57 protein-coding genes and 1 tRNA gene (2 of these 58 cut by a window edge) are annotated in these 57,243 nt (G+C 53.5%); 35 read left to right on the top strand and 23 right to left on the bottom strand.

Annotation, left to right across the window (positions count from 1 at the left end):
• From cysE to WM95_RS00835, 5 genes are all read right to left on the bottom strand, one after another.
• A protein-coding gene (cysE, locus tag WM95_RS00855; protein ID WP_008502718.1) for a serine O-acetyltransferase crosses the window boundary here: on the bottom strand, positions 1–369 show its start. It extends 453 nt beyond the left edge of the window; 369 of the gene's 822 nt are visible here — the first part of the coding sequence; it begins with the start codon at positions 367–369; the stop codon falls past the left edge of the window.
• Between the two features lie 74 nt (positions 370–443).
• On the bottom strand, positions 444–1,463 hold the full coding sequence (gene gpsA / locus WM95_RS00850; protein WP_033147029.1) for an NAD(P)H-dependent glycerol-3-phosphate dehydrogenase: 1,020 nt from the start codon (positions 1,461–1,463) through the stop codon (positions 444–446).
• Positions 1,463–1,930, bottom strand: coding sequence for a protein-export chaperone SecB (gene secB, locus WM95_RS00845; protein ID WP_003860835.1), 468 nt, complete (start codon positions 1,928–1,930; stop codon positions 1,463–1,465). The genes gpsA and secB overlap by 1 nt, the downstream gene beginning before the upstream one ends.
• Positions 1,931–1,962: 32 nt before the next feature.
• Positions 1,963–2,214: a glutaredoxin 3 gene (gene grxC / locus WM95_RS00840; RefSeq protein ID WP_023309914.1), complete on the bottom strand. Its 252-nt coding sequence runs from the start codon at positions 2,212–2,214 to the stop codon at positions 1,963–1,965.
• 11 nt (positions 2,215–2,225) lie between these two features.
• The gene (locus WM95_RS00835; protein ID WP_023309913.1) at positions 2,226–2,657 is read right to left on the bottom strand and encodes a rhodanese-like domain-containing protein; all 432 of its coding nucleotides are present in this window, start codon (positions 2,655–2,657) and stop codon (positions 2,226–2,228) included.
• A gap of 247 nt (positions 2,658–2,904) precedes the next feature.
• Between WM95_RS00835 and gpmM the strand changes: the two genes are divergently transcribed.
• The 3 genes from gpmM to WM95_RS00820 are packed head-to-tail and all read left to right on the top strand — an operon-like array spanning position 2,905 to position 6,678.
• The gene (gene gpmM, locus WM95_RS00830) at positions 2,905–4,449 is read left to right on the top strand and encodes a 2,3-bisphosphoglycerate-independent phosphoglycerate mutase (protein WP_023309912.1); all 1,545 of its coding nucleotides are present in this window, start codon (positions 2,905–2,907) and stop codon (positions 4,447–4,449) included.
• Positions 4,450–4,482: 33 nt separating this feature from the next.
• Positions 4,483–5,742 carry a murein hydrolase activator EnvC gene (gene envC / locus WM95_RS00825; protein ID WP_236901075.1) on the top strand — a complete coding sequence of 420 codons (1,260 nt, stop codon included), beginning with the start codon at positions 4,483–4,485 and terminating at the stop codon, positions 5,740–5,742.
• Positions 5,743–5,745: 3 nt separating this feature from the next.
• Positions 5,746–6,678 carry a divergent polysaccharide deacetylase family protein gene (locus WM95_RS00820; RefSeq protein WP_063408576.1) on the top strand — a complete coding sequence of 311 codons (933 nt, stop codon included), beginning with the start codon at positions 5,746–5,748 and terminating at the stop codon, positions 6,676–6,678.
• Positions 6,679–6,681: 3 nt separating this feature from the next.
• On the opposite strand, the gene WM95_RS00815 is transcribed toward WM95_RS00820, so the two are convergent.
• Positions 6,682–7,482: a glycosyltransferase family 2 protein gene (locus tag WM95_RS00815; protein WP_045400302.1), complete on the bottom strand. Its 801-nt coding sequence runs from the start codon at positions 7,480–7,482 to the stop codon at positions 6,682–6,684.
• Positions 7,483–7,687: 205 nt separating this feature from the next.
• Between WM95_RS00815 and WM95_RS00810 the strand changes: the two genes are divergently transcribed.
• Positions 7,688–8,893, top strand: a complete 1,206-nt coding sequence (locus tag WM95_RS00810; RefSeq protein WP_063408577.1) for a glycosyltransferase — start codon at positions 7,688–7,690, stop codon at positions 8,891–8,893.
• A gap of 15 nt (positions 8,894–8,908) precedes the next feature.
• Positions 8,909–9,823 carry a hypothetical protein gene (locus WM95_RS00805; RefSeq protein ID WP_063408578.1) on the top strand — a complete coding sequence of 305 codons (915 nt, stop codon included), beginning with the start codon at positions 8,909–8,911 and terminating at the stop codon, positions 9,821–9,823.
• Positions 9,824–9,849: 26 nt separating this feature from the next.
• On the opposite strand, the gene tdh is transcribed toward WM95_RS00805, so the two are convergent.
• On the bottom strand, positions 9,850–10,878 hold the full coding sequence (gene tdh / locus WM95_RS00800; RefSeq protein WP_023309906.1) for an L-threonine 3-dehydrogenase: 1,029 nt from the start codon (positions 10,876–10,878) through the stop codon (positions 9,850–9,852).
• Between the two features lie 9 nt (positions 10,879–10,887).
• A complete protein-coding gene (gene kbl / locus WM95_RS00795; RefSeq protein ID WP_063408579.1) occupies positions 10,888–12,084 on the bottom strand; it encodes a glycine C-acetyltransferase in 1,197 nt (398 codons plus the stop codon).
• A gap of 215 nt (positions 12,085–12,299) precedes the next feature.
• Between kbl and rfaD the strand changes: the two genes are divergently transcribed.
• From rfaD to WM95_RS00765, 6 genes are read left to right on the top strand one after another with little or no spacing between them, the layout of a single operon-like run.
• Positions 12,300–13,232 (top strand): ADP-glyceromanno-heptose 6-epimerase, encoded by a 933-nt coding sequence (rfaD, locus tag WM95_RS00790; protein WP_008502707.1) that lies wholly within the window; start codon positions 12,300–12,302, stop codon positions 13,230–13,232.
• Between the two features lie 2 nt (positions 13,233–13,234).
• Positions 13,235–14,281: an ADP-heptose--LPS heptosyltransferase RfaF gene (gene rfaF, locus WM95_RS00785; protein ID WP_032661897.1), complete on the top strand. Its 1,047-nt coding sequence runs from the start codon at positions 13,235–13,237 to the stop codon at positions 14,279–14,281.
• A 3-nt stretch (positions 14,282–14,284) separates the two neighbouring features.
• Positions 14,285–15,268, top strand: coding sequence for a lipopolysaccharide heptosyltransferase RfaC (gene rfaC / locus WM95_RS00780; RefSeq protein ID WP_045354742.1), 984 nt, complete (start codon positions 14,285–14,287; stop codon positions 15,266–15,268).
• Positions 15,269–15,271: 3 nt separating this feature from the next.
• Positions 15,272–16,381 carry a glycosyltransferase family 9 protein gene (locus WM95_RS00775; protein ID WP_045354740.1) on the top strand — a complete coding sequence of 370 codons (1,110 nt, stop codon included), beginning with the start codon at positions 15,272–15,274 and terminating at the stop codon, positions 16,379–16,381.
• A 5-nt stretch (positions 16,382–16,386) separates the two neighbouring features.
• Positions 16,387–17,295, top strand: coding sequence for a glycosyltransferase family 2 protein (locus WM95_RS00770; RefSeq protein ID WP_047173746.1), 909 nt, complete (start codon positions 16,387–16,389; stop codon positions 17,293–17,295).
• A complete protein-coding gene (locus tag WM95_RS00765) occupies positions 17,283–18,494 on the top strand; it encodes an O-antigen ligase family protein (RefSeq protein ID WP_063408580.1) in 1,212 nt (403 codons plus the stop codon). Before WM95_RS00770 ends, WM95_RS00765 begins: the two co-directional genes overlap by 13 nt.
• Before the next feature lie 23 nt (positions 18,495–18,517).
• Here WM95_RS00765 and WM95_RS00760 read toward each other — a convergent pair whose 3' ends face one another.
• Positions 18,518–19,474, bottom strand: coding sequence for a polysaccharide deacetylase family protein (locus tag WM95_RS00760; RefSeq protein ID WP_088544611.1), 957 nt, complete (start codon positions 19,472–19,474; stop codon positions 18,518–18,520).
• A 150-nt stretch (positions 19,475–19,624) separates the two neighbouring features.
• Between WM95_RS00760 and rfaQ the strand changes: the two genes are divergently transcribed.
• From rfaQ to coaD, 7 genes are all read left to right on the top strand, one after another.
• Entirely contained in the window at positions 19,625–20,695 is a 1,071-nt protein-coding gene (gene rfaQ, locus WM95_RS00755; RefSeq protein ID WP_074166100.1) for a putative lipopolysaccharide heptosyltransferase III, read from the top strand.
• Complete coding sequence (locus tag WM95_RS00750) at positions 20,692–21,819, top strand: glycosyltransferase family 4 protein (RefSeq protein WP_023309896.1); 1,128 nt, start codon at positions 20,692–20,694, stop codon at positions 21,817–21,819. The genes rfaQ and WM95_RS00750 overlap by 4 nt, the downstream gene beginning before the upstream one ends.
• 2 nt (positions 21,820–21,821) lie before the next feature.
• Positions 21,822–22,922 (top strand): glycosyltransferase, encoded by a 1,101-nt coding sequence (locus tag WM95_RS00745; RefSeq protein ID WP_045400325.1) that lies wholly within the window; start codon positions 21,822–21,824, stop codon positions 22,920–22,922.
• 11 nt (positions 22,923–22,933) lie between these two features.
• Positions 22,934–23,923, top strand: coding sequence for a glycosyltransferase (locus WM95_RS00740; protein WP_047743201.1), 990 nt, complete (start codon positions 22,934–22,936; stop codon positions 23,921–23,923).
• Positions 23,924–23,989: 66 nt separating this feature from the next.
• Positions 23,990–25,264 carry a lipid IV(A) 3-deoxy-D-manno-octulosonic acid transferase gene (waaA, locus tag WM95_RS00735; RefSeq protein ID WP_023309893.1) on the top strand — a complete coding sequence of 425 codons (1,275 nt, stop codon included), beginning with the start codon at positions 23,990–23,992 and terminating at the stop codon, positions 25,262–25,264.
• Complete coding sequence (locus tag WM95_RS00730; RefSeq protein WP_063408582.1) at positions 25,264–26,034, top strand: glycosyltransferase family 2 protein; 771 nt, start codon at positions 25,264–25,266, stop codon at positions 26,032–26,034. The genes waaA and WM95_RS00730 overlap by 1 nt, the downstream gene beginning before the upstream one ends.
• A 3-nt stretch (positions 26,035–26,037) precedes the next feature.
• A complete protein-coding gene (gene coaD, locus WM95_RS00725; protein WP_063408583.1) occupies positions 26,038–26,517 on the top strand; it encodes a pantetheine-phosphate adenylyltransferase in 480 nt (159 codons plus the stop codon).
• 2 nt (positions 26,518–26,519) lie between these two features.
• Here coaD and mutM read toward each other — a convergent pair whose 3' ends face one another.
• From mutM to radC, 4 genes are all read right to left on the bottom strand, one after another.
• Positions 26,520–27,329, bottom strand: coding sequence for a bifunctional DNA-formamidopyrimidine glycosylase/DNA-(apurinic or apyrimidinic site) lyase (gene mutM / locus WM95_RS00720; protein WP_047743204.1), 810 nt, complete (start codon positions 27,327–27,329; stop codon positions 26,520–26,522).
• A 72-nt stretch (positions 27,330–27,401) separates the two neighbouring features.
• Positions 27,402–27,569 carry a 50S ribosomal protein L33 gene (rpmG, locus tag WM95_RS00715; RefSeq protein WP_003024094.1) on the bottom strand — a complete coding sequence of 56 codons (168 nt, stop codon included), beginning with the start codon at positions 27,567–27,569 and terminating at the stop codon, positions 27,402–27,404.
• 22 nt (positions 27,570–27,591) lie between these two features.
• A complete protein-coding gene (gene rpmB / locus WM95_RS00710; protein WP_002436699.1) occupies positions 27,592–27,828 on the bottom strand; it encodes a 50S ribosomal protein L28 in 237 nt (78 codons plus the stop codon).
• 218 nt (positions 27,829–28,046) lie between these two features.
• Positions 28,047–28,715: a RadC family protein gene (gene radC, locus WM95_RS00705; RefSeq protein ID WP_023309889.1), complete on the bottom strand. Its 669-nt coding sequence runs from the start codon at positions 28,713–28,715 to the stop codon at positions 28,047–28,049.
• Between the two features lie 170 nt (positions 28,716–28,885).
• Here radC and coaBC point away from each other — a divergent pair, with 170 nt between their 5' ends.
• The 3 genes from coaBC to slmA all read left to right on the top strand — a co-directional run bounded on the left by coaBC (position 28,886) and on the right by slmA (position 31,250).
• Positions 28,886–30,097: a bifunctional phosphopantothenoylcysteine decarboxylase/phosphopantothenate--cysteine ligase CoaBC gene (coaBC, locus tag WM95_RS00700; protein ID WP_087823747.1), complete on the top strand. Its 1,212-nt coding sequence runs from the start codon at positions 28,886–28,888 to the stop codon at positions 30,095–30,097.
• Positions 30,075–30,533 carry a dUTP diphosphatase gene (gene dut / locus WM95_RS00695; RefSeq protein ID WP_008502691.1) on the top strand — a complete coding sequence of 153 codons (459 nt, stop codon included), beginning with the start codon at positions 30,075–30,077 and terminating at the stop codon, positions 30,531–30,533. Before coaBC ends, dut begins: the two co-directional genes overlap by 23 nt.
• A 120-nt stretch (positions 30,534–30,653) precedes the next feature.
• Entirely contained in the window at positions 30,654–31,250 is a 597-nt protein-coding gene (gene slmA / locus WM95_RS00690; RefSeq protein ID WP_008502690.1) for a nucleoid occlusion factor SlmA, read from the top strand.
• A 40-nt stretch (positions 31,251–31,290) separates the two neighbouring features.
• Here the strand turns inward: slmA and pyrE are convergent, their stop codons facing one another.
• Complete coding sequence (gene pyrE / locus WM95_RS00685; RefSeq protein WP_023309887.1) at positions 31,291–31,932, bottom strand: orotate phosphoribosyltransferase; 642 nt, start codon at positions 31,930–31,932, stop codon at positions 31,291–31,293.
• Between the two features lie 67 nt (positions 31,933–31,999).
• Positions 32,000–32,716, bottom strand: coding sequence for a ribonuclease PH (rph, locus tag WM95_RS00680; RefSeq protein ID WP_010426431.1), 717 nt, complete (start codon positions 32,714–32,716; stop codon positions 32,000–32,002).
• A gap of 125 nt (positions 32,717–32,841) precedes the next feature.
• Between rph and WM95_RS00675 the strand changes: the two genes are divergently transcribed.
• Both WM95_RS00675 and WM95_RS00670 read left to right on the top strand, forming a co-directional pair.
• The gene (locus WM95_RS00675) at positions 32,842–33,705 is read left to right on the top strand and encodes a YicC/YloC family endoribonuclease (protein ID WP_023309886.1); all 864 of its coding nucleotides are present in this window, start codon (positions 32,842–32,844) and stop codon (positions 33,703–33,705) included.
• Between the two features lie 205 nt (positions 33,706–33,910).
• Positions 33,911–34,528, top strand: coding sequence for a trimeric intracellular cation channel family protein (locus WM95_RS00670; RefSeq protein ID WP_023334014.1), 618 nt, complete (start codon positions 33,911–33,913; stop codon positions 34,526–34,528).
• Between the two features lie 2 nt (positions 34,529–34,530).
• Here the strand turns inward: WM95_RS00670 and ligB are convergent, their stop codons facing one another.
• Positions 34,531–36,201, bottom strand: a complete 1,671-nt coding sequence (gene ligB / locus WM95_RS00665; protein WP_063408584.1) for an NAD-dependent DNA ligase LigB — start codon at positions 36,199–36,201, stop codon at positions 34,531–34,533.
• Positions 36,202–36,452: 251 nt separating this feature from the next.
• Between ligB and gmk the strand changes: the two genes are divergently transcribed.
• The 5 genes from gmk to recG are packed head-to-tail and all read left to right on the top strand — an operon-like array spanning position 36,453 to position 42,319.
• Complete coding sequence (gene gmk, locus WM95_RS00660) at positions 36,453–37,076, top strand: guanylate kinase (RefSeq protein ID WP_010426438.1); 624 nt, start codon at positions 36,453–36,455, stop codon at positions 37,074–37,076.
• 54 nt (positions 37,077–37,130) lie between these two features.
• Entirely contained in the window at positions 37,131–37,406 is a 276-nt protein-coding gene (gene rpoZ, locus WM95_RS00655) for a DNA-directed RNA polymerase subunit omega (RefSeq protein ID WP_000135058.1), read from the top strand.
• 19 nt (positions 37,407–37,425) lie between these two features.
• Positions 37,426–39,540 carry a bifunctional GTP diphosphokinase/guanosine-3',5'-bis pyrophosphate 3'-pyrophosphohydrolase gene (spoT, locus tag WM95_RS00650; protein WP_023309883.1) on the top strand — a complete coding sequence of 705 codons (2,115 nt, stop codon included), beginning with the start codon at positions 37,426–37,428 and terminating at the stop codon, positions 39,538–39,540.
• 4 nt (positions 39,541–39,544) lie between these two features.
• Positions 39,545–40,234: a tRNA (guanosine(18)-2'-O)-methyltransferase TrmH gene (gene trmH, locus WM95_RS00645; RefSeq protein ID WP_063409711.1), complete on the top strand. Its 690-nt coding sequence runs from the start codon at positions 39,545–39,547 to the stop codon at positions 40,232–40,234.
• A gap of 3 nt (positions 40,235–40,237) precedes the next feature.
• A complete protein-coding gene (gene recG / locus WM95_RS00640) occupies positions 40,238–42,319 on the top strand; it encodes an ATP-dependent DNA helicase RecG (RefSeq protein WP_023309881.1) in 2,082 nt (693 codons plus the stop codon).
• A gap of 2 nt (positions 42,320–42,321) precedes the next feature.
• Here the strand turns inward: recG and gltS are convergent, their stop codons facing one another.
• Entirely contained in the window at positions 42,322–43,524 is a 1,203-nt protein-coding gene (gene gltS, locus WM95_RS00635; protein WP_023309880.1) for a sodium/glutamate symporter, read from the bottom strand.
• A 225-nt stretch (positions 43,525–43,749) separates the two neighbouring features.
• Between gltS and xanP the strand changes: the two genes are divergently transcribed.
• Positions 43,750–45,141 carry a xanthine/proton symporter XanP gene (xanP, locus tag WM95_RS00630; protein ID WP_023309879.1) on the top strand — a complete coding sequence of 464 codons (1,392 nt, stop codon included), beginning with the start codon at positions 43,750–43,752 and terminating at the stop codon, positions 45,139–45,141.
• 119 nt (positions 45,142–45,260) lie between these two features.
• Positions 45,261–46,949: an AsmA family protein gene (locus WM95_RS00625; RefSeq protein WP_063409710.1), complete on the top strand. Its 1,689-nt coding sequence runs from the start codon at positions 45,261–45,263 to the stop codon at positions 46,947–46,949.
• A gap of 157 nt (positions 46,950–47,106) precedes the next feature.
• Here the strand turns inward: WM95_RS00625 and yicI are convergent, their stop codons facing one another.
• Together yicI and WM95_RS00615 are read right to left on the bottom strand one after the other, a co-directional pair.
• Positions 47,107–49,425, bottom strand: a complete 2,319-nt coding sequence (gene yicI, locus WM95_RS00620) for an alpha-xylosidase (RefSeq protein WP_063409709.1) — start codon at positions 49,423–49,425, stop codon at positions 47,107–47,109.
• 12 nt (positions 49,426–49,437) lie between these two features.
• On the bottom strand, positions 49,438–50,829 hold the full coding sequence (locus tag WM95_RS00615; RefSeq protein ID WP_063409708.1) for a glycoside-pentoside-hexuronide family transporter: 1,392 nt from the start codon (positions 50,827–50,829) through the stop codon (positions 49,438–49,440).
• Between the two features lie 288 nt (positions 50,830–51,117).
• Between WM95_RS00615 and WM95_RS00610 the strand changes: the two genes are divergently transcribed.
• Positions 51,118–51,212 (top strand) — tRNA-Sec (locus WM95_RS00610).
• Between the two features lie 63 nt (positions 51,213–51,275).
• Here the strand turns inward: WM95_RS00610 and WM95_RS00605 are convergent.
• The 3 genes from WM95_RS00605 to WM95_RS27055 all read right to left on the bottom strand — a co-directional run bounded on the left by WM95_RS00605 (position 51,276) and on the right by WM95_RS27055 (position 54,599).
• Complete coding sequence (locus WM95_RS00605) at positions 51,276–53,561, bottom strand: DEAD/DEAH box helicase (protein ID WP_059445398.1); 2,286 nt, start codon at positions 53,559–53,561, stop codon at positions 51,276–51,278.
• Positions 53,558–54,298: a hypothetical protein gene (locus WM95_RS00600; RefSeq protein ID WP_059445399.1), complete on the bottom strand. Its 741-nt coding sequence runs from the start codon at positions 54,296–54,298 to the stop codon at positions 53,558–53,560. Before WM95_RS00600 ends, WM95_RS00605 begins: the two co-directional genes overlap by 4 nt.
• A 184-nt stretch (positions 54,299–54,482) precedes the next feature.
• Positions 54,483–54,599, bottom strand: coding sequence for a YlcI/YnfO family protein (locus tag WM95_RS27055; protein WP_127851071.1), 117 nt, complete (start codon positions 54,597–54,599; stop codon positions 54,483–54,485).
• Positions 54,600–54,772: 173 nt separating this feature from the next.
• On the opposite strand from WM95_RS27055, the gene WM95_RS00595 reads away from it, so the two are divergent.
• The 4 genes from WM95_RS00595 (at position 54,773) to WM95_RS00580 (ending at position 56,889) form a co-directional block, all read left to right on the top strand.
• A complete protein-coding gene (locus WM95_RS00595; protein ID WP_059445400.1) occupies positions 54,773–55,069 on the top strand; it encodes a SymE family type I addiction module toxin in 297 nt (98 codons plus the stop codon).
• Positions 55,070–55,441: 372 nt separating this feature from the next.
• Positions 55,442–55,927: an Hcp family type VI secretion system effector gene (locus tag WM95_RS00590; RefSeq protein ID WP_063409707.1), complete on the top strand. Its 486-nt coding sequence runs from the start codon at positions 55,442–55,444 to the stop codon at positions 55,925–55,927.
• A 9-nt stretch (positions 55,928–55,936) separates the two neighbouring features.
• Complete coding sequence (locus WM95_RS00585; RefSeq protein WP_074166198.1) at positions 55,937–56,302, top strand: tlde1 domain-containing protein; 366 nt, start codon at positions 55,937–55,939, stop codon at positions 56,300–56,302.
• Complete coding sequence (locus WM95_RS00580) at positions 56,299–56,889, top strand: hypothetical protein (protein WP_231106848.1); 591 nt, start codon at positions 56,299–56,301, stop codon at positions 56,887–56,889. The genes WM95_RS00585 and WM95_RS00580 overlap by 4 nt, the downstream gene beginning before the upstream one ends.
• Before the next feature lie 32 nt (positions 56,890–56,921).
• Here the strand turns inward: WM95_RS00580 and WM95_RS00575 are convergent, their stop codons facing one another.
• Positions 56,922–57,243: the 3' portion of an acetyltransferase gene (locus tag WM95_RS00575; RefSeq protein ID WP_059446489.1), read on the bottom strand. Its footprint extends 122 nt past the window's final position; 322 of the gene's 444 nt are visible here — the last part of the coding sequence; its start codon lies beyond the right edge, outside the window; its stop codon occupies positions 56,922–56,924.

The raw sequence follows: 57,243 nt of genomic DNA, 5'->3' as shown, positions 1-57,243 counted from the left end.
TTCATTCCACAGCCAGTGGCCGATGCGGTAAGCCTGCAGGGCGTGGAAGCCTTTCAGGTACAGCAGCGGCGTAGAATATTTATCGACCGCCGGATCACGCGTGCGCACGGCCTGAATATCGCAGGCGGCAGAGGCGATCATTTCCGGGTCTGCGGCGTACGCCTCTTCCACCACTTCACGAATAGCGATAGCGGGCATGATCGAGGAAGCCAGCTTGTTGGCGAGCATATAGCTCAGCGCGCTGCCGAGGTTTTCGTGCTTAAGTAGCGTCGCGTGGTAGAAACTGGCCAGCATAGGCTCGCAGTCGGCCAGCGCCCGAGCTTCGGCTTTAATATTGTTCCAGACGATATCCAGTTCTTCACACGGCATTGCTTACTCCAGACGATAGTTAATGACCAGCCAGTTCTGCGCTGGCTGGGTCATTCAGGTGACAACGGTTCCGACTAGTTACTGCTGCGCTCGTCCTTGCGCGCACGACCTAATAAGGTCAATGCTGCCTCGCGCGCATTTTTTCCGCAATACAATACCTGATAAATTTCCTCGGTTATTGGCATTTCGACACCGAAACGGTGCGCCAACTCGCGGACTTCCCTGGTATTGCGGTAGCCTTCAACCACCTGACCAATCTTCTCCTGCGCGCCTTTAACATCGCTGCCCTGTCCGAGCATCATGCCAAAACGACGGTTACGAGACTGGTTATCGGTACAGGTCAGCACCAGGTCGCCCAGGCCAGCCATTCCCATAAAGGTGGCCGGATCGGCACCCAGCGCTTCGCCCAGGCGGGACATTTCGGTCAGTCCTCGGGTGATCAGCGCCGTACGCGCATTGGCACCAAAACCAATGCCGTCTGACATCCCGGCACCAATCGCAATCACGTTCTTCACCGCACCGCCCAGCTGCACGCCGATAAAATCGGGGTTGCTGTAGACGCGGAAGCTCTTGCCGCAGTGCAGCAGCTGTTGAAGATCGTCGGAGAAGGCCTGATCGGTGGAGGCCAGCGAAATCGCCGTCGGCAGGCCAGCGGCCAGCTCTTTGGCAAAGGTCGGGCCGGAGATGACCGCCAGCGGGATCTCATCACCCAGCGCTTCGCGGGCAACGTCCTGCAGCAGGCGTCCGGTTTCGGCTTCCAGTCCTTTAGTCGCCCAGACAATGCGCGCATCCGGGCGCATCAGCGGCTTAATCTGACGGAGCACGTCGCCAAATACATGGCTCGGGACCACAATCAGAATGTTGCGGCTGGCCGCCAGCGCGGTCGCAAGGTCGCTTTCAAGGTGCAGGGAGTCGGGGAACGGAACGTCCGGAAGAAACGCCACGTTACAACGGTCGCGTTGCAGCGTTGCGATATGTTTTGGATCGTGGCCCCAGAGAACCACTTCGTGACCATTTCTTGCCAGCGTGATGGCAAGAGCGGTGCCGTATGAGCCGGCACCGATCACAGTCATTGACGCATTAACAGTGCTCATCAGGCATCCTGATGTTGTTCAGCACCTTCGCCAGCTTGCTGCTGCAGATAGTTCATGAACAGCGCATCAAAGTTAACTGGCGCAAGGTTCAGTTGCGGGAATGTACCGCGAGAAACCAGGCTGGTGATGCATTCACGCGCATACGGGAACAGAATGTTCGGGCAGTACGCACCCAGGCAATGCGCCATCTGGTTGCCTTCGATACCGCCGATAGAGAAGATGCCGCCCTGCTGAACTTCACACAGGAATGCGGTTTCTTCGCCCAGGGACGCGGTAACGGTCACACGCAGCACGACTTCATACACGTCATCTGCCAGCTGGGTAGATGCGGTATCCAGATCAAGTTTAACCTCTGGCTGCCAGTCTTTCTGGAAAACATGTGGCGCATTTGGCGCTTCGAAAGAGACGTCCTTGGTGTAGATACGCTGAATCTGGAAAGTCATTTCGGTGTTGTTTTGTTCTGACATGGAAATACCCTTTTTAATTGTCCTAAAGTCTCTTAGCTCAGCAGCGGATCGAGTCCACCACGGGCGTCGAGCGCATACAAGTCATCACAGCCGCCAATGTGCTGCGCATCAATAAAAATCTGCGGAACCGTCGTGCGACCACTACGTTTGATCATCTCTTCGCGTTTAATCGCGTCACCGTCGATCGGCAGTTCCTGGAACGTGACGCCTTTGCTGTTCAGCAGCGCTTTCGCACGATGACAGAACGGGCACGTCGCTTTGGTATAGATCTCAATATTGGCCATGACTGAACTCCTTATTTACCGCGTACCAAAGGAAGATTTTCCCCGCTCCAGCCGGAAATACCTTCTTTCAGCACCGTTACGTTTTCGAAGCCTGCTTTATGAAGCGCGCTGGCAGATTCCTGTGCCTGCATGCCGGTCGCATCGACAACGATAATCGGCTGGGCTTTGTGTTTCTCAAGCTCACCGACGTTGTTCGCTTTGATTTCAGCTGGCAGCAGGTTGATTGCGCCCGCAATGTGACCTTTACGGAAATCGTCACGCTGACGCAGATCGACCACGACGGCATCTTCTTTGTTGATCAGACGCGTCGCTTCACCACGGGTGATAACCTTAATTTTAGACGTCAGGCTCTTAAATGTGGTGAACAGCACAGCAGCCAGCAGGCCAATCCACGCGATGCTCAGAACCGGATGGCGGCTAACGAATTGCATAATTTCTTGCATGGAGGGTAACTACTCCCGACTAAGTGATAAAAAAAACCAGGACAGGAGTATACCTGTGCGTTCTGGCAAATACAGCCAGCGACCATAACCTAATCCATTTTCTGCGGCATGCCACCTAAAAAAATGCCTCAAAATGGTCTGATGAACATCTTGCCCCTGCGCTTTCTTTGATCTTCTGCGGCTATTTGATCGATTCAGCTGTAGTAAAATTACGCAAATTTTGACTCTTGAGCATGAGGTTGTCGCAATGTCGGTTTCTAAAAAACCTATGGTACTGGTGATTCTGGATGGCTATGGCTACCGTGAAGATAGCCAGGATAACGCTATTTTCAACGCCAAAACCCCGGTCATGGATGCCCTGTGGGCGAAACGTCCGCATACGCTGATTGACGCGTCTGGCCTGGAAGTAGGCCTGCCGGACCGCCAGATGGGCAACTCCGAAGTCGGTCACGTAAACCTGGGCGCCGGGCGTATTGTGTATCAGGATCTGACGCGTCTGGACGTTGAAATCAAAGAACGCACCTTCTTCTCCAACCCAACGCTGTCTGGCGCGGTCGATAAAGCCGTTGCCGCTGGCAAGGCCGTACACATCATGGGCCTGCTCTCTGCGGGCGGCGTTCACAGCCACGAAGATCACATCATGGCGATGGTTGAACTGGCCGCCGAGCGCGGTGCGGAAAAAATCTATCTGCACGCCTTCCTGGACGGTCGCGATACGCCACCACGCAGCGCAAAAGGCTCTCTGCAAGCCTTCGAAGAGAAGTTCGCCGCGCTGGGTAAAGGCCGCGTAGCGTCCATCATTGGCCGTTACTACGCCATGGACCGCGACAACCGCTGGGATCGCGTTGAACAGGCCTATGACCTGATGACCCTGGCAAAAGGTGAATTCCAGTTCGCGACCGCCGTTGAAGCGCTGGAAGCGGCCTATGCACGTGATGAAAACGACGAATTCGTTAAAGCGTCCGTGATCCGCGCTGAAGGCCAGGCCGACGCCGCCATGGAAGATGGTGACGCGCTGATCTTCATGAACTTCCGCGCTGACCGCGCGCGTGAAATCACCCGTGCCTTCGTCAACAGCGACTTCGACGGTTTTGCCCGTAAGAAAGTGGTAAAACTGGACTTCATCCAGCTGACTGAATACGCCGCAGACATCAAAGCGCCTTGCGCGTATCCGCCAGCATCTCTGGCAAACACCTTTGGCGAGTGGATGGCGAAGAACGACAAAACGCAGCTGCGTATTTCCGAAACTGAAAAATACGCGCACGTGACCTTCTTCTTTAACGGTGGCGTTGAAGAGCCGTTCAAAGGCGAAGACCGCACTCTGATCAACTCCCCGAAAGTCGCTACCTACGATCTGCAGCCAGAAATGAGCTCTGCAGAATTGACGGAAAAATTGGTTGCGGCCATCGAGAGCGGTAAGTACGACACCATCATCTGTAACTACCCGAACGGCGACATGGTTGGGCATACCGGAGTGATGGAAGCGGCAGTGAAAGCGGTAGAAGCGCTGGACCACTGTGTTGAGCAGGTAGCGAAAGCGGTTGAATCCGTTGGCGGCCAGCTGCTGATCACCGCTGACCACGGTAACGCTGAACAGATGCGCGACCCGGCGACCGGCCAGGCGCACACGGCCCATACCAACCTGCCTGTTCCGCTGATTTATGTGGGTGATAAATCACTGAAAGCAGTGGAAGGCGGCAAGCTTTCTGACATCGCGCCAACCATGCTGTCGCTGATGGGTATGCCGATCCCTGAAGAGATGACTGGTAAGCCGCTGTTCATCGTGGAATAATCGCTCCCCATGAGGGGAAAGGCGATTTTTTCAATCACATGGGTCGTGAAGCCGCTTAGGTTATCAGTCAGACCTCTGTTTTACGCCAGCGCACTCAGCGCTGGCGTATTGCTGTGCGCCGCATCCGCCCACGCGGATGACCGCGACCAGCTGAAATCTATTCAGGCCGATATCGCCGCCAAAGAGCGTGCGGTACGCCAGCAGCAGCAGCAGCGCTCCGCCCTGCTCGCCCAGCTTAAGCAGCAGGAAGAGGCGATCTCCGCCGCAACGCGTAAACTCCGTGAAACGCAAAACACCCTCGCCCAGTTGAATAAACAGATCGACGAGATGAACGCGTCGATTGCCAAACTCAAGCGCCAGCGCGATGCGCAGGAGCGCAATCTTGCCGCACAGCTTGATGCCGCATTCCGTCAGGGTGAACATACCGGACTCCAGCTGATCCTCAGCGGCGAAGAGAGCCAGCGCGGTCAGCGCCTGCAGGCCTACTTTGGCTATCTCAACCAGGCGCGTCAGGAGACGATCGCGCAGCTGAAGCAGACGCGCGAAGAGGTCTCAACGCAAAAAGCCGAGCTGGAAGAGAAGCAGAGCCAGCAGCAGACGTTGCTCTACGATCAGCAGGCCCAGCAGGCGAAGCTTGAGCAGGCGCGCAACGAGCGTAAGAAAACCCTTTCCGGCCTTGAATCCTCCATTCAGGAAGGTCAGAGCCAGCTCAGCGAAATGCGCGCCAACGAATCAAAACTGCGTAACAGCATCGCCCGTGCGGAAGCGGCGGCGAAAGCGCGCGCCGAAAAAGAGGCGCGCGAGGCGCAGGCCGTTCGCGACAAGCAGCAGGAAGCGTCACGCAAAGGGACCACCTACAAGCCAAGCGAGAGCGAACGTTCCCTGATGTCGCGTACCGGCGGTTTGGGCTCTCCTCGCGGTCAGGCTTTCTGGCCCGTTCGCGGTTCAATTCTGCATCGCTATGGCGAACAGCTGCAGGGTGAGCTACGTTGGAAAGGGATCGTTATCGGTGCGTCTGAAGGTAGCGAAGTGAAAGCCATCGCCGATGGCCGCGTAATTCTGGCCGACTGGCTGCAAGGTTACGGGCTGGTGGTGGTGGTCGAACACGGTAAAGGCGACATGAGCCTTTACGGCTACAACCAGAGCGCGCTGGTCAGCGTTGGCACGCAGGTGCGCGCAGGCCAACCCATCGCCCTTGTGGGCAGCAGTGGCGGTCAGGGCCGCCCGTCACTCTATTTCGAAATTCGTCGCCAGGGTCAGGCGGTCAATCCACAGCCGTGGTTGGGAAGATAAGTTTTGCTTCAATTTCGTCGAATGGTTTTCTCCGTCGTCAGCGCGTTGGCGCTGGCTGCACCGGTATACGCAGGTAAACTCGCTATCGTGATTGATGACTTCGGTTATCGTCCACACTATGAAAATCAGGTGCTGGCGATGCCGTCGGCCATCTCTGTCGCCGTTCTTCCAAATGCGCCCCACGCGCGCGAAATGGCGATCAAAGCCCACAGCAGCGGTCATCAGGTGCTGATCCACCTGCCGATGGCCCCGCTCAGCAAGCAGCCGCTGGAAAAAGATACCCTGCGCCCGGATATGAGCAGCGAGGAGATCGAGCGCATCATCCGCGACGCCTACAACAAAGTGCCGTATGCCGTAGGGCTGAACAACCATATGGGCAGCGCGATGACATCAAGCCTGTTCGGGATGCTCAAAGTGATGCAGGCGCTGGAGCGTTACAACCTCTACTTCCTCGACAGCATGACCATCGGCAACAGCCAGGCAATGCGTGCCGCTCAGGGAACGGGCGTAAAGGTGATTAAGCGCAAGGTGTTCCTGGATGATACCCAGAACGAAGCCGATATTCGCATGCAGTTTAATCGCGCGGTACAGCTGGCCCGCCGCAATGGCTCAGCCATCGCCATCGGTCACCCTCACCCGTCTACTGTCCGCGTCCTGCAGCAGATGCTGCCGACCTTGCCTGACGATATCACGCTGGTGCGTCCGAGCGATCTGCTGAACGAGCCGCAGGTGGATACCTCTAAACCAAATTCTGCGCAGCCTGTCCCGACAGCGCCGCGCAATCCGTTCCGCGGCGTGAAGCGCTGTGTACCTAAGCAACCGCTTGAGCCGGTCTATGCAACCCGCTTCTTCTCCGTCATCGGAGACAGCATCAGTAACAGTACGCTGGTGAATTACGTCCAGCAGCAGTGGCAGGGATGGGGTAAGAAAGCCTGACGCTTATTTCGCAATCTGAGAGTCCGTCTGCTCGTTAGCAACGGGCTCTTTTTTTTCCTGATGCTGATACCAGGATTTGAAATACTTCAAAAAGCTATAGGCTGTGGCGTACAGTCCCGTCGCCACCCCCACTTTGCCCTTACGCCAGGCGCCGCTAAACAGATACCATTTGAAAAAAGCCCCGATGGCGCTGATTACGCCGCGCCCGATAGAGGGCCGTATTTTTTGATGTTGAACCAGGCGGGTTGTATAACAATTTAATTTGTTAAAAAGCTCATGCAGCGTGGGAAACGTATCATGTTTTACATAACCCGGAATACGTTCACAACGGAGAAAACCTTCGACCTGATCGTCTACCGGTCGGTTATTAAACCGGGACTGGTTACGGTTAAAAAGTCGCACAGGATAATCAGGGGATGAAACAGGATAAATCGTCCGGACTTCCTCACCCAGAACAAACCAGTGGCGGCATATTTGCCATGCCATTCCCGGGTCTGGCTCATCACCTGCTTTTAACGTTAAAACGGCATTAACCGTTTCCTGATCAAGAATTTCGTCGCTGTCGATGCACAGGACCCAGTCATGGCTGGCTAAGGATATGGCATAGTTCATCTGCTCGCCATGCCAGCCAAATTTTTTATAGACGGGTTGAAGGCCAAAGCTTTCACAAATATATCGTGTTTTGTCCGTACTGCCAGAATCGACTACGACAATTTCATCCGCTATTTTCAAAAGAGGCGGGATAACATCGTGCAATAATCTTTCAGAATTAAACGTTAATAAGCAGACCGTTATTTTAAACATTTCCCCACTCTCAATAGCAGTCTAAATTAATATTATTAATACTATATAAATGAGTAGAGACGATTAAAGTCCTGAATCACACTTTTCAAATAAGCACGCTTGAAATTTTGTCTAATCCTGAAGCGCAATAAAATAGAAAAATCTATTTTATTTCAACAGATTCTTTATAATGCAGTCAGTTGAAGGGTAGCACACGGATTCAGACATGCCGCACAAAAGTAAAATTCTCCTCCTGGATACGGGTAAAGAATGGGGGGGAGGCACCAACAGTATGCTTGAGCTCCTGAAGCGAATCAATCGCGATAAATTCGATATTACCTGTTGTTTTTACAGTGATTATAGTCGTGCTGAAGGTGAGACGATTGGCCAGGTGCTCAACGGCATCGGGATCCCACTCATCGTTATCCCTCAACGCCAGCAGCCGGTCTGGGCCAAATTGCTGAAGGAAGCGGGACGTAGCCTGCTGTTTTTCTCACGCGGCGCCCGCAAGGCATTTACACGTCATGTGGATATCATGTGGCGCATCAGGCCTAACGTCAGCAAAATCGAAACCCTTTTCAAGCAGGGCGGTTTCGATACGCTCTATATGAATAACCAGCCGGGCTCAAATGAGGAAGGCTATCTCGCGGCGGCAAAGCTGCAGGCGCGGTTGATTCAGCACTGCCGCATTGAGCCTGTTTTAACCCCGCCGCTGGTAAAGCTGGTTAATGCCCATGCCACAAAAATCATCGCCGTCTCGCACGGCGTTGAACGCGTGTTGCTTGAGCATGGCGTCCGGCCCGAACTGTGTACGACGGTCAATAATGCCATCGACATCCACCAGCCTTTACCTGACCGACGCGCGATGCGCCAGCGCCTGAACATCGATGACGACACGTTTGTGTTCGGCAGTATTGGGTCGTTAATCCCTCGCAAAGCCAACCACCACACGCTGGATGCGCTGGCACAGTTCAGCCAGAAGCATCCCGAGGCGAAATGGAAAATGGTGCTGGTCGGAGAAGGTGGCGAACGCCGCGCTTTAGCGGAACAGGCCCGAGCGCTGGGAATTGTACACAACGTCATCTTCACCGGTTTTCAGAATACCCCCTTTGATTACCTCGCTACGTTTGACGCCTTTATTCTGGCCTCAAAAAGCGAGGGGCTGCCGCGCGTGGTGCTGGAAGCGATGCTTCTCAATATCCCCGTGATTGGCTCTCAGGTGACCGGCACGGCGGAATTGATTGATCATGATTCGACAGGGCTGCTCTTCCCCTGGAGCGATGTTTCACAGCTTGCACAGCATCTGGACAATATCTGGTCAGATGCGGACCTGCGGGCTCGACTGGCTGCGGCTGCATACCAGAACGTCTGTCATACCTATGCCATCGAAAACTATGTCAGCGGTGTCGAAGCCGTGCTTGGCGCGCACTAACCAAACGAGATAACTATGTTTAAATTTCTTAATGCTCGCTATCGTCATATCACCGGGCGACACAACATTCCTTACAGCTCTCTGCCCGTGACGGGCGCGCTTGCTGCGGTGGATTCTATTGTGATTCCGTGTACCGGCGCAGATTTCGTCGCAGAAGCATTACTCTCTGCCACCTTCGCGGAACGCTATGCCACCGGGGTGAGCGAAATCGTCATCGTCAGCGATCAGCCTGAATCCGCCTTTGGGGTACTGCCGCCGAAAACACGCGTAGTGACGCTTAACCTTCCGGTTCGTGAGGAAGGTTACCGCTATAAGCAGATCTACCTCAGCCGTCTGGTGAAGCTTAACGCCCCGCTGCAGGCGCGCGGTGAAGGCGTATTGATGATCGATTCCGATCTCAACCTGCTGAAAATGCCCGAGATCAACATGGCCGATATGCACATCTACTCCAGCTTCCGTCAGGGCAAAATGATTGCCAAGCTGGACGGTGCGCCAGCGGAGAAAGTGCCGGCGTATTACAAAGAGACGGTGCGCCCGTATCTGGTCGATCACGTTAACGGCGCGTTTCTTGCGGCAACTAAAAAAACCTGGCGCCGTATCTGCCCGCTGTGGCTGACGCTGTTCCAGGATACCTGGGAGCTGATGGACGACACGCAGCCGCCGACCGATCAGCTGCCGCTCGCCGCGCTGCTGGACATGCTGGATCTAAAAACGGTTAACCTGGGTGACTGGATGAACTGGCCGGTCTCGAAGAAAATCGGCGGTCAGGAAGCCGTTGTACCGAAAGAGGTGATTGGCGCACACGGCGGTTTCCCTCTCTCCGAATGGCAGAAGTATCTTGAATCGCCGGATAACAAACTGTTGTTCAAAGGTCAGGACTACACCCGCAAGGTGCGTTACCTGACGGACGAAGAGAAAAAGAATCAGTAAAAAAGGGGCCTGAGGCCCCTTTTTGATTACTTATCCCAGCTCAGGATCACTTTTCCTGACTGGCCGGAACGCATCGCGTCGAAGCCCTGCTGGAACTCATCGATGGAGAAGCGGTGAGTAATAATCGGGGACAGATCCAGACCGGACTGGATCAGCGCCGCCATCTTGTACCAGGTCTCGAACATCTCGCGGCCATAGATGCCCTTGATGAACAGCCCCTTGAAGATGACTTTGTTCCAGTCGATAGACATATCTGACGGCGGAATGCCCAGCATCGCGATACGTCCACCGTGGTTCATGGTGTCGAGCATGGTGCGGAACGCCGGTGGCGCACCGGACATCTCCAGACCCACGTCAAAGCCTTCGGTCATGCCCAGCTCTTCCATCACGTCGGTCAGGCTCTCTTTCGAGACATCTACCGCGCGGGTGACGCCCATTTTGCGTGCCAGCGACAGACGGTATTCGTTCACGTCGGTGATCACAACGTTGCGCGCACCCACGTGCTTCGCCACCGCAGCCGCCATAATGCCGATTGGGCCCGCGCCGGAGACCAGCACGTCTTCACCGACCAGGTCGAAGGAGAGCGCCGTGTGCACCGCGTTGCCGAACGGGTCGAAGATGGAGGCCAGATCGTCAGAGATATTGTCCGGGATTTTGAAGGCGTTAAAGGCCGGGATCACCAGGTATTCCGCGAAGCAGCCCGGACGGTTTACGCCCACGCCAATGGTATTACGGCACAGGTGCGTACGCCCGCCGCGGCAGTTACGGCAGTGGCCGCAGGTAATATGGCCTTCACCGGAGACGCGATCGCCAATTTGGAAGCCTTTCACTTCCTGGCCGATACCCACCACTTCACCAACATATTCGTGACCGACAACCATCGGTACCGGAATGGTTTTCTGCGACCACTGGTCCCAGTTGTAGATGTGAACGTCAGTACCGCAGATGGCGGTTTTACGAATTTTGATCAGCAGATCGTTATGACCGACTTCCGGCTCCGGCACGTCGGTCATCCAAATCCCTTCTTCCGCTTTCAGTTTGGATAACGCTTTCATCACACGTCCTCAGGCAATTACGCCCAGCTGTTTGCCGATGCGGCTAAAGGCTTCTACCGCACGTTCAATTTGTTCAGGCGTATGCGCCGCAGACATCTGGGTGCGGATACGCGCCTGACCTTTTGGCACCACCGGGAAGAAGAACCCGGTGACGTAAATCCCTTCTTTCTGCAGCTCGCGAGCAAATTGCTGCGCGACGACCGCATCACCCAGCATCACCGGAATGATCGCGTGGTCAGCACCGGCCAGGGTAAACCCTGCGGCGCTCATTTTTTCACGGAACAGACGGGCGTTGGACCACAGGCGGTCGCGCAGCTCAGCGCCGGACTCCACCATCTCCAGCACTTTGATGGAGGCAGCAACAATGGCCGGCGCCAGGGAGTTGGAGAACAGATACGGGCGGGAGCGCTGGCGTAGCCACTCGACCACCTCTTTACGCGCGGCGGTATAGCCGCCGGACGCGCCGCCGAGCGCTTTGCCCAGCGTACCGGTGATGATGTCCACGCGGCCCATCACGTCACAGTATTCGTGGGAACCGCGGCCGTTTTCGCCGACAAAACCGACCGCGTGAGAGTCATCGACCATCACCAGCGCGTCGTATTTATCAGCCAGGTCGCACACGCCCTTCAGGTTGGCGATCACGCCGTCCATGGAGAACACGCCGTCGGTGGCGATCAGCACGTGGCGAGCGCCAGCTTCACGCGCCTCTTTCAGGCGCGCTTCCAGCTCGACCATGTCGTTGTTGGCGTAGCGGAAACGCTTCGCTTTGCACAGGCGTACGCCGTCGATGATGGAGGCGTGGTTCAGGGCGTCGGAGATAATTGCATCTTCTGCGCCAAGCAGGGTCTCAAACAGACCGCCGTTGGCGTCGAAGCAGGAGGAGTACAGAATCGCGTCTTCCATTCCGAGGAAGCTCGCCAGCTTTTGCTCAAGCTGCTTGTGGCTGTCCTGCGTACCGCAGATAAAGCGTACGGAGGCCATGCCGAAACCGTGGGTGTCCATGCCGTTTTTTGCAGCGGCAATCAGCTCAGGGTGATTCGCAAGACCTAAATAGTTGTTCGCACAAAAGTTGATCACATGGCTGCCGTCGGCAACGGTGATGTCCGCCTGCTGGGCAGACGTGATAATACGCTCTTCCTTGAACAACCCTTCCGCACGTGCGGTGTCGAGGTCGCTGTTTAACTGTTTGTAAAAATCACCACGCATTGCAATTCTCCAGACTCGGCAAATTTCGGGACATATTACCCAAACCTATAGTTCATGACGAGATGACACGTCATCTCTTGTCGTTTTTGCAGCATAAATCACGCGTACCCCTGCGCTGTGAAGGTGAATGGCTGAAGGGCAGCCATACTAATGATATGATAGAGACATTAGCGTCCGGGATTGTCCCCGGGCTCCACACTTCAAAGGTTACAGTTATGATCATCGTTACCGGCGGCGCGGGCTTTATCGGCAGCAATATTGTTAAGGCTCTCAATGACAAAGGCATCACCGACATCCTGGTGGTTGACAACCTGAAAGACGGCACCAAGTTCGTCAACCTGGTGGATCTGAACATCGCTGACTACATGGATAAAGAAGACTTCCTTATCCAGATTATGGCAGGCGAAGAGTTCGGTGAGATCGAAGCCATCTTCCACGAAGGTGCGTGCTCTTCCACCACCGAGTGGGACGGCAAGTACATGATGGACAATAACTATCAGTACTCCAAAGAGATCCTGCATTACTGCCTGGAGCGTGAAATTCCGTTCCTGTATGCCTCTTCTGCGGCCACTTACGGCGGGCGCACCTCGGACTTCATCGAGTCCCGTGAATATGAGCAGCCGCTGAACGTCTACGGCTACTCCAAATTCCTGTTCGACGAGTACGTGCGTCAGGTGCTGCCAGAAGCGAACTCGCAGATCGTCGGCTTCCGCTACTTCAACGTCTACGGACCGCGCGAAGGCCACAAAGGCAGCATGGCGAGCGTGGCGTTCCACCTGAACACCCAGCTGAATAACGGCGAAAGCCCGAAACTGTTCGAAGGCAGCGATGGCTTTAAGCGCGACTTCGTTTACGTGGGCGACGTTGCCGCAGTGAACCTGTGGTTCTGGGAAAACGGCGTATCCGGCATCTTCAACCTGGGTACAGGCCGCGCGGAGTCCTTCCAGGCAGTGGCTGACGCAACGCTGGCGTATCACAAAAAAGGCAGCATCGAGTACATTCCGTTCCCTGACAAGCTGAAAGGCCGTTATCAGGCGTTCACCCAGGCCGATCTGACCAACCTGCGCGCCGCAGGCTACGACAAGCCGTTCAAGACCGTTGCCGAAGGCGTAACGGAATATATGGCCTGGCTGAACCGCGACGCGTAAGTATGAAGATTCTGGTGATCGGCCCGTCATGGGTGGGCGACATGATGATGTCGCAAAGTCTCTATCGCACGCTCAAGGCGCGTTATCCCCAGGCGATAATCGACGTGATGGCACCCGCGTGGTGCCGTCCGCTGTTGTCGCGTATGCCGGAAGTGAACGAGGCGATCCCGATGCCGCTTGGCCACGGGGCGCTGGAAATTGGCGAACGCCGTAAACTCGGCCATAGCCTGCGCGAGAAGCGCTACGATCGGGCGTATGTCCTGCCAAACTCCTTCAAATCCGCCCTGGTGCCCTTTTTTGCGGGTATTCCACATCGCACCGGCTGGCGCGGTGAAATGCGCTACGGCCTGCTGAACGATGCGCGGGTGCTGGATAAAGAGGCCTGGCCGCTGATGGTGGAGCGCTATGTGGCGCTGGCCTACGACAAAGGCGTGATGCGCAGTGCGAAAGATCTGCCGCAGCCTCTGCTATGGCCACAGCTTCAGGTCAACGACGGTGAAAAATCCCAGACCTGTAATGCGTTTGGCCTTTCGTCTGAACGCCCGATGATTGGCTTCTGCCCCGGCGCCGAGTTCGGCCCGGCAAAACGCTGGCCGCACTACCACTATGCGGAGCTGGCGAAACAGCTGATTGACGAAGGCTACCAGATTGTCCTGTTCGGTTCGGCAAAGGACCACGAGGCAGGCAACGAAATTCTCGCGACGCTCAGTAATGAACAGCAGGCCTGGTGCCGCAACCTGGCGGGAGAAACGCAGCTTGAACAGGCGGTTATTCTGATCGCCGCCTGTAAGGCTGTGGTCAGCAACGATTCGGGCCTGATGCACGTCGCTGCCGCGCTCAACCGCCCGCTGGTGGCGCTGTATGGCCCAAGTAGCCCGGACTTCACGCCCCCGCTTTCTCATAAAGCGCGCGTCATCCGCCTGATCACGGGCTACCATAAAGTTCGCAAGGGCGATGCCGCAGAAGGCTACCATCAGAGCCTGATCGACATTACGCCAGAGCGCGTTCTCGAAGAGCTTAACGAACTGCTGTTGAGTGAAGAAGGATAACGAATGCGGGTACTGATCGTTAAAACTTCTTCGATGGGCGATGTGCTGCATACGCTCCCGTCACTGACGGACGCCATGCGGGCCGTTCCCGGCATTCGTTTTGACTGGGTGGTGGAAGAAGGCTTCGCGCAGATCCCCACCTGGCATGAAGCGGTTGACCGCGTGATACCGGTGGCGATTCGCCGCTGGCGCAAAGCGTGGTTCTCCGCGCCGATTAAAGCCGAACGCAAGGCCTTCCGTGAGGCGGTGCAGGTACAGCATTATGACGCTATCATCGACGCCCAGGGGCTGGTGAAAAGCGCCGCGCTGGTGACGCGTCTGGCACATGGCGTAAAGCACGGTATGGACTGGCACACCGCCCGCGAACCGCTGGCGAGCCTGTTCTATAACCGCCGCCACCACATCGCAAAGCAACAGCATGCCGTCGAACGTACCCGCGAGCTGTTTGCAAAAAGCCTGGGCTACGCGAAACCGGAAACCCAGGGCGACTACGCCATTGCGCAGCACTTTTTGCGCAATACAGATCCCTGTGCTCAGCCTTATCTTGTCTTCCTGCATGCCACAACGCGCGACGATAAACACTGGCCGGAATCGCACTGGCGAAGCCTGATTGAACTAACGCAACCCACCGGCATCCATATTAAACTCCCGTGGGGTGCCGAACATGAGCGGCAGCGTGCAGAGCGTCTGGCAGACGGCTTTTCACACGTCGAGGTATTGCCAAAACTCACGCTGGCACAGGTTGCAGCGCAGCTGGCGGGAGCGAATGCTGTTGTTTCCGTTGATACAGGTTTAAGCCATTTAACCGCGGCGCTGGATCGTCCGAATATTACGATTTTTGGTCCGACCGATCCTGGATTGATCGGGGGTTACGGCAAAAACCAGCATCAGATGGTCAGCCCGACCCAGCAAACGAAGGATATCAGCGCAGATGCTATTTTTTCATTTTTACAGGGCAGCCGTTGGCTTTCCAACAGGGATATCTAACGCATGAGTTACGTATTTCTGCTGATTTTACTCTTTCCGGTGAAGCTTATCCGGAAGCTGTTCCGCAAAGAGACGGGTAAAAATCTGGTCATTCAGACAGCAAAAATCGGCGATTTTGTTAATGCAACGCCCCTTCTGGCGTACCTGCAAAAAAGCGACGTGCTCATCAGCCGTAGCGTAGGTGCGCTGGCGAAGCATGATGAGACGATCGACAAGATTTTTTTTATCGAGCAGCATAAGCGTAACCTGTGGCGAAAGCTGGTCTTTGCCTGCCGGATCATGAACCGCTATGACAATGTCTATCTCCTGCAACCCAACAGCGTGAACCTCTTTTTCGCCTCCGTATGTAACGCTAAAAACAAACAGTTTTTAAGCACTTACACGCGCAGATGGTATCACGGCATTTTCTATGCAACGGCAGACGGTACTGTTGAACACGGTAAGAAGACGCTTTCGGTCACGAACTATCTCAGGCTGGCCGATCGCGCCTTATCCTGGCAAGACTCGCCAAAACACGCCACAAAACCCCTTTTCAAACCCGCGACCTATCCGGCAATCCTCGACAAACCCGGCGTGATCCGCATTGGCATCAGCGTAGCCGCCGGGAATAAAGCGAAAACCGTTCCGCCGGTCATCTGGAAGCAAATTGCCGATCGTCTCGTCGACCTGCCCTGCGAGTTTTATGTCTTTGGCGCGCCGAATGAACAATCGTGGATGGATGATATCACCCGCGCTTATGGTGAACTGCCCAACTTTATTAATCTGATTGGCAAAATCTCGCTTGAAGAGCTGCCGTGGGCCATTTCTAAAATGGATTGCTATATCGCGTCTGACTCGGGGAATGTCTACATTGCCGATGCTGTCGGCGTGCCGGTAATCTTACTGTTTGGGCCTTGTTGCCACTATGAACAGCGTCCGCTGGGCAACGTATTGCTAATTGGTAATGATGACAATATTTGCTCATATGTTTTTGAAACACGATATTACTTCTCACAGGGCCGGGAAGAACTCTTCGCTGTAACAGACGAATCGCTGCGTGAACTTAAACATTTCATCTGTGAGCTACCAACAATTAACGCAACCGCATACTCCTTTGATGCTCAGGGAAACTAATTTTTATGGCCTTTCTAAGCATCATTATTGCCGCGCATAACGCCAAAGAGACGCTTCACACAACGCTAGAAAGCCTGCAAAACGCGATTGAGGGTGCGGGCGAAGATGTGGAGATCATTATCTTTAACGACAGTTCCAATGACTCTACACAGGATATTATTGAGGCGTGGCTACCAACGCTTCCGAATGCGCAATCCCGATACGTTGAGTACCGTAACGTCGGTCATGTTCGAAGCAGTGCCCTCTCGCTGGCCTCAGGCGAATACATTACCATGCTGGATAGCGATGACCGATTGAAACCAGGCAGCATCAGGGACGCCGTGGCGTTTCTCAAAACAGAGCGCCCTGATATGCTTCTGACGCGCCTGCTGGAAATTCGCGACACAAAAAAAATTACAGCCGAGTGGCAGGGGTTCTCTCCTGTTGCTTTGTCACAGCATGAGGCAATAAAGCGATTCCTGCAGCACAAAGATTTTCAGGCACACCTCATCGGGCAATTCATTCATCGGAAATTATATGTAGATAACCCGATTCCTTCGATGGTTTGCTATGAAGATTTCGCCGTATTTCCCGGCATGCTGGTGCAATCGAGTAAAATCGTTTATCAGCGTCAGGGACACTATTATTACATCAAACGTAGCGACAGTTTGTCGAGCCGTCTCGACGCCACTAAAATCGCTACGCTGGTTGAATGCACATTACAGATGGAAAAAACATTCCCTCGTTCTTTTCAGCATCTTGTTAATTGTCACTGGTTTGATATCTACCGTAACCACCGGCAGCATCTGACTGACCTGCAACTCAAACTGGTCAAACAGCGGGTCAATGCACTTTATTCTCTCTCTTTCTTCTTCTCAAGAGATGTACGTTTCAGCTACAAAAAAAGGGTTATTGAGGCATTATGGAAAAAGTAAAACTGCGACTTTATCAGCTTACGCTGATTATGAGCCTTATTTCGCTCGCGCTGGCGCTGCTGAGTTCTGGTAAGCAGCGAGAGTTTTTCTATATTGCGATTTATGCCAGCATTATCGGCTTAGCGTGCGAATATAAAAAAATCACAGTGCGTCCTTTTTCTATCGCCTTACCGATTCTACTAATTGGGTTGCTCAATCTTGGCTGGTATCTGGTGTATGAATATCACAGCGAAGGTCTGAACGTTTATAGCGATTATCTCGGTGCAAGTAAAAAGTTGATTCTGGCAAGTATTCTCATTTTTTACCTTGACCGGTTTAAGTCTTATATTGATAAAGCTTCCTTCCAGAAATATTTTTTATACGCCTCTGGTGCAGGGTTTATACTTGCCACTGGTTATGGCTTATGGCAGGCATCACAGGGTATGGGACGTATTGAGATGGCCATAAACCGTGCGACCGTGTCGGCCTATGTTTACTCTGTACTGTCGCTGGCGTTTGTATACAGCCTTTATCTAGAGAAAAATATAAAACTATATATCACCGCAGGACTCATCATCTTAATATCTTATTTCGTCATTCTTCTTACGGGTACACGTGCCGCAATGGGATTATATTTGATCCTGGCGATTGTACTCACGCTTTATCACTTCAGAAGAATTCACCTTAAATCAACGCTGATTTTCTTAAGTATTGTGGCGGGTATTGTTATCGTTAGCTACAAGCCATTAATTTTACCTAAGATCCAACAAACACAAGTTGAAGTTGAAAGTTATCAAAAAGGTAATGATGCAACCTCGCTCGGCGCACGTTTTTCTATGTGGAGTGTTGGTATTCAAAACGGTCTTGCCCATCCTTTAGGGCAGTCAGTTGAAGACCGTGAAGTATGGACACAGCAATATGTGAAAAATGGGCACCCACACCTCGCGGCTGCACTCGAGTTTATCAGGGTGCATCTGCATAATGAGTTTATTGAAAAATATTCGCTGCAGGGGATCCCCGGGCTTGCGATATTATGCTTTTTCTATATATCAATGATCGTTTACGCACTTAAAAACAGAAATGGCCTGCTGCTGACGACCATGCTTCTTTTGTTACTCTATGGCCTGACGGACGTCATACTATTGAGTTCAGAGGCTGTAATCTTCTTTGTCACCGTATTTGCGCTGAGTACTCCTTTTTCGCAAACCAGGCAACGTTAATGGTAATGCCCGCCTGGCGGGCATTATTTTTTCTTGTATTGATAAAACTCCGCCAACGTCATCCCGACCGTCTTGTCGGATAACCAGCTAAAGAGCGCTTCTAAATCCTGATACAACCCTTCGATCGCCGCCTCATCTTTAAACGTGGGGCTTCCGCCCGGCATAAATTCTGACGAATGAAGCATAAACTCCACGTACTCACTTCCCTGAGACAGGCATTGCTGTGCAACCTGAATCATTTGCGCCGCATTCCCACCGGACGGTCTTAGCCAGTTCACAGAGGGGGAGCGGTATTTACCGCGAAGCCTGTCGTAACCCTGTTTGATCGTGTTCAACCAGGCCGGGTGTTTATACTGGATGCTCATCGGCACTTCGAGTAATGGACTATCGCCTGCCCGGGAAATATTGTCTAAATCCATGAAATAGGCGTGGTCAGGGAAATGCTGATAATCCGTTCCGCCATTACCCTGCGGGGCGCCTTTCGCATTGCGCCAGTTCACGCGTGGCGTCACGGAGCAATCAACCTGGTAACCCAGTTCAACGAGCAATTTTGCGTAGCGACTGTCAAATGCCCAACGTCCGGCACGGTGGCTTAACATTTTGGTCTGGAAGGTCTTTTCCAGCAGTCGGGTCATAAACAGCACTTTCTCGCGCATCACCTCATCCGAAAACTCAATCAGATAAGGCTGCCAGCGCCAGTCATCTCCCGTGAGATCGTGTTCCGGCGGGCTATTCCATGCGTGAAGGTGCATTCCCACCTCGCCCTGACCGCGGGCGATCGCGTCCCTGGCGAATTCGATGAAAACGGGCTCGATCGCCATCTCGTAATTGGTCAGCCACACGGGCTTAAAGCCGAAACGCTCACAAAGCGCCTGGAACCGCGCCAGATAGCGCGCGTTTTCCGTTTTAATGACGCGGTGATTTTGCCAGAGATTATCGCCCTCAGTATCAATTGTGATGATAAACGCTGGTTTGTTCATAATGAGTCCGCAAGACAGGAAAGTTAGCGCTATGTTACGCACTCTCCAAAGCGTGAGTAAACCCTTCCTGGGAAATTACTGAGATTATGGAGAAAGAGTGCAAGTCGCTATCAGGTCTATTAGAATTGCCATCAGTACAACGCCGATAAGATGATGATGAATAACTTACCTGACACACCTGATTTGCGCATTTTACTTATCAAACTCCGCCATCATGGCGACATGTTGCTGACCACTCCCGTCATTGATTCATTACGTCAAAAATGGCCGCAGGCGCAGATTGATGTCCTGCTGTATGAAGAAACGCGCGATATGCTCGCCGCGCATCCGGCGATCGGTACAATTTATGGAATCGATCGTAAATGGAAGCAGCTGGGCACGCTGAAGCATCTTCAAAAAGAGTGGCAGCTACTGTGTGCGTTAAGAAATCAGCATTATCATCTGGTCATTAACCTGGCCGATCAATGGCGTAGCGCGATCGTCACCCGCTTCACCGGCGCACCCGTTCGCCTCGGATTTGCGTTTAACAAACGCAATAGTGCCTTTTGGCGTTTTTGTCACACCGATCTGGTCTCTGTCGACGGCCACAAATCCCTGCATACGGTCGAGCAGAATCTCTCCATTCTGGGGCCATTACCTGTCGCGCCGCAGCCTGCCGTCACCATGGCCTACACCGCAGAAGACTGGGATCATGCCCGTCAAAGACTGACGCAGACGGGTGTGGGCGAGCGCTACATCGTGATCCAGCCGACGTCCCGCTGGTTCTTTAAATGCTGGAGCGAAGACAAAATGGCGCAAACCATTTCTACACTGCAGCAGGAGGGCCATACGGTTGTGCTCACCGCGGGGCCGGATAAAAAAGAGCTGGCGATGATCGATCGCATTCTCGCCGCCTCGCCGAAGACGGGGGTCGTCTCTCTGGCGGGCCAGCTAACGTTGCGCCAGCTGGCCTCACTCATCGATCATGCGCGTCTTTTTATTGGCGTTGACTCCGTTCCTATGCATATGGCCGCCGCGCTGCAAACGCCCTGCGTGGCATTGTTTGGTCCATCAAAACTGACGTTCTGGTCACCGTGGCAGGTTAAAGGGGAAGTGATCTGGGCCGGCGATTACGGCCCGCTACCCGATCCGGATGCCATTGATACCAAAACGAAAGAACGCTATCTCGACGCCATTCCCGTTGATGCTGTCGTCTCCGCCGCAAGGAGATATCTGTCATGAAACACCATCGTCTGGCCATTGTTCGCCAAAAATATCGCCCTGATGGCGGAGCGGAACGCTTCGTTTCGCGCGCTCTCACCGCGCTGAGCAATCAAAACCTTGAGCTCAACGTCATCACGCGTGAGTGGCAGGGAGAGAAGCAAGACGACTGGCATATCCATATTTGCAACCCTCAAAAATGGGGCCGTATCAGTCGTGAGCGCGGATTTGCACAGGCCGCGCGCGCGCTGTGGCAGCAACAGCAGTTTGATATTGTTCAAAGCCATGAGCGCATCCCGGGTTGTGATATCTATCGCGCGGGTGATGGGGTGCATCGTCGCTGGCTGCTGCAGCGCGCGCGCATTTTACCGGCCTGGCGTGCGCAAATGCTGATGTATGACCGCTATCACCGCTATGTGATGCGTGCGGAACGGGAAATGTATCAGGCGCCTGAGTTAAAAGCCGTAATCTGTAATGCGGAGATGATCAAACGCGAAATCGTTGAAGACTTTGATATTGACGCAAAGAAAATTCATGTGATTTATAATTCTATTGATTCCAGCCGCTTCGTTCCGGCCCAGGAGGCACAGCGTGCGATTTTGCGCCAACAATTTGGTTTGCCAGCCGATGCCGTTGTGTTCTGTTTTGTAGGCTCAGGGTTTGAACGAAAAGGATTAGCCAGCGCCATACGCGCTATTGCTGGAACATCTGCCTGGCTGATTGTGGTTGGGCAAGATAAAGCAGAACGTCGTTACCGCGACCTCGCCCGTTCGTTAGGCTGCGAGGGGCAAATCCGTTTCCTGGGGATGCAAAAAGAAACTCTGCCTTTTTATCAGCTATCCGATGGTTTACTGTTGCCAACGCTGTATGATCCCTTTCCTAACGTCATTCTTGAAGCGATGGCCTGTGGCTTGCCCGTCATTACTTCAGAGAGTTGCGGTGGTGCAGAATTTATTCAACAAGGCCAGAACGGATTTTATTGTGACGCACTTGATATCAGTACATTGAAGGAAGCGGTAGCCGCTATCCCTTCACTGGAAAAAAATAACAATATGGGACGAGCGGCACGTGAACGTGTAAAAGACGCCACTCCCGAAAAACTATCAAGTCAGCTTATTACGCTTTATCAAAAATTACTGGATTAAAAATGCGCATCCTAATGATTATTGATGGTTTACCCGGTGGAGGAGCCGAAAAAACGGTTCTTACACTCTCCCGCGGGTTAATAGAAATGGGGCATCAGGTCTCTCTATTCTCTCTGCGGAAAGTGTGCGACTACGCCATCCCGGAAGGCATTGATTATCAGGTTGTTCAGGACACATGTAAAAAACCGTGGCGAAAGCTGACGGAGATCCCACGCCGCGCCCAACTGCTTGATCAGGCGATTGAGCGAGCTGAGCGCAGCGGCAAATTTGATGTGGTGTTCTCTCACCTGCACAAGACAGACCGCATTGTGGCGCACTGCCGCGCGCTGGAACGTGACAAAGTCTGGTTCTGCGTGCACGGCATGTTCTCGTTTTCCTATCTTCGCCATCGCAGCGGACTTTCGCGCTGGTTTAAACATCTTAAAATTCGTCATACCTACGAAAACCGCAACGTTGTCGCCGTCTCAGGCGCCGTGTTGAAAGATCTTTCCGAGACGCTGGCGCTCAATCTTCGACGCAAAGCGGTTATCCATAATCCTTTTGATATTCCTGAAATTCAGCGTCTGGCGGATGCGCCTTTCGAAATGCAGGGAAAGGATTACATTATTCATGTTGGCCGCTTCCATGAGCACAAACGCCACGACCGACTCTTACGTGCGTTCGCCCTGAGCAAAATTGACACCACGCTGGTCATGATGGGCAATGGCTCTGACGCTCAAATTCGCAAACTCAAGCAGCTTGCAGCCGAGCTGGGTATTGAAAACAAAACGGTTTTCCGCCCGTTCGACTCCAATCCCTATCCCTGGATTAAAGGGGCACGCCTTTTAGTGTTAAGTTCTGACTGCGAAGGTTTTGGTAATGTGCTGGTCGAAGCCATTATCTGCCAGACGCCACCGGTCAGTACAAATTGCCCCGGAGGCCCTGCTGAAATCCTCACCGGAGCCTTAGCGCGCGGGCTGGCAGAGTTAAATGACGCGTCACTGGCAAAAACGCTGGCGGATATTTATACCGCCCCGCCGGTCGTTGGCGATGCAACCATCGCGTCGTTCGGTATCAGTGCCATTTGCCAGCAATATATTGCTCTGGTCGACAATCAAAAATAATCAGGTTTCTTATGCAAAATTCTGCCCCATTGTTAAGCGTGGTGGTTGCCGTTTATAACGGTGAAGCTTTCCTGGATCAGTTCTTTACCTGCCTTGTCAATCAACGCATCGACAGCATGGAAGTCATCATTGTCAATGACGGCTCTACTGACCGCTCGATGGAGATCGTCGAAAAATGGCGAGAAAAACTACCGCAGATGCAGGTTATAGAACAGCAAAACCAGGGCGTATCCATCGCGCGTAACACCGGTCTGGCCGTTGCGACGGGTCAATATCTCTCTTTCCCGGATATTGATGATGTCTTTAAACCCGGCATGTACCAGCGCCTGCTGGATATGGCCGTCACGCAGGATCTGGATGTCGCCACCTGTAACGGGAACTACGTCTGGGAGAACAACAAAAAACCCTCACGCCCGATCTTCCCTGAAGACAAACTGGCTTCCACAGGGGTCATGGCTGGCCCTGCGTGGTTAAAAATGGCGCTGGATTCACGTAAATTCCTTCACGTCACCTGGCTGAACATCTATCGCCACGACTTTATCCGTCAACACAGTTTCCATTTCGAACCCGGCCTGCGCCATCAGGATATTCCGTGGACCACCGAAGTGCTGCTTGCGGCAGAGCGGGTTCAGTACACCAGTGAACGTTATTACGACTACTACATTCACTCTGCATCGGTGTCCCATATGCCGGACAATGACGACACGCTAATTCGCTCCGCGCGTCACTACATGAAAATCCTGCAGATGCTCGACGCCATCAATCAGCGCTACCCGGATAAAGTGAAAGGGATCCCTGCCTGCCACTGGCAAATTGCCAAAGAGGGGTTGGGCATTATTCACACCTTCGACAACATGAAGGATGAGAAGAAGAAATCAATGATTATTAAAGAGTTCTTCGAAACAGGCATCTGGAAACTCATCTGGAAAAGTGCAAAAAGTCCGCGTCTGCGCTGGCGGCTGGGTCGACGTTATTTCCGTTTGAAACGGTATCTGGCATAAGAGATAGCTTTACCTGGCCTAAATGCTTAGAATTTGCCCGCCGAAACTAAAAAAACGGATAATCGCTTGGAATTGTTGTATACCGCTCTGCTCTACATCATTCAGCCACTGGTGTGGCTGAGACTGTTGCTTCGTAGCCGGAAAGCGCCTGCGTATCGTAAACGCTGGGCTGAACGCTATGGCTTCTGCCGCAATAAAGTCGTACCGGACGGTATTTTGCTGCATTCCGTTTCTGTCGGTGAAACGCTGGCGGCGATCCCGCTGGTTCGCGCCCTGCGTCACCGCTACCCTTCGCTGCCAATCACCGTCACGACGATGACGCCAACCGGCTCGGAGCGCGCGTTATCCGCTTTCGGCAAAGACGTGCAGCACGTTTATCTGCCTTACGATCTGCCCTGCGCCATGAATCGTTTCCTCAACACCGTTCGCCCGAAGCTGGTGATCGTGATGGAAACCGAACTGTGGCCGAACATGATTTCCGCTCTGCATGCCCGTAAAATCCCGCTGGTCATTGCCAACGCGCGCCTGTCAGAGCGCTCGGCGAAAGGTTACGGCAAGCTGGGTAAATTTATGCGCCGCCTGCTGGGCAAAATCACGCTGATTGCCGCGCAGAACGAAGAGGACGCGGCGCGCTTTATCTCTCTGGGCCTGAAACGCAACCAGCTTGCGGTAACGGGCAGCCTGAAGTTCGATATTTCCGTTACCCCTGAACTCGCCGCCCGTGCGATCACGCTGCGTCGCCAGTGGGCCCCGCGTCGTCAGGTCTGGATTGCGACCAGTACCCATGATGGCGAAGAAGAGATCATCCTGCAGGCTCACCGCAAGCTGCTGGAAAAATTCCCTGATTTACTGCTGATCCTCGTGCCTCGCCATCCGGAGCGTTTTAAAGATGCCCGTGAAATGGTTCAGAAAGGCGGCTTCAGCTTCACGCTGCGCAGCAGCGGTGAAATCCCTTCCGGCAGCACCCAGGTGGTGATTGGCGACACGATGGGCGAGCTGATGTTGCTGTACGGAATCGCTGACCTCGCGTTTGTCGGTGGCAGCCTGGTCGAGCGCGGCGGTCATAACCCGCTGGAGCCGGCAGCCCACGCCATTCCGGTACTGATGGGGCCGCACACGTTTAACTTCAAAGATATCTGCGCGAAATTACAGCAGGCCGATGGTTTAATTACCGTGACCGATGCGGATTCGGTGGTTAAAGAGGTATCGACCCTTCTGACTGACGAAGATTATCGCCTGTGGTACGGGCGTCATGCCGTCGAAGTGCTGCACCAGAACCAGGGCGCACTGACCCGACTGCTGCAGCTTCTGCAACCTTATCTGCCCCAGCGGAGCCACTGATGTCAACGCGTCTGTCGGTCGTGATGATCGCCAAAAACGCCGCCGACCTGCTTCCGGATTGCCTGGCGTCGGTTGCCTGGGCTGACGAGATAGTCATTCTTGACTCCGGAAGTACGGATAACACGGTGGATGTTGCCCGGGCAGCGGGCGCAAACGTCTTTGTCGACGCTGACTGGCAAGGCTATGGCATCCAGCGCCAGCGCGCACAGGGGTATGCCACAGGTGATTATGTCCTGATGCTCGACACCGACGAACGCATCACGCCTGAGCTTCAGCAGGCCATTCAGGCTGTGCTTTCCTCGCCCCAGCCTGGCGCCGTGTACAGCATTGCCCGCCGCAACTACTTCCTTGGCCGTTTTATGCGCCACAGCGGCTGGTACCCTGACCGCGTGATGCGCCTCTACGAGCGCGAGCGGTATCAGTACAACGACAATCTGGTGCATGAATCCCTGAGCTGCGATAGCGCCCAGGTTATTCCCCTTACGGGCGATTTGCTGCACCTGACCTGCCGTGATTTCGCAAGCTTTCAGCGTAAACAGCTCAACTATGCCACCGCATGGGCGCAGGAGCGTCACCGGCGCGGCAAGAAGGCCTCGCTGACGGGAATCTTCACCCACACGCTGGGCGCGTTTCTGAAAACGCTGCTGCTGCGTGGTGGCGTCCTGGACGGTAAGCAGGGCTGGTTACTCGCGGTAGTGAATGCCCAGTATACTTTCAACAAATACACCGAGCTGTGGGCGCTCTGCCGCGGCTACTCAGAGAAAACGTGAGCCATGAGCACAAAAGCGATTTATCCGGGTACCTTCGATCCTATCACCAACGGTCATCTTGATATCATCACCCGTGCGGCGTGCATGTTCGACAAGGTGATCCTGGCCATTGCCGCCAGCCCCAGCAAAAAGCCGATGTTTGACCTCAACGAGCGGGTACAGCTCGCCACCGATGCCATTTCGCACCTGCCGAATGTTGAGGTAGTCGGGTTTAGCGACCTGATGGCTAACTTCGCCCGCGCTCAGCAGGCAAACATTCTTATCCGTGGTTTACGCGCGGTGGCAGACTTCGAGTATGAGATGCAGCTGGCGCACATGAACCGCCACCTGATGCCGGAGCTGGAGAGCGTGTTCCTGATGCCCTCCAAAGAGTGGTCGTTTATCTCTTCCACGCTGGTAAAAGAGGTGGCGCGTCATCACGGCGACGTCACGCATTTCCTGCCGACTAACGTCCACCATGCACTGATGGAAAAGCTAAAGTAACCCTATTTCTGGCACTGACGGCAGTAGAACGTGGCGCGCTGGGCGTGCTTCGTGGCAATAACGGGCGTGCCGCAGACTCTGCACGGTTCGCCTTTACGGCCATACACCTGCAGCTCCTGGGCAAAATAGCCCGGCTTGCCGTCACTTTGCAGGAAGTCCTTCAACGTTGTCCCGCCCTGCTCAATCGAGCGAAGTAATACGGCTTTAATCACCCGGACCAGCAGCTCGCACTCCTGCGCCGACAGCGAAGAGGCCAGCCGATCGGGATGGATCCCGGCCGCAAACAGCGATTCGCTGGCGTAGATATTCCCCACGCCGACCACCAGCTTGTTATCCATCAGCCAGGGCTTAATCGGGCTTTTCTTCTTCGCACACTTCGCCTTGAGGTATTCCGCGTTAAACGCGTCTGAGAGCGGCTCCGGGCCCAGATGCGCCAGCACGTTATGCCCTTCCAGCTCCTTCGTCCACAGCCACGCGCCAAAGCGCCGTGGGTCGGTGTAACGGAGCACTTTGCCGTTGCTCATCACCAGATCGACATGGTCATGCTTTTCCGCAGGCAGTTCTTCGGTAAGAATGCGCAGGCTCCCGGACATTCCCAGGTGGATAATAATCCAGCCGTCGGGCAGCTCCAGCAGCAGGTATTTAGCGCGACGCTGTACGCTAAGGACGGGTTTATCGCTCAGGGTATGGATCTCATCGGACACCGGCCAGCGCAGACGTCCATTGCGGACCACCGCGTGAAGAATCGTTGCGCCGACCAGATGGGGCTCAATGCCGCGACGGCTGGTTTCTACCTCAGGTAATTCAGGCATGGTTCCTCCGTTGAGATTCAGAATGCAAAAAACCCCGCAGTTGCGGGGTTTTTCGATACAAGGAGACTAAAATTATTTGATTTTAGCTTCTTTGTACAGTACGTGCTGGCGTACAACTGGATCGAATTTTTTCAGTTCCAGTTTTTCCGGCTTAGTACGTTTGTTCTTCGTGGTGGTGTAGAAGTGACCTGTACCAGCAGAAGAAACCAGCTTGATTTTCTCGCGAATACCTTTAGCCATGATTTATTTCCTCTTTAAGTACTTAGTACTTTTCGCCACGGGCACGCAGTTCGGACAGAACTGTATCGATGCCTTTCTTATCGATTACACGCATACCTTTAGCAGATACGCGCAGGGTGACAAAACGCTTCTCGCTCTCAACCCAGAAACGGTGAGAGTGCAGGTTCGGCAGGAAACGGCGTTTAGTCGCGTTCAGTGCGTGGGAACGGTTGTTACCGGTCACCGGACGCTTGCCAGTAACTTGGCAGACTCGGGACATGTCTATTCTCCAAAAATCAAATTAGCTCGAGCTTCGTATGGGGTATCGGCGCCTCGTCAGGCTTTACAGCCCGGTCATCGCATAGTTCTAAGTGAACTCTCGATTGCCAGGCCCAAATGCCAAACCCGAGATTCTCAAAGGTGGCGTAGTATACGCTGACTCGGCGGTGTGCTCAAGTCCCGAACAGACAAAGATCCCGACGGATCGCGAGAAATAGCCTAAATCCAGCCATGTTCTGCGAAAGAAATGTACTCACCGCGGCCAATTATCAGATGGTCCAGCACACGAATGTCCATGAATTGACAGCATTTGATAATGCGTTCGGTGATTTCTTTGTCCGCTCTGCTCGGTTCTGCACAGCCAGAGGGGTGATTATGCGCGAGGATCACGCCCGCTGCATTCACTTTTATCGCTTCCCGCACAATTTCACGCGGATGCACCTCAACGTGGCTCAACGTGCCCGCAAAGAGACAGCTATGTTTCAGCACCCGATTTCTGTTATCGACAAAGATCACCATAAAGATCTCGCGTTCAATATCGGTTAACTGGCTCTGCAGGAATTCACGCGTCATTTCTGGCGTCAGGATCGGATCTTCCTTCTCCATGCGGACATTGTAAAAACGGCGGGCAAGTTCAGCAATGCCCCTCAGCTGGGCATATTTCGCCACGCCAATTCCCTCAACGTGCTTAAACTGCGCCAGGTCGGCGGTCAATAAACCGTACAGTGAACCGAAATGTGCTATCAGCTCTTTTGCCAGCGTAAATACCGTTTTTCCGGGCGTTCCGGTACGTAAAAAGAGCGCCAATAGTTCATCGTCTTTTAACAGGGTGACGCCATAGCGCAGCAGTTTTTCGCGCGGCAGCAGCTCCTCATCCTCTTCTTCCATGCTCTTTCTCCTTTTTAACCTCATGCTGCCACAGGCCAATCCGTCGCTCGACGGCCACATTGCGTTCTTGCGTAGCGCCTCGCAAAGTGGACGAAGTACAAAATCACTCCGCTTTGGGGATTGTGATAAAATGCCCGCTCTCTGGTGAAACCCAACAGGAAAGAATCATGATGAGCCTGGCCGGTAAAAAAATCGTTCTTGGCGTGAGCGGCGGCATTGCTGCTTATAAAGCGCCGGAGCTGGTGCGTCGTCTGCGCGAGCGCGGAGCTGACGTGCGGGTCGCGATAACCGAAGGCGGTAAAGCCTTTATCACTCCTCTGAGCCTGCAGGCCGTTTCAGGATACCCGGTATCTGACAGCCTGCTCGATCCGGCCGCCGAAGCCGCCATGGGCCATATTGAGCTGGGTAAATGGGCAGACCTGGTTATCCTCGCCCCCGCCACGGCTGATTTAATCGCTCGGGTGGCGGCCGGTATGGCAAACGATCTGGTCTCCACCATTTGTCTGGCCACGCCAGCTCCAGTTGCCGTCGTTCCTGCCATGAACCAGCAGATGTACCGTAACGCGGCCACCCAGCACAATCTCGAGACGCTGGCCTCACGCGGCCTGCTTATCTGGGGTCCGGACAGCGGCAGCCAGGCCTGCGGCGACGTTGGGCCGGGTCGCATGCTTGATCCGCTGACGATTGTTGATATGGCCGCTGCCCATTTTTCGCCTGTCAACGATCTGCAACATCTCAACATCATGATTACCGCGGGCCCCACGCGCGAGCCGCTGGATCCGGTGCGCTACATCACCAACCACAGCTCCGGCAAAATGGGCTTCGCGATTGCCGCCGCCGCCGCAAGGCGTGGCGCGAACGTCACGCTGGTGAGCGGCCCGGTATCGCTGCCTACCCCTGCGTTTGTGAAGCGAATTGACGTGACTACCGCGCTGGAGATGGAAGCCGCCGTGCAGGCACATGCGCAAAGCCAGCAGATTTTTATCGGCTGTGCGGCCGTCGCAGACTATCGTGCCGAGACGATCGCCGAGGCTAAAATTAAAAAGCAAGGCGATGAATTAACACTAAAAATGGTGAAAAACCCGGACATTGTTGCCGGCGTCGCCGCACTAAAAAGCCATCGTCCATACGTTGTTGGGTTTGCCGCAGAAACGAATAATGTGGAAGAATATGCCCGGCAAAAACGTACCCGCAAAAACCTCGATTTGATTTGCGCGAACGACGTATCGCTGGCCACACAAGGATTTAACAGCGACAGCAACGCACTGCACCTTTTCTGGCAGGATGGAGATAAAGTCTTACCGCTTGAGCGCAAGGAACTCCTGGGCCAACAATTACTGGACGAGATCGTTACCCGTTATGATGAAAAAAATCGACGTTAAGATTCTGGACCCGCGTGTTGGCGAGCAATTCCCGCTGCCAACCTATGCCACCTCCGGTTCTGCCGGTCTTGACCTGCGCGCCTGTCTCGATGACGCCGTAGAACTGGCTCCGGGTGCCACTACCCTGGTTCCAACTGGCCTGGCAATTCACATTGCTGACCCGTCTCTGGCAGCGGTGATCCTGCCGCGTTCTGGTCTGGGCCATAAGCACGGCGTTGTGCTGGGTAACCTGGTGGGCCTGATCGACTCCGACTACCAGGGTCAGCTGATGGTCTCCGTCTGGAACCGCGGTCAGGACAGCTTCACCATTGAACCGGGCGAGCGTATCGCCCAGATGGTCTTTGTACCGGTGGTACAGGCAGAATTTAACCTGGTGGCAGACTTTGACGCCACCGACCGTGGCGAAGGCGGCTTCGGCCATTCCGGGCGCAAATAACGGCCCGAAAGACACGTATCTCACAGCGTTATAATGCAATAACAAACCGCAAACGCCCGTTTGCGGTCGCTGTGTGGATGCCAGCCTGGCAAGTGCTTATTTTCAGGGGTATTTTGTAACATGGCAGAAAAACAAACTGCGAAAAGGAATCGTCGCGAAGAAATACTTCAATCTCTGGCTCTGATGCTTGAATCCAGCGATGGCAGTCAACGCATCACCACCGCTAAACTGGCCGCCTCTGTAGGCGTGTCTGAGGCGGCGCTGTACCGTCATTTCCCGAGCAAGACCCGGATGTTCGACAGCCTGATCGAGTTTATTGAAGACAGCCTGATTACGCGCATCAACCTGATTCTGAAAGACGAAAAAGACACCACCGCGCGTCTGCGTCTGATTGTGCTGTTAATCCTGGGCTTCGGTGAACGCAATCCGGGCTTAACCCGCATTCTCACCGGCCACGCGCTGATGTTTGAACAGGACAGACTGCAGGGCCGCATTAACCAGCTTTTCGAGCGTATTGAAGCGCAATTGCGCCAGGTTCTGCGCGAGAAGAAAATGCGTGAAGGCGAAGGTTACAGTATTGATGAGACTCTGCTGGCGAGCCAGATACTGGCGTTTTGTGAAGGGATGCTCTCCCGCTTTGTGCGTAGTGAATTTAAATACCGTCCAACGGACGATTTTGACGCCCGCTGGCCGTTAGTGGCTGCTCAGTTGCAGTAATCTGTAAGCCCGGTAAGCGTAACGCCACCGGGCAATTTAATTACACCCCGAACTCTTCGCGATACGCTTTTACCGCTGCCAGATGGTCCGCCATTTCAGGCTTCTCTTCCAGATACGCAATCAGCTCTTTCAGGGTAATAATCGACGTCACTTTGCAGTTATAGTCACGCTCCACTTCCTGAATAGCGGAAATCTCGCCACGGCCACGCTCCTGACGATCCAGCGAAATCAGCACGCCAGCCAGCGTCGCACCGTTGGCCTGGATAATTTCCATCGATTCGCGGATCGCCGTGCCCGCGGTGATTACGTCATCGACCAGCATGACGCGGCCCTGCAGCGGGCTGCCGACCAGATTCCCGCCTTCGCCGTGGGTTTTAGCCTCTTTGCGGTTAAAGCAGTAGGGCACGTCGCGGTCATGGTGTTCCGCCAGCGCCACCGCGGTGGTGGTCGCAATCGGAATGCCTTTGTAGGCCGGGCCAAACAGCAGGTCAAAATCAATCCCGGAATCCACCAGCGCTTCGGCATAGAAACGGCCTAACAGTGCCAGATCGCGCCCGGTATTAAACAGCCCGGCGTTGAAGAAATAGGGACTCTTACGCCCGGATTTCAGCGTAAATTCGCCAAACTTAAGTACCTGCTTGTTAAGCGCAAACTCAATAAACTGGCGCTGATACGATTTCATGGATTTGCTCCTTTGGTTTTTCTGTCTTACAGGCAAAAAAAAGGCGACTCATTGGTCGCCTTTAAAATCAATTTTCTAACGCCGCTTTCTGCGTCGTTACAATGGATTCGATTCCCCCTCGGGCCAACGCCAGCAGGGAGAGAAGTTCTTCGTGGGTGAACGGCTCGCCTTCCGCCGTGCCCTGCACCTCAATGATGCGACCATCTTCGGTCATCACCACGTTCATGTCGGTTTCTGCTGCGGAATCTTCAACGTATTCCAGATCGCAAAGCGCTTCGCCGTTAACGATACCGACTGAAACCGCCGCAACCATGCCTTTCATTGGGTTGGTTTTCAGCTTACCGGCCGCAACCAGCTTGTTCAGGGCATCGGCCAGCGCCACGCAGGCACCGGTAATCGACGCCGTACGCGTACCGCCGTCTGCCTGAATGACGTCGCAATCGAGAGTGATGGTGAATTCGCCGAGGATTTTCAGGTCAACGGCAGCGCGCAGCGCACGCGCGATCAGACGTTGAATCTCCATGGTACGACCGCCCTGCTTACCCTTTGCCGCTTCACGGGCGTTACGGGTATGGGTCGCACGCGGCAGCATGCCGTATTCAGCGGTGATCCAGCCCTGGCCCTGACCTTTCAGGAAGCGCGGAACGCCTTCTTCGATGGAGGCGGTGCACAGCACTTTAGTGTCACCAAACTCAACCAGCACGGAGCCTTCAGCGTGTTTTGTATAGTTACGGGTCAGGGTGACGGGACGCACCTGATTGGCGCTACGACCTGATGGACGCATGATGGATTCTCCGGCTTGAAACGAATGTGGCTGCGCATTATACGGATAAAGGACGCTTATTCCTATCCTGAGAAGCCCCCGAAAGCTATAATCCCCCCATCTCTCCTTTAAAAACGGGAATGTCTATGATCCGCAGTATGACCGCCTACGCCCGGCGTGAAATCAAGGGTAGCTGGGGTAGCGCCACATGGGAAATGCGCTCGGTAAACCAGCGTTACCTGGAAACGTATTTCCGTATGCCGGAGCAGTTCCGCAGCCTTGAGCCTGTCGTACGTGAACGTATCCGTACGCGTCTGACGCGCGGAAAAGTGGAATGTAACCTGCGCTTTGAGCCCGATGCCAGCGCACAGGGCGAGCTCATCCTCAACGAAAAACTGGCGAAACAGCTCGTGAATGCAGCAAACTGGGTCAAAATGCAGAGCGATGAAGGCGAAATCAACCCGGTTGATATTCTGCGCTGGCCTGGCGTCATGGCGGCCGGTGAGCAGGATCTGGATGCTATTGCCGCTGAAATCCTGGCAGCCCTCGACGGCACGCTGGACGACTTTATCGTTGCCCGCGAAACCGAAGGCCAGGCGCTGAAAGCGATGATTGAGCAGCGCCTTGAAGGCGTGAGCACCGAAGTAGCGAAAGTCCGCACCCATATGCCAGAAGTGCTGCAATGGCAGCGCGAGCGCCTTGTCGCCAAACTGGAAGAAGCGGAAGTTCAGCTGGAAAACACCCGTCTGGAACAAGAGCTGGTGCTGATGGCGCAGCGTATTGATGTCGCTGAAGAGCTGGACCGTCTGGAAGCGCACGTTAAAGAAACCTACAACATTCTGAAGAAGAAAGAAGCTGTGGGCCGCCGTCTGGACTTTATGATGCAGGAGTTCAACCGCGAGTCGAACACCCTGGCGTCTAAATCGATCAATGCAGAAGTGACGAATTCAGCGATTGAACTGAAAGTGCTGATTGAGCAGATGCGCGAGCAAATCCAGAATATCGAGTAATGCTTTTCGGGTGGTGTCGACCGCACCACCCATTACTATTTCTAATCCATCCCAACAGCAATTTTGTCGCTTTACCGCCATCCATCAAGCTTTCTCTATAGAACTTGATAAAAATTTATAGGGCAAACTGACTCGCCTTAGAAAATCTCAATCGTGATCTTGCGCACAAATCGCTAACCTCCCCCACGTTCACACCGGAGGGTATATGCTGCTTCACATCCTTTATCTCATTGGCATCACCGCAGAAGCCATGACCGGCGCGCTTGCCGCCGGACGTCGCCGTATGGACACCTTCGGCGTGATCATTATTGCTACGGCGACCGCACTGGGCGGCGGTTCCGTGCGCGATATTCTGCTTGGCCATTACCCGCTCGGCTGGGTTAAACACCCTGAGTACGTGATTATTGTGGCGACGGCCGCCGTGTTAACCACCATAGTGGCGCCCGTTATGCCCCATCTTCGCCGCCTGTTTCTGGTGCTTGATGCGCTGGGGCTGATTGTCTTTTCGATCATCGGCGCACAAATCGCGCTCGATATGGGGGAAGGACCCGTTATCGCCACCATCGCCGCCGTGGTCACGGGCGTATTCGGCGGTGTGCTGCGCGATATGTTCTGCAAACGCATCCCCCTGGTCTTTCAAAAAGAGCTGTATGCCGGCATCTCCTTTGCGGCAGCGGTGCTCTATATCGCTCTGCAGCATTACGTTTCAAACCATGACGTGGTGGTCATCTCAACGCTGCTGTTTGGCTTTACGGCCCGCATGCTAGCGCTGCGTCTGAAGCTCGGGCTGCCCGTTTTTCATTACAAACACAGCGCCCACTAGCTTCAGAACCCGTTGATGTGCTGTTCAGCGAGCCATTTCGCCAGCACATCAATCTGAGGGGCGTGAATCCAGTTAACGATTTGTCGCGCTTTCTCCTCTCCTGTTCCCGGCAGGGTCTGCCAGTCCTTTGCGTTGCGCCCGCTCATCGTCTGCCACGATATGTCTCCCATCGCCTTCAGCGAAGCCTGGGTCAATGGCACTCCCATTGCCATGAGCCAGCGGATAAACGGCTTCTCGCGCACCAGATTAAATCGGTGCCAGAGCGCCAGCCCGCGTGCTGAGGAGAAACCCGGTGTGACCTGCAGCTGCGCCTGCGTTAATAACAGCCATGAAAAGAGGTGTTCAAAATGATGCGCCTGCCAGAGGGTGCGCCAGCCTGACTCGCCTAATCCTTCAATATCAAGAACCTGCTTTGAACTGAGCCAGGTCAACCGGGCAAAGAACTGCTCCATACACTCCGGCGAAGCATAGAAACAGCTAAGAGCATGATAGCGCGAGGCCGGAGGCTCTGGTTTATGTCTGTCCGTTCCGCGCCAGAGCACCTTATCAAACCGGGGGATACCCTGCCCGGCCAGGCTGATCTGTATCTGATCCCCCGGAGCAATATCCAGACTCTGCCAGCGCCCAACCGAGCCCAGACTCACCCGCTGCACCTGTTTATCATCCAGTTGCACGGGTTCCAGCGCTGCTACAACGGAAATTTTGCCCGTGCGCCCCACGGAAAAATGAATATCACTCACCTCAGCGACCTGGGCTGCAGGAGGATATTTCCACGCGACAACCCAGCTGCCTTCTCCCGGTAACCACTCTTCGCCCGCAGGTTCATCCTCCGAACGCACCACAATGCCATCCGTGGCAAAAGGTAATGCGGTCACGTGCCAGGCCGCGCGCTGCTTCTCGACGGCATCGACAGAATCGGCGGGTAGCGTGTACTGTGCCGACAACGGAAAACCGGCCTGAGACAGTTCAGCTAAAGAGGTACGCATATCTTTCAGTCCGTCCGGCCAGGCCCAGATGAATACGCCGATCTTGCTCAATAGCGAGTTATCCTTTTGCCGCATCATCGCCCCTGCCACCTTTGCGCGAGCGTTCATTCCACCCATCTGCTGCTGAATATGGTTGTCACGCAACCAGAAAAGCTCGCCCTGTAAGACGCTATTCGCCAGCGCGCCGGTGATATTTTGCGGAACAGACGGGATTAAACGTACCTTCCCGGTCCAGTCTTCCCCTCTGAGGCCATCACCGCGACTGATAGCCTGGGTTAACTTTCCGTTGCGATAGACCAGCGTCACCGCCACACCGTCAACTTTCGGCTGCATCCACAGATGCTGTCGGGCACGCATCCACTGTCTCAACTCCTCTTTGCTGGCCACTTTATGTACGCCCGTATGGGCAACAGGATGTTTTACGCTTCCCACCAGCGCCGGGAGTTTCTCTTCTGGAGGCTCACTGCCAAAACAGCGCTGCCACTGCGTTAACCGCCCGTGAAGCTGGTCGTAAGCCTCGTCGCTGATCTCACTCACGCCCTGTTTCCAGTAAGCCTCATCCCAGCCTTTGATTTGCGTGCTTAACGACGCCATCTCTTTTTCTGCTTTTGCCTGCGACCACACCGGACACACCGCCGCGCCATAGCCACACCACAACAGCATTAACCCGCTTATCCATCGCCACATCGCTACCCCTCCTTTGCATTGCAGGAGGTATACCCGGATGCCTGAAACAACGCTAACGGCAACGTTTCACAATGCGAGACGCTATCCGGTGTTTCTTTTGGTTGCTGAAAACCACGGATAAAACCTGAAAACGGCACGCAAAATTCAATAATCCAGGGGAAAAAGTGTGACAAAGGCTACGTCACACGGCGGTGACGTGTATAATAAGCCCGTATGTAGGACTTCTTCGTTAACACATACAAAAGACTCTCATGGCTCAAGGCACGCTTTATATTGTTTCTGCCCCTAGTGGCGCGGGTAAATCCAGCCTTATTCAGGCACTGTTAAAAACCCAACCGTTGTACGACACACAGGTTTCTGTTTCTCACACCACGCGAGCGCCGCGTCCGGGTGAAGTGCACGGTGAACACTATTTCTTTGTGGATCACGACGAATTCAGAGCGATGATCGGCAGAGACGCGTTTCTTGAACACGCTGAAGTATTCGGTAATTACTACGGTACCTCGCGTGAAACCATTGAGCAGGTTCTGGCCACGGGCGTGAATGTGTTCCTGGATATCGACTGGCAGGGCGCACAGCAAATTCGTAAGAAAATGCCTGACTCGCGCAGTATCTTTATTTTACCGCCATCGAAAGATGAGCTGGATCGCCGCCTGCGTGGCCGCGGTCAGGACAGCGAAGAAGTGATCGCAAAGCGTATGGAACAGGCTGTTGCAGAAATGAGCCATTACGCGGAATATGATTACCTTATTGTGAACGATGATTTTGATGCCGCGCTGAGCGATCTCAAAACCATTCTTCGTGCAGAACGTCTGCGTATGAGCCGCCAGAAGCAGCGACATGACGCATTAATCACCAAACTGTTGGCAGACTGAACCCACTTTCAGTATCATGCCCAGTCATTTCTTCACCTGTGGAGCATTTTAAGTATGGCACGCGTAACTGTTCAGGACGCTGTAGAGAAAATTGGTAACCGTTTTGACCTGGTGCTGGTCGCCGCGCGTCGCGCTCGTCAGATGCAGGTAGGCGGTAAAGATCCGCTGGTACCGGAAGAAAACGATAAAACCACCGTTATTGCACTTCGCGAAATCGAAGAAGGTCTGATCAACAACCAGATCCTCGACGTGCGTGAGCGCCAGGAGCAGCAAGAGCAGGAAGCCGCAGAACTGCAGGCCGTAACCGCTATTGCTGAAGGTCGTCGTTAATTAAACCTGCGGGTCGCCCTTGTATCTGTTTGAAAGCCTGAATCAACTGATTCAAACCTACCTGCCTGAAGACCAGATTAAGCGTCTTCAGCAGGCGTATCTCGTTGCACGTGACGCTCACGAGGGCCAGACACGTTCAAGCGGTGAACCCTATATCACGCACCCGGTAGCGGTGGCCTGTATTCTGGCCGAGATGAAACTCGACTACGAAACGCTGATGGCCGCTCTGCTGCATGACGTGATCGAAGATACCCCTGCCACTTATCAGGACATGGAACAGCTGTTTGGCAAAAGCGTTGCCGAACTGGTGGAAGGGGTCTCTAAGCTTGATAAGCTGAATTTCCGCGACAAGAAAGAGGCGCAAGCCGAAAACTTCCGCAAGATGATTATGGCGATGGTGCAGGATATCCGCGTCATTCTCATCAAACTCGCTGACCGTACCCACAACATGCGCACGCTGGGCTCACTTCGCCCGGATAAACGTCGCCGCATTGCCCGTGAAACTCTCGAAATCTACAGTCCGCTGGCGCACCGTTTAGGTATTCACCACATTAAAACCGAGCTGGAAGAGCTGGGTTTTGAAGCGTTGTACCCGAACCGCTATCGCGTGATTAAAGAGGTGGTGAAAGCCGCACGCGGTAACCGTAAAGAGATGATTCAAAAAATCCTCTCGGAAATTGAAGGGCGCTTACAGGAAGCGGGAATCCCGTGCCGCGTCAGCGGTCGCGAAAAACATTTGTACTCCATCTACTGCAAAATGGTGCTCAAAGAGCAGCGTTTTCACTCGATCATGGATATCTACGCTTTTCGCGTGATCGTCCACGACTCGGACACCTGTTATCGCGTGCTGGGGCAGATGCACAGCCTCTACAAACCGCGTCCGGGGCGCATGAAAGATTACATCGCTATCCCAAAAGCGAACGGCTATCAATCTTTGCACACCTCGATGATCGGTCCGCACGGCGTGCCTGTTGAGGTGCAAATTCGCACCGAAGACATGGACCAGATGGCAGAGATGGGTGTTGCCGCACACTGGGCGTATAAAGAGCACGGTGGCGAAAGCAGCACGACCGCACAAATCCGCGCCCAGCGCTGGATGCAGAGCCTGCTGGAGCTTCAGCAGAGTGCGGGTAGCTCGTTTGAATTTATCGAGAGCGTTAAATCCGATCTCTTCCCGGATGAGATTTACGTTTTCACCCCAGAAGGCCGCATTGTCGAACTGCCTGCGGGTGCAACTCCGGTCGACTTCGCTTACGCCGTGCACACCGATATCGGGCATGCCTGCGTAGGCGCGCGCGTCGACAGACAGCCTTATCCGCTCTCTCAGCCGCTCTCCAGCGGCCAGACGGTAGAAATTATTACCGCGCCGGGCGCACGTCCGAACGCGGCCTGGCTGAACTTTGTCGTGAGCTCCAAAGCACGCGCCAAAATTCGCCAGCTGCTGAAAAACCTCAAGCGTGATGATTCCGTCAGCCTGGGGCGTCGTCTGCTCAACCACGCGTTGGGCGGCAGCCGTAAGCTGGCTGAAATTCCGCAGGAGAACGTCCAGCGCGAGCTGGAGCGCATGAAGCTCGCGTCGCTTGATGACCTGCTGGCAGAGATTGGCCTCGGCAACGCCATGAGCGTGGTGGTGGCGAAGAACCTGCAGCAAGGCGACACGACAGCGGTGCCTGCAACCACGCAAAGCCACGGACACCTGCCGATTAAAGGCGCGGATGGGGTGCTGATCACCTTCGCAAAATGTTGCCGTCCAATACCTGGCGACCCGATTATTGCGCACGTCAGCCCGGGCAAAGGGCTGGTTATCCACCACGAATCCTGTCGTAACATTCGCGGCTACCAGAAAGAGGCCGAGAAGTTTATGGCGGTCGAGTGGGATAAAGAGACGGCGCAGGAATTTATCACCGAAATTAAGGTGGATATGTTCAACCATCAGGGTGCCCTGGCGAACCTGACGGCAGCGATCAACACGGCTTCTTCCAACATTCAAAGCCTGAATACGGAAGAAAAAGATGGCCGCGTGTACAGCGCCTTTATTCGTCTGACCGCCCGCGACCGCGTGCATCTGGCGAATATTATGCGCAAGATCCGCGTCATGCCGGACGTGATTAAAGTCACCCGAAACCGAAACTAGGTTTATGAATTCACAACGTTATGCACGTATCTGCGAAATGCTCGCCAGGCGTCAGCCTGACCTGACGGTCTGCATGGAGCAGGTGCACAAACCTCATAACGTCTCTGCTATCGTTCGTACCGCAGATGCCGTCGGTGTGCATGAAGTGCACGCCGTCTGGCCGGATGGCCGTATGCGCAATACGGTCTCGGCGGCGGCAGGCAGCAACAGCTGGGTGTCTGTCAAAAATCATCACACCATTGGCGAAGCCGTATCGCACCTGAAAGGGCGCGGGATGCAGATCCTTGCCACTAACCTGTCCGCTAAAGCCGTAGATTTCCGCGAGATCGACTACACCCGCCCAACCTGCATTTTGATGGGTCAGGAGAAAACCGGGATCACCCAGGAAGCGCTGGATCTGGCGGATCGTGAAATTATCATTCCGATGATCGGCATGGTGCAGTCTTTGAACGTCTCCGTGGCGTCCGCACTCATTCTGTATGAAGCGCAGCGTCAGCGTCAGAACGCCGGGATGTACGAGCGCAGCAACAGCATGCTGCCGGAAGATGAACAGCAGCGCCTGCTGTTTGAAGGTGGTTATCCGGTGCTGGCTCGCGTTGCGAAGCAGAAAAAATTGCCTTACCCCCACGTCAACGCGCAGGGCGAAATTGAAGCCGATGCCGAGTGGTGGGCCACCATGCAGTACGCCGGGTAAGCGATGAAAGGCCGCCTGCTGGATGCCATCCCGCTTAACAGCCTGACAGGCGTGGGCGCGGCGCAAAGCAATAAGCTGGCAAAAATTGGCCTGCACACCGTGCAGGATCTCCTGCTTCACCTCCCCCTGCGTTACGAAGACCGCACTCAGCTCTACAAGATTGGCGATCTCCTTCCCGCCATTTACGCCACCGTTGAAGGCGAAGTCCTGAACTGCAACATCACCTTCGGCGGACGCCGGATGATGACCTGCCAGATCAGCGACGGCACCGGCATTCTCACCATGCGTTTTTTCAACTTCAGCGCGGCGATGAAAAACAGCCTGGCGACGGGCCGCAGGGTGCTGGCCTATGGCGAAGCCAAACGCGGGAAATACGGCGCAGAGATGATCCACCCGGAGTACCGCGTGCAGGGCGATCTCAGCACGCCGGAAATGCAGGAGACGCTTACCCCGGTTTACCCGACGACCGAAGGCATCAAGCAGGCGACGCTGCGTAAGCTCACCGATCAGGCGCTGGAGCTGCTGGATACCTGCGCCATTACCGAGCTGCTGCCGCCCGAGCTGGCGCAGGGCATGATGAGCCTGCCCGAGGCGCTGCGAACCCTGCATCGACCGCCGCCAACGCTGCAGCTCAGCGATTTAGAAAGCGGCAAACACCCCGCCCAACAGCGTCTTATCCTTGAGGAATTACTGGCACATAACCTGAGCATGCTGGCGCTTCGCGCGGGCGCGCAGCGTTTCCACGCCCAGCCCTTAAGCCCTCGTGATGAGCTCAAAGATAAGCTGCTGGCCTCTCTGCCGTTTAAACCCACCGGCGCGCAGGCGCGCGTCACCGCCGAGATTGAACGCGATATGGCGCTCGACGTGCCGATGATGCGCCTGGTGCAGGGCGACGTGGGCTCCGGTAAAACGCTGGTTGCCGCCCTGGCGGCCCTGCGCGCGATTGCCCACGGTAAGCAGGTGGCGCTGATGGCGCCAACCGAACTGCTGGCCGAACAGCACGCCAACAATTTCCGCGCCTGGTTTGCGCCGCTCGGGATTGAAGTGGGCTGGCTTGCCGGGAAGCAAAAAGGCAAAGCTCGCCTTGCGCAACAGGAGGCTATTGCCAGCGGGCAGGTGCAGATGATTGTCGGCACGCACGCCATCTTCCAGGAGCAGGTGCAGTTTAACGGTCTTGCGCTGGTAATTATCGACGAGCAGCACCGCTTCGGCGTACATCAGCGTCTGGCGCTCTGGGAAAAAGGCCTGCAGCAGGGCTTCCACCCGCATCAGCTGATCATGACCGCCACGCCGATCCCGCGCACCCTGGCGATGACAGCGTACGCCGATCTGGATACCTCCACCATCGACGAACTGCCGCCGGGCCGTACCCCGGTCACCACGGTCGCCATTCCCGACACGCGCCGCAGCGATATCATTGACCGCGTGCGCAACGCCTGCACCCAGGAAGGGCGTCAGGCTTACTGGGTCTGTACGCTGATTGAAGAATCTGAACTGCTGGAAGCGCAGGCTGCCGAAGCCACGTGGGAAGAGCTTAAGCTGGCGCTGCCGGAGCTGAACGTGGGTCTGGTTCACGGACGCATGAAGCCCGCCGAAAAACAGGCGGTGATGCAGTCGTTCAAACAGGGTGATTTGCATTTGCTGATCGCCACCACGGTGATCGAAGTCGGCGTGGACGTCCCGAATTCCAGCCTGATGATCATCGAAAACCCGGAGCGTCTCGGCCTTGCCCAGCTCCACCAGCTGCGCGGGCGCGTCGGCCGTGGCGCGGTTGCGTCCCACTGCGTTCTGCTCTACAAAGCGCCTCTTTCCAAAACGGCCCAGATGCGTCTTCAGGTGCTGCGCGACAGCAACGACGGTTTTGTGATTGCGCAAAAAGACCTGGAGATCCGCGGCCCGGGCGAACTGCTGGGCACGCGTCAGACGGGTAACGCGGAATTCAAAGTAGCGGATTTACTGCGCGATCAGGCCATGATCCCAGAAGTTCAGCGCCTGGCTCGCCATATTCATGAACGCTACCCCGAACAGGCGGCAGCGTTAATTGAGCGCTGGATGCCGGAAACCGAGCGCTATTCCAACGCCTGATTTCAGGCAAACATCGGCAGCATCAGATACAGCTTAATCACCAGCGCGTTGACGATATCAATGAAGAATGCGCCAACCATCGGGACCACAAGAAACGCCATGTGCGATGGCCCGAACCGTTCTGTGATCGCCTGCATATTGGCGATAGCCGTTGGAGTGGCCCCCAGACCAAACCCGCAGTGACCCGCCGCCAGCACCGCCGCATCGTAGTTTTTGCCCATCATGCGCCAGGTCACGAACATGGCGTACAGCGCCATAAACAGCGCCTGTACCGCCAGAATCGCCACCATCGGTAGCGCCAGCGAAGCCAGTTCCCACAGCTTGAGGCTCATCAGCGCCATCGCCAGGAACAGCGACAGGCAGACGTTGCCGAGCACCGATACCGCCCGTTCAAACACGCGGTAGAAGCCCATCAGCGCCAGACCGTTGCTCAGGATCACCCCGATAAACAGCACGCAGACAAACGTCGGCAGTTCAAATGCGGAACCCGCCAGCCATTGCGCAACCACTTTGCCCACGGTCAGGCAGATGGCGATCGTCGCGATAGTTTCAATCAGCACCAGCGAGGTAATGCTGCGCCCGACGTCCGGCTTTTCGAACGCGGTCGGCACCAGCTCATCGTCAGGCCTGCCGTTCGGCGTGGTGGAGTGCTTAACCAGATACCGCGCCACCGGGCCGCCAATCAGGCCACCCAGAACCAGGCCAAAGGTCGCACAGGCCATCGCCACTTCCGTCGCATTTTCAAACCCGTAGCGCTCGATGAACAGCTTGCTCCACGCGGCCCCGGTTCCGTGACCGCCCGAAAGGGTAATCGACCCCGCCAACAATCCCATCAGCGGATCCAGCCCCAGCAGCGTTGCCATGCCGATGCCAATGGCGTTTTGCATCAGCAGCAGCCCCACCACCACAATCAGGAATACGCCGAGCACCTTACCGCCCGAGCGCAGGCTCGCCAGGTTGGCGTTCAGGCCGATAGTGGCAAAGAAGGCCAGCATCAGCGGATCTTTCAGGGACATATCAAAATCGATTTCCCAGCCCATGCTTTTTTTCAGTATCAGCAGGGCCAGCGCCACCAGCAGGCCACCGGCGACAGGTTCAGGAATGGTGTATTTCTTCAGAAGGGAAACGCTATGTACCAGCTTGCGACCAAGCAGAAGAACCAGCGTTGCGGCAACAAGGGTCGACAACGTATCGAGATGAATCATAAAAGGCTCCTGTAATGCGCGTGTTCCATACACACGCGGCGTTATCCTGGGCCGGGTTGCGCTCTTCATGAGCTCCCGGCGCAAAAAGTGTAATTTTTTTTCCCCACGCGTTGTAGAAAACCTGCTCACAGCAGCAGATTTTCTTCCCTTTTTTTGCTGGCAATCGTTTGCTTTTACCAGGTGGTCAGATAAAATGCCCGCTTTTCCACCGTGGGATTGCCGCCGATGTCCGTTAACACCATAGAGTCGCCCGATGCGCAACCGATTGCGCAGAAGCAAAATAGCGAACTGATTTACCGCCTTGAAGACCGCCCGCCGCTGCCGCAAACGCTTTTCGCCGCCTGCCAGCATCTTCTGGCAATGTTTGTTGCGGTGATCACCCCGGCGCTGCTGATTTGCCAGGCGCTCGGTTTACCGGCGCAGGACACGCAGCACATTATCAGCATGTCTCTCTTCGCCTCCGGCGTGGCCTCGATTATTCAAATTAAAGCGTGGGGTCCGGTGGGGTCGGGATTATTGTCGATTCAGGGCACCAGCTTTAACTTCGTGGCACCGCTGATCATGGGCGGTACGGCGCTGAAAACCGGCGGTGCGGATGTTCCGACCATGATGGCGGCGCTGTTCGGCACGCTGATGCTGGCCAGCTGTACGGAGATGGTGATCTCCCGCGTTCTGCATCTGGCTCGCCGCGTCATCACCCCGCTGGTTTCCGGCGTGGTCGTGATGATTATCGGCCTGTCGCTGATCCAGGTGGGCCTGACGTCCATCGGCGGCGGCTATGCCGCAATGAGCGACCACACCTTCGGCGCGCCGAAAAACCTGCTGCTGGCGGGTGTCGTGCTGGCGATCATTATTCTGCTTAACCGTCAGCGAAATCCTTACCTGCGCGTCGCCTCGCTGGTGATCGCCATGGCGGCGGGCTACCTGCTGGCGTGGGCGCTGGGCATGCTGCCGGAGAACACCGCGCCGACCAACAGCGCGCTGATCGTCGTTCCTACGCCGCTGTACTACGGACTGGGCATTGACTGGGGCCTGCTCCTGCCGCTGATGCTGGTCTTTATGATCACCTCTCTGGAGACCATCGGTGATATCACCGCCACCTCGGACGTCTCCGAGCAGCCGGTGTCCGGCCCGCTGTACATGAAGCGCCTCAAAGGCGGCGTGCTGGCGAACGGCCTGAACTCGTTTGTCTCTGCGGTATTCAACACCTTCCCGAACTCCTGCTTCGGTCAGAACAACGGCGTGATCCAGCTGACCGGCGTTGCCAGCCGCTACGTCGGTTTTGTGGTGGCGCTGATGCTGATCGTTCTCGGCCTGTTCCCGGCGGTAAGCGGCTTTGTGCAGCATATCCCTGAGCCTGTGCTGGGCGGCGCAACGCTGGTGATGTTCGGCACTATCGCGGCCTCCGGCGTGCGTATCGTCTCCCGCGAGCCGCTGAACCGCCGCGCGATCATGATTATCGCGCTGTCGCTGGCCGTTGGCCTGGGCGTGTCCCAGCAGCCGCTGATCCTGCAGTTTGCGCCTGACTGGGTGAAAAACCTGCTCTCTTCCGGCATTGCCGCGGGCGGTATCACCGCTATCGTTCTGAACCTCGTTTTCCCGCCTGAAAAGAACTGATCATCTTCACGGCAGGTAGTCAATGCCTGCCGTGACATCTAATTACACCATTCCCGCCTTGAGGATTGCGCATAAATCGTGCATAACTCCCTTATGTGCGTTTTGCGGGATGGAAGACCATGAAATTTATTGGAAAGCTACTCGTCTATCTTTTGGTAGCCCTGCTCATTGTGATGCTGGCGCTCTATATTCTGCTCCAGACCCGCTGGGGCGCGTCTCAGGTCAGCAGCTGGGTGACGGTGAATACCGACTACGAACTCAGTTTCGACAAGATGAATCACCGCTTTTCGTCGCCTTCCCACATCATTCTGGAAAACGTCACCTTCGGTCGGGACGGTAAACCCGCCACGCTGGTTGCCAAAAAAGTCGATATCGGCCTGAGCAGCCGCCAGATAACCGATCCGCTGCATATGGACACCATCACCCTGTTCGACGGCACGCTGAATCTCTCGCCTCAAACGGCACCGCTGCCTTTCCAGGCGGATCGCCTGCAGCTGAACAACATGGCCTTTAACAGCCCGAATACCGAATGGGACCTGAGCGCGCAAAAGGTCACGGGCGGCGTCAGCCCGTGGCAGCCGGAAGCGGGCAACGTGCTGGGGAACAACGCGCAGATTCAGATGAGCGCAGGCTCGCTGACCCTGAACGGCGTACCGGCAACCAACGTGCTGATCGAGGGCCAGCTTAACGGCAGGGAAGTGGTGCTGAAAACGATTGGCGCCGACATGGCCCGCGGCTCGCTCACCGGCTCCGCCCTGCGCAACGCCGACGGGAGCTGGATTATCGACACCATGCGCCTGAATGAGATCCGCCTGCAGAGCGATAAAACGCTAATGGCGTTCTTTGCGCCGCTGGCCTCCACCCCTTCTCTGCAAATTGGTCGTCTGGACGTGACCGACGCCCGGCTTCAGGGCCCGGACTGGGCGGTGACCGATCTCGATTTAAGCCTGCGCAACCTGACTCTCAGCAAAGGCGACTGGCAGAGCCAGGAAGGCCGCCTGTCCATGAACGCCAGCGAGTTTATCTACGGCTCGCTGCATCTTTTCGACCCGATCCTGAATGCGGAGTTTTCCCCGCAGGGCATGGCGCTGCGTCAGTTCACCTCCCGCTGGGAAGGCGGCATGGTGCGCACGTCCGGTAACTGGCTGCGCGATGGCAAAGCGCTGGTGCTGGACGATGTTGCCATCGCCGGGCTGGAATACACCCTGCCGCAGAACTGGAAAACGCTGTGGATGGAGCCTCTGCCGGAATGGCTGAACAGCGTCACGCTGCAAAAATTCGGCCTGAGCCGTAACCTGGTGATCGACATCGATCCTGCCTTCCCGTGGCAGATCACCTCTCTGGATGGCTATGGCGCAAACCTGCAGCTGGTGAAAGATCGCCAGTGGGGCATCTGGGGCGGTAGCGCAACCCTGAACGGCGCGGCGGCGACCTTTAACCGCGTGGACGTGCGTCGTCCGTCGCTGGCGCTGAATGCGAACGCCGCCACGGTGAACATTACCGACCTTAGCGCCTTTACCGAGAAAGGTATTCTTGAAGCAACGGCGACGGTTTCACAGCTTCCGCAGCGGCAGACTACGGTGAGCCTGAACGGGCGCGGCGTGCCGCTCAACGTGCTGCAGCAGTGGGGCTGGCCTGCGCTGCCGATTACGGGCGACGGCAATATTCAGCTCACCGCCAGCGGCAGCGTGCAGGCAAATGCCCCGTTGAAGCCAACGGTGAACGGCAAGATGAACGCGGTGAATATGGATAAACAGCAGGTACAGCAGACGATGACGGGCGGAGTGGTTTCAACACCGGTGCAATAAACAAGCCGGGTGGCGCAAGGTAAATGCAAAACGGCAACCCTGTTGCCGTTTTTGATGTTTGTTCCCTCTCCCTGTGGGAGAGGGTCAGGGTGAGGGCACCAGACCGCATAATTATCGTAGGCCCGGTAAGCTAAGCGCCACCGGGCATTTTTCCAGCTCAGAAGTGAACCACCACCTCATTTCCCTCCGCTTTCACCACCACACCCCACTCGCTGCCCTCGTGTGAACCGCCCTTCACGCCGTTCACCTTCTGCACGTTGCGCAAGCACACCGACCAGTTTTGTGCGTCTCCCGCACCGGTAAAGGTCACGATGTCGCCCCGACGTGACGCCTTCAGCGTATACGCCACGGAGCCGTCCGCCGCAGGCACTTCGCTCACCGCCGTTGCGCCGTCGTCCAGGTTAAACAGCTGGAAGGCCGTCCCCTCATTCCACGCGTAGTCCGGCTTCTGGTTGTTGCTGCCCAGCGCCAACAGCGTGTTGTCGCGCACGTAGACCGGCAGGCTCATGAAATCGTGCTGCTGCTTATGCCAGCGGCTACCCTGAATTTCGTCGTTGTGCCACAGGTGCGTCCAGCGTCCTTCCGGCAGGTAGAACTGCACGTCGCCCGCCTCGGAAAACACCGGCGCCACCATCAACGAATCCCCCAGCATGTACTGACGGTCGAGGTAATCGCACGCCGGATCGTCCGGGAACTCCAGCATCATCGCCCGCAGCATCGGCGTGCCAAACTCGCGCGCCAGCGCCGCCTGACGATACAGATACGGCATCAGCTGACACTTCAGCTGCGTGAAGTGGCGCACCACGTCGCAGGACTCGTCATCGTACGCCCACGGCACGCGGTAGGATTTGCTGCCGTGCAGGCGGCTGTGGCTGGAGAACAGCCCGAACGCGCACCAGCGTTTGTAGACGTGCGCCGGAGCGGTGTTTTCGAACCCGCCGATATCGTGGCTCCAGAACCCGAAGCCGGACAGGCCAATCGACAGCCCGCCGCGCAGGCTTTCGGCCATCGATTCATAGTTGGCGTAGCAGTCGCCGCCCCAGTGCACCGGGAACTGCTGTGCACCGACGGACGCGGAGCGGGCAAACAGCACCGCCTCTTCTTCACCCACCGTCTCTTTCAGCACGTTCCACACCAGCTCGTTATAGATGTAGGCGTAGTGGTTGTGCATCTTCTGCGGATCGGACCCGTCGAACCACTGCACGTCCGTCGGGATACGCTCGCCGAAGTCGGTCTTGAAGCAGTCGACGCCGATGTCCACCAGGCCTTTCAGCTTGTCAGCATACCACCGGCACGCCTCCGGGTTGGTGAAGTCATAAATCGCCAGCCCCGGCTGCCATTTGTCCCACTGCCACAGGGAGCCGTCCGGGCGCCTGAGCAGGTAGCCCTTCTCTTTCAGCTCCCGGAAGATCGGGGATTTCTGGCCGATGTACGGGTTGATCCACACGCAGACCTTCAGCCCTTTCTCTTTCAGGCGGCGGATCATCCCTTCCGGGTCCGGGAAGGTCACCGGGTCCCACTCAAAGTCGCACCACTGGAAGGCCTTCATCCAGAAACAGTCGAAGTGGAACACGTGCAGCGGCAGGTCGCGCTCGGCCATGCCGTCGATAAAGCTGTTTACCGTCGCTTCGTCGTAGTTAGTGGTGAACGAGGTGGTCAGCCACAGGCCGAACGACCAGGCAGGCGGCAGCGCCGGACGCCCGGTAAACTGCGTATAGCGGTTCAGCACCTCTTTCGGCGTCGGGCCGTCGATCACGAAGTATTCGAGATATTCCCCTTCCACGCTGAACTGCACTTTGGAGACCTTCTCGGAGCCGACTTCAAACGAGACGTTTTCCGGATGATTCACCAGCACGCCGTAGCCGCGGTTGGTCAGGTAGAACGGGATATTTTTGTAGGACTGCTCGGTGCTGGTGCCGCCGTCGCGGTTCCAGGTTTCGACCGTCTGACCGTTGCGCACCAGCGCGGTAAAGCGCTCGCCCAGACCGTAGACCGTTTCCCCCACGCCCAGATCCAGACGTTCGAATACGTAATTGCGATCGGCGTTGCTGTCCTGCACGTAGCCGTTGTTTTTCAGCTGGCTGCCGGTAATGCGCTGGCCGTTGCGCAGGAAATCCAGCGCCCAGAACTCACCTTTGGTGACGCGCGCGCTGACGCTTCCGCTTTTCAGCTCGGCAAAATCGGCGTTGTTTTCAATCTCTACCTTCACGTCTTTCAGAACGTTCAGCGGATAGTGCGGGCCGTTATTCAGCGCGCCCTGGAAATGCTCAATGCGCACCCCGACAATCCCTTCCTGCGGGGAAAACAGGCGCACCGTGAACATCAACGTGTCGAGCTGCCAGGTGCGCTCGCGCACGTCGCGCGGCGCAACAAACACCACCAGATCGTTGCCCTGCTGCTCCACGTCGAACACCTGAACCGGATACGTCACGTTCAGGCCCGGTTGAATAAGCCAGTTTCCATCACTGATTTTCATGCTCTCGTCCTCTTAGTTCTGTAATTCTTTGCTGACCGGCAGGTTTTCAAATTCCTGCTGGTTGCGGCGCGCGCCCTGCGCCAGCTCGCCCAGGATTTTGGTCAGGAAAGGGGTTTTCAGCGTGTAGTAGCGTTTAGCGATGATGGCGCTCAGCACGTAGCAGACCGCCGGAGCCAGGGTAAACAGGCCGATAATGATGCTGATGGTCGCGCTGTTCTGGGTTTTGGCTGCCGCGTCGTAGCCGCCGCCTGCCAGCATCCAACCGATCATCGCTCCGCCCAGCGCCAGGCCGAGCTTCAGCACGAACAGCGTGCCCGCAAAGCTGATGCCGGTCAGGCGTTTGCCGTTAGTCCATTCGCCGTAGTCGACGGTATCGGACATCATCACCCACTGGATCGGCGTCACCAGCTGGTGCAGCACGCCGATGACGAAGATAAAGGCGAACATCAGCACGGTGGCGTGCATCGGGACGAAGAACATCGCCACGCTGACCACCGCCAGCGCGGTGTTGGTCCACCAGAAGATGCTGACCTTGCATTTCCAGTCGGTGAGCGGCTTCGCCAGCGCGGAGCCGATCAGGTTGCCGACGCAGTAGGTGGTGAGGAAGGCGACGAACACCTCCGGCGAGCCCATGATCCAGGTGCAGTAGTACATCATCGCCCCGCCGCGCACGCAGACGGCGAGGATGTTGAGGATGGTGAGCACCCCGACGATGCGCCACTGATCGTTGTGCCAGATGTCGCGCAGGTCTTCCCGCATGGAGGTGGTGCTCGGCGGAACCTGGATGCGCTCTTTGGTGGTAAAGAAGCAGAACGCCAGCATCAGGAACGCGACCACCGACAGCACGGCGATCCCGCCCTGGAAGCCGAACGCCTTATCGTCGCCGCCAATCAGGTTCACCAGCGGCATCATCAGCACCGTGGAGAGCATGCCGCCCGCGGTCGCCAGCACAAAGCGCCAGGACTGAAGGGAGATACGCTGCGTCGGGTCACTGGTGATCACGCCGCCCAGCGCGCAGTAGGGAATGTTGACCACGGTATAGAGCAGGGTCAGCAGGGTGTAGGTAACAGCGGCGTAAACCATTTTGCCGTTGAGGCTGAGGTCCGGCGTGGTGTAGGCCAGCACGCAGACGATGCCGAACGGGATCGCGCCGAACAAAATCCACGGACGGAACTTGCCCCAGCGGCTGCGGGTGCGGTCGGCAATCAGCCCCATGCACGGGTCGGAGATCGCATCCAGCGCGCGCGCCAGCAGGAACATGGTACCGACGAACCCGGCGGGAATGCCGAAAATATCGGTGTAGAAAAACATCATATAAAGCATTACGTTATCAAAAATGATGTGGCTGGCGGCGTCTCCCATGCCGTAGCCGATCTTCTCTTTTACTGACAATATTTCGCTCATCTTTTTTATCCTTCACGCTGTAGGGGGCGCTGAGACCGGTTACAGAGTTTTAAACCATTGTTTCAGGAGCGGGTATTGCGTTTTCTGGTTAGCAGATTACGTTTCTTGTTTTTTGTGATCGCGGTAAATACTGGTGAGCACGAAAGGCTAACCTGAGGATTTTCTTAAGAATTAGCTGAAACAGGGGGGGACAGGTCAAAAGAGCGGTGAAAAAAGTGTGCGGGGGGATGTGGTAAATGCCTGAAAGTAGCTATAATGCGCCCCGCCTCCATGTAGCAATGCAGGCGCGGAAGATCGTCATCTCCGGTGAGGTGGCTGGACTTCAAATCCAGTTGGGGACGCCAGCGTTCCCGGGCAGGTTCGACTCCTGTGATCTTCCGCCAAAAATTTCTACTCAGATTATTTTATTCTTTATTCAAAAACTTTATATCATAAACTTCGCCCTGTTATTCAGGTAGATACCACGAAATCTTATCTTGTATGTCATTAGGGATATTTTCTAATTTATCAAAAACAATATCGTCCTCACTAATATATTTAATATGCTCTTCAACTAAATCAATATCTTCAGGAGAAAACCCATATCTAAGCAATAAAGTATGAATAGAATTTAATGTTCCATATTTTAGCAACCCCATCATTTTCATGGCATTATTATCTTTAGTCTTTTCATAATAAACGCGGAATGCTCCCATAAACGCATCCGTGAGTGAAAAAGAGATTACAGTATCTAAATAGTCATACGTATCGAATACAATTCGATCATAACTTACATTCTTAGCTTTAATATTGTTGAACATTGAATATGCATTTTCTAAATTAATATCGGGTATTTTACTCGCTGGTTGTATAAATGGAGCATCACCATTTCTATTTTCATCGCGATTAGAAGCATAGCTATATCTAATCCCAACGATTTCCTTAAAAGATTTACCTTGGATAAGGTAAAAGAGTATTGTTATTGCATTATCAAAGACGTTACTCTCTCCTTTCAATAAATCCCTGCCGATATAAGACTCAAAAACAAACTTTAGATTTGAACGAACTATATCTCTTTTTATTTTATTGCGTTCACCTTTGAGAGAGCTACCATCGGCATTTTCAAATATGATATCTAATGCCTCTTTAATGCAAAAAATAACATCCACTCCAGATATTCTATTTATTCTTGAAACTGGAAGATTATAATTTTCATCAAATGAACCATCAAAAATTGAAGAAACAAGCTCATTCATGTCATGAGTGGGATCATCTAAAACATTTTTCAAAATTGAATTCTCACTCATTTTAAATGTTGAAGTTATTCTCTGAGCAAGCAACTCTGGTCTTTTTGTATAAACATAACCATAGTCAAATACATTTTCTTTTGTTAACCTTCCACTTCGTCCTATTAGATTCTTAAATGCTAATCCTCGCTCTTTATCATTATCTGCCTGGATTCGCATGTTCACTAACCAAATAATATCAAACGGCATATTTATACCTTGAGCTAATGTGCTTGTAGCAAAACAGATTTTCGCATAACCACTTCTGATAAAATCCTCAATAAGAAATCTTACTTCCAATGGAACTGAACCATGATGAATCACGACACCAATCTTAAGCAGATCTACTAAAGTTGATTTATGACCGTGGTTATTAGCGCCCAATAACTCTTCAACTTTAGATATAATATTCAGAGCTTTTTTATTAGAGATAGCATTAAAGCGATTTATAAACTTTTCAAAATCCTTTTTGAAATGGCCATTGTATAATGAAGCTTTCGAAACATATACTAGTACTGATTTTGAACCATCAAAGGCAAATTCTTCGAATGAACCATCGAAAGGAACAGCTTTATTAAGTAAATGTCCTTTTTTTATATATGGAGAGAAGTAATAATCTTTCTCATTCGAATGTTTAAAAACAAAAACTTTCCCAACAGTATTATGTGGATAAGCGTGTGAGTAAGACTTGCTGAGATCCAATCCATGTTTTTGCATTTGTGCATTAGGATTTTCAACAAATGGATGGGCAAAAACCAATTTCGCATTTTCAAAACTTGACTTTATTCTTCTTACCAGTGCATCAAATGTAACTCCTCTTTCCTTTTCTTCACAGACTTGTGCTTCATCAAAGAAAAATAAGTCTATTTTTAACTTATTGCGAATTGGGAATAAATCCCTTGCTCTTTCAGGGGTTAAAATAAAAATGCGTCGCAGACCTATTCTGTTGTTGAATATTATGTCAGCAAAAGACGATATCATTATATTTTTTGATTTTCCAAATTTATCTCTGAGATTATTTATATATTCAGCAATTAAAGCCCTCGAAGGAACAATTATAACAACATCTCCTTTCAATTCTTCAATGTAGTCTTTTACAGAGAATGACTTTCCTGCACTTGTTGGTGCGGAAATAGAAACATATTTTTCTTCTTGAATCGCTAACCTTATACTGGCCTGGACAGGCGTTAAGTATTCCTTAAAAAGTCTATGGTTTGTTCTTCCAATTCCTGACAAAATAAATGAAAACAAATCATCTGGTTTAGTATTTTTATAAAACAACCCTAACTCCAAAACTATCCTATCTTCATAGAAAGAAAAATCTTTTTGGTGGAATAATTTATAATAGGTTAACTTTTCTAATAATTTGTTGTCTATTGGACCTTTTGTATGTAGCTGCAGAAGCAAAGATTCAATATTCTCGCTGGGATTTACATCTTCTTTTATCTTCAGAATTGCTGTTTTCATTTACAAATCACCCCCACAAGATATACTATACTGCACTTACTTAAGAGATTTTTTTCCTTCACACTTTCTAAAGCATTTTTGATAATAAGATCATAGTTTTCAGAGTTTATTGAAAATGCAGCAACCACACCGAAACACTCGTTATCTAGGTTGTCACAAACTTCTTCCCCTGCCAATTTTTCCAAATGAAGTACATCTCTTAGATGTTTTTCTACATTTATAAAATCAATAATTTGTGTTAAAGCATCACCATGTGGATTAGAAATACCTGAATACTTTGCCTCACCAAAATTGACCATTTTTTTAGGACAAACCGTATGAAAATCAAATCCTTCATTTTGTTTTTTTTGAGGTTTCCAAAGCTCTGCAATTGGAAGAGAAATATGATTGAAAAGTTTATTTAATGCTCTTGACGCTCCCATTGAAACCATTATCTCACCAAACTCAACGCCGATATCCTTTTCAGATGAAGATTGAGCTTTTATTTTGTTGAATATATCAACTAATAATTTCGAAGTTTCCTCTACAGTATACCTATAACATCTTTGTGTACGAGCATCTAAATCCATCATCCATGATTTATTCAAAACTATTCTCGTTAATTCTTCTGCAATTTTTTTTATAGTTTTTATTCTTATTACACATATTTTCACCATTACTTCAGCGCTGGTTAATTCATCATGGTAACATCCCCAATCAACATCATCTTGTGTTCTAACAATATTTTTATTATTCATATAATTCAGCCCTTATTCTTTGAAACAATGAATAACTGTCTAACTGAAAAAAAATATGATTCTGGAAGAAAGAATTAATTTTTGATTTGATTAATCTACAACGATTAGAGGTAAGTAACAATGCTGTTTAAAAAAACAGCATTCCACCTAAAAGACTTATTCATAACAGTTATAGATGTATACTCTATTGCTTGTTGAGCCTTAATTTACAAGCTTCCTTCACCCACTTACTAAAATTCCCTTTCCCCGCAGCCTTCTCAATCTGCTCCAAAAGCTCATCCTCAAACCGGATGTTCTTCATCGTGCTCTTAGTACGGTCAAAATTTGGTTTCTTTTTCTCTTATATGGTAGGTACCACTTCGGGTAGTTTATCTGCATGTGGTACCTACCACATGGGTTCGGAAATTTGACAACGCCCAGCAGTGTTGGAGCACTAAAGGGCGTCTAACCTCACCAACTATCAAGGAGTTGATTATGGCTGATTCGCATTCTACCCCAGACACCGACCAATCCGGAACTGAGCGTTCGTTAATTGTGGGATATCGCCCGAATGTTTACGACAAATCCACGCCGAAAATCATCCTTTCCGGAAAGTGGCTGCGCGCAGCGGGGTTTGATACCGGACATCAGGTCACGGTAAAGGTCATGAAAGGATGCATCGTTCTGGTGGCGTATAACGAGCAGGAGCAAAGGATTCTGGACGATTACAAACGCACTAAAGCAAAGTTATGCCAGATCGAGAGCACGCTGGCGAGCCTGCAATTATCATAACCGTTCCAGCTGTTATCCAGTTGGCTGCTGAGCATGCAGCCAATATAAAAAATATGGAATGCCAGATTTCTTACATAACATCCAAAAAGCAATCGAACCCAACATGTAATGCTGACTTACAAGTTCAACATTTGATGACATTCATCATTTCAATAAGTTATACTATTTTAATTTATCATTTTTATTATGATGGTAATGAAGCCATAACTCAACGCTATACCTTTTAAACATCTATCCGCGAAACTAATACGTCGCAAAGAGCAATATTCAGTTAACCCCCAAATTTCATTTGCTTTTCTATTTTGAAATGAAAGTCACAATTTAAATCCATAATAAAGAGTAGTTTCCCTCAGTCTATAAAAGGAGATTGAGATGGCTATACCTGTTTACTTATGGCTCGAGGATGATTCAGGCCGTAGGATTAATGGATCTGTCGATATAAAAGATCGCGAAGGTTCGATAGAAGTGATTGAATTTATGCATTCTATAGAACAGCCTATAGATAAATTCTCCGGAAAAATCACAGCAAAACGCATTTGTAGTACCTATGCATTCATGAAAGAGATTGATTCATCATCCTCTTATCTCTACAAAGCCTTGTGCACTGGACAAACACTAAAAAAAGCAGAGTTTATATTTTACAGGATCAACTATAACGGACTTGAAGAGGCTTACTTTAAGACAACTTTAGAAAACGCAAGAGTTGTTCAAATTGAACCTATCATGTTTGACATTAAACACCCGCAAAACGAACACTATACACACCATGAATATGTAGATCTGACATATGAAAAAATCACATGGCACTACATTGATGGAAACATCATTCACTCTGATACCTGGAAAGTGCGCGCTTAAGGAGAAAGTATGTCTTGGGAATATGATGTAAAAGAGCATAAATTTTATCTGGATGGTGTCTACCAATTTGATGCAGATTACGCAGGAGCAAGTGGTTACAAAAACGATCCGTCACAAGAATGTGTAAAAAACAGCGGACCGCTGCCACGAGGTACCTACACTATTGGGTCCCCTCATAATTCAGCCCATACTGGGAAATATACTCTCAGCCTCACGCCCAACTCGACAAATGATATGTGTGGTAGAGACTCATTTAAAATACATGGTAAAAGCAGTTTGCACCCCGACGACTCTTCAGAGGGCTGCATCATTGCTCCCCTGAGTGCCAGAAGGAGTATCTGGAAAAGCAACGATACGGTATTGATTGTCAAATGAAGCATTTATTTTGTTTATTGCCATTACTCGTTGCAGTCAGTTCGCACGTCTCAGCGACGGAAATGACCGGCTTCGCGACCCGATATTACGATGAAGACGGCGGCTCGCTGACGGAAATTTCAACAACGATGCCCCTTACTCCAATCATCACCATCGGTAAGAAAACCGTGCAAATGGAGGTTACTCACCTGTCAGATATCACCAGCACACCAGTCAACAAAGACAGTTCCGCTCGTTGGGTCTGCCTTCATGACAACGATGGCACAAATTACTGGTTCATCTCGGATAACGAAATGGGTGCAGGATTGTTAACTGCGCTAATTATAGCCAAAGATGGCATCCATAACGAGTGTGCTAAAACAACGGAACCTGTCAGAGTCTCGGTCGCTAATGTTCCATTATTAAATGCGACGCATGGCAATTTAGTCGCATTGTTTGGCAAGAAAGAGATCGCCAAAAAGAAAGCGATGCTTTTTTATCAGGAGACGCCAGTACAGAATGGATTCATCCAGAGTAATACGGTCTCTTATTACTTCGATGGCGAAAAAGTGCGTGGCGTAATCATCGGGCAAATTACCAGTAACTAGCTTGCAGACTCCCTCTCCAGAGGGAGAGGGCGTTAAACCTGCCCACCCAACCGCATATGCAGCAACGGAAACGGATTCCCCTGCCCGTCCAGTTCCGAGCGCCCGACCTGCTCAAACCCCATATGGCGATAAAATCCCACGCCCTGCGGATTCTGCTCATTCACATCCACCTCGTTTACGCCAAACTCGGCGATGGCGTATTTCAGCAGCAATTTCCCGACGCCCTTCCCCCGGCTCGCGTCGTCAACAAACAGCATTTCAATGCGGTTTTCATCCACGCCTAAAAAGCCGTGAATAATGCCTGCATCATCGCGAGCGATCACGACTTTGAGGTTAGGCAGATAGGCGTTAAGC

It is taken from the genome of Enterobacter cloacae complex sp. ECNIH7 (genome assembly GCF_002208095.1).
Taxonomy (GTDB): domain Bacteria; phylum Pseudomonadota; class Gammaproteobacteria; order Enterobacterales; family Enterobacteriaceae; genus Enterobacter; species Enterobacter cloacae_M.
Note: the sequence above shows the minus strand (reverse complement) of the source record. Positions and strands in the feature narration are given on the sequence as shown.

Coding starts and splice junctions, on each gene's coding strand:
- gpsA (WP_033147029.1), bottom strand. CDS start 1,463: ATGAGCACTGTTAATGCGTCAATGACTGTGATCGGTGCCGGCTCATAC.
- secB (WP_003860835.1), bottom strand. CDS start 1,930: ATGTCAGAACAAAACAACACCGAAATGACTTTCCAGATTCAGCGTATC.
- grxC (WP_023309914.1), bottom strand. CDS start 2,214: ATGGCCAATATTGAGATCTATACCAAAGCGACGTGCCCGTTCTGTCAT.
- WM95_RS00835 (WP_023309913.1), bottom strand. CDS start 2,657: ATGCAAGAAATTATGCAATTCGTTAGCCGCCATCCGGTTCTGAGCATC.
- gpmM (WP_023309912.1), top strand. CDS start 2,905: ATGTCGGTTTCTAAAAAACCTATGGTACTGGTGATTCTGGATGGCTAT.
- WM95_RS00815 (WP_045400302.1), bottom strand. CDS start 7,482: ATGTTTAAAATAACGGTCTGCTTATTAACGTTTAATTCTGAAAGATTA.
- WM95_RS00810 (WP_063408577.1), top strand. CDS start 7,688: ATGCCGCACAAAAGTAAAATTCTCCTCCTGGATACGGGTAAAGAATGG.
- WM95_RS00805 (WP_063408578.1), top strand. CDS start 8,909: ATGTTTAAATTTCTTAATGCTCGCTATCGTCATATCACCGGGCGACAC.
- tdh (WP_023309906.1), bottom strand. CDS start 10,878: ATGAAAGCGTTATCCAAACTGAAAGCGGAAGAAGGGATTTGGATGACC.
- kbl (WP_063408579.1), bottom strand. CDS start 12,084: ATGCGTGGTGATTTTTACAAACAGTTAAACAGCGACCTCGACACCGCA.
- rfaD (WP_008502707.1), top strand. CDS start 12,300: ATGATCATCGTTACCGGCGGCGCGGGCTTTATCGGCAGCAATATTGTT.
- rfaF (WP_032661897.1), top strand. CDS start 13,235: ATGAAGATTCTGGTGATCGGCCCGTCATGGGTGGGCGACATGATGATG.
- rfaC (WP_045354742.1), top strand. CDS start 14,285: ATGCGGGTACTGATCGTTAAAACTTCTTCGATGGGCGATGTGCTGCAT.
- WM95_RS00775 (WP_045354740.1), top strand. CDS start 15,272: ATGAGTTACGTATTTCTGCTGATTTTACTCTTTCCGGTGAAGCTTATC.
- WM95_RS00770 (WP_047173746.1), top strand. CDS start 16,387: ATGGCCTTTCTAAGCATCATTATTGCCGCGCATAACGCCAAAGAGACG.
- WM95_RS00765 (WP_063408580.1), top strand. CDS start 17,283: ATGGAAAAAGTAAAACTGCGACTTTATCAGCTTACGCTGATTATGAGC.
- WM95_RS00760 (WP_088544611.1), bottom strand. CDS start 19,474: ATGAACAAACCAGCGTTTATCATCACAATTGATACTGAGGGCGATAAT.
- rfaQ (WP_074166100.1), top strand. CDS start 19,625: ATGATGATGAATAACTTACCTGACACACCTGATTTGCGCATTTTACTT.
- WM95_RS00750 (WP_023309896.1), top strand. CDS start 20,692: ATGAAACACCATCGTCTGGCCATTGTTCGCCAAAAATATCGCCCTGAT.
- WM95_RS00745 (WP_045400325.1), top strand. CDS start 21,822: ATGCGCATCCTAATGATTATTGATGGTTTACCCGGTGGAGGAGCCGAA.
- WM95_RS00740 (WP_047743201.1), top strand. CDS start 22,934: ATGCAAAATTCTGCCCCATTGTTAAGCGTGGTGGTTGCCGTTTATAAC.
- WM95_RS00730 (WP_063408582.1), top strand. CDS start 25,264: ATGTCAACGCGTCTGTCGGTCGTGATGATCGCCAAAAACGCCGCCGAC.
- coaD (WP_063408583.1), top strand. CDS start 26,038: ATGAGCACAAAAGCGATTTATCCGGGTACCTTCGATCCTATCACCAAC.
- mutM (WP_047743204.1), bottom strand. CDS start 27,329: ATGCCTGAATTACCTGAGGTAGAAACCAGCCGTCGCGGCATTGAGCCC.
- rpmG (WP_003024094.1), bottom strand. CDS start 27,569: ATGGCTAAAGGTATTCGCGAGAAAATCAAGCTGGTTTCTTCTGCTGGT.
- rpmB (WP_002436699.1), bottom strand. CDS start 27,828: ATGTCCCGAGTCTGCCAAGTTACTGGCAAGCGTCCGGTGACCGGTAAC.
- radC (WP_023309889.1), bottom strand. CDS start 28,715: ATGGAAGAAGAGGATGAGGAGCTGCTGCCGCGCGAAAAACTGCTGCGC.
- coaBC (WP_087823747.1), top strand. CDS start 28,886: ATGAGCCTGGCCGGTAAAAAAATCGTTCTTGGCGTGAGCGGCGGCATT.
- dut (WP_008502691.1), top strand. CDS start 30,075: ATGATGAAAAAAATCGACGTTAAGATTCTGGACCCGCGTGTTGGCGAG.
- slmA (WP_008502690.1), top strand. CDS start 30,654: ATGGCAGAAAAACAAACTGCGAAAAGGAATCGTCGCGAAGAAATACTT.
- pyrE (WP_023309887.1), bottom strand. CDS start 31,932: ATGAAATCGTATCAGCGCCAGTTTATTGAGTTTGCGCTTAACAAGCAG.
- rph (WP_010426431.1), bottom strand. CDS start 32,716: ATGCGTCCATCAGGTCGTAGCGCCAATCAGGTGCGTCCCGTCACCCTG.
- WM95_RS00675 (WP_023309886.1), top strand. CDS start 32,842: ATGATCCGCAGTATGACCGCCTACGCCCGGCGTGAAATCAAGGGTAGC.
- WM95_RS00670 (WP_023334014.1), top strand. CDS start 33,911: ATGCTGCTTCACATCCTTTATCTCATTGGCATCACCGCAGAAGCCATG.
- ligB (WP_063408584.1), bottom strand. CDS start 36,201: ATGTGGCGATGGATAAGCGGGTTAATGCTGTTGTGGTGTGGCTATGGC.
- gmk (WP_010426438.1), top strand. CDS start 36,453: ATGGCTCAAGGCACGCTTTATATTGTTTCTGCCCCTAGTGGCGCGGGT.
- rpoZ (WP_000135058.1), top strand. CDS start 37,131: ATGGCACGCGTAACTGTTCAGGACGCTGTAGAGAAAATTGGTAACCGT.
- trmH (WP_063409711.1), top strand. CDS start 39,545: ATGAATTCACAACGTTATGCACGTATCTGCGAAATGCTCGCCAGGCGT.
- recG (WP_023309881.1), top strand. CDS start 40,238: ATGAAAGGCCGCCTGCTGGATGCCATCCCGCTTAACAGCCTGACAGGC.
- gltS (WP_023309880.1), bottom strand. CDS start 43,524: ATGATTCATCTCGATACGTTGTCGACCCTTGTTGCCGCAACGCTGGTT.
- xanP (WP_023309879.1), top strand. CDS start 43,750: ATGTCCGTTAACACCATAGAGTCGCCCGATGCGCAACCGATTGCGCAG.
- WM95_RS00625 (WP_063409710.1), top strand. CDS start 45,261: ATGAAATTTATTGGAAAGCTACTCGTCTATCTTTTGGTAGCCCTGCTC.
- yicI (WP_063409709.1), bottom strand. CDS start 49,425: ATGAAAATCAGTGATGGAAACTGGCTTATTCAACCGGGCCTGAACGTG.
- WM95_RS00615 (WP_063409708.1), bottom strand. CDS start 50,829: ATGAGCGAAATATTGTCAGTAAAAGAGAAGATCGGCTACGGCATGGGA.
- WM95_RS00605 (WP_059445398.1), bottom strand. CDS start 53,561: ATGAAAACAGCAATTCTGAAGATAAAAGAAGATGTAAATCCCAGCGAG.
- WM95_RS00600 (WP_059445399.1), bottom strand. CDS start 54,298: ATGAATAATAAAAATATTGTTAGAACACAAGATGATGTTGATTGGGGA.
- WM95_RS27055 (WP_127851071.1), bottom strand. CDS start 54,599: ATGAAGAACATCCGGTTTGAGGATGAGCTTTTGGAGCAGATTGAGAAG.
- WM95_RS00595 (WP_059445400.1), top strand. CDS start 54,773: ATGGCTGATTCGCATTCTACCCCAGACACCGACCAATCCGGAACTGAG.
- WM95_RS00590 (WP_063409707.1), top strand. CDS start 55,442: ATGGCTATACCTGTTTACTTATGGCTCGAGGATGATTCAGGCCGTAGG.
- WM95_RS00585 (WP_074166198.1), top strand. CDS start 55,937: ATGTCTTGGGAATATGATGTAAAAGAGCATAAATTTTATCTGGATGGT.
- WM95_RS00580 (WP_231106848.1), top strand. CDS start 56,299: ATGAAGCATTTATTTTGTTTATTGCCATTACTCGTTGCAGTCAGTTCG.